Genomic DNA, 55,409 nt, shown 5'->3' with positions numbered 1-55,409 from the left:
CAGCAGCGCCTGGCCCAAGGCCCGTTGCGCTGGACCCTGCGCCTGGTGCTGGCGGAACCGGGCGATGCGGTGGATGACCCGGCCCAGCCCTGGCCTGCCGAGCGGCGCAGCGTAGACGCCGGCACCCTGGTGCTGGAGCAGGTCGATGGGCCCGAACAAGGGGCCTGCCGCGACATCAACTTCGACCCCCTGATCCTGCCGCAAGGTATCGAAGCCTCCAACGACCCGATCCTCGCCGCCCGTTCCGCCGCCTATTCGGAATCTTTCAACCGCCGCAGCCGTGAATCGCTCGGCACCGGAGCCCGCCCATGAAGCCCGAAGCCTTCCACCCCCTTGCCCGCGCGCTGCATTGGTTGATGGCCGTGCTGATCCTGGCCATGCTGTTCATCGGCGTGACCATGGTTGCCGACCTGTCGTTGCGCCACCCTGTACTGATCAGCCTGCACAAGGCCACCGGCCTGGCGTTGCTGGTGCTGGTCGTGCTGCGTATTGGCGTGCGCCTGGCCGTACCCCACCCGCCGCTGCCTGCAGACCTGCCAACCGTGCAGCGCTGGGCTGCCGGCGCATCGCACCTGGCGCTTTATGGCCTGATGCTGGCGATGCCGCTGCTGGGCTGGGCCATGCTGTCTGCCGGCGACTACCCGCGCCCGCTGGGCCTGCCCGCGATCGCGCCGCACAACCTGCAGCTGTATGCCGTGCTGCGCCAGGCCCATGGTTGGGCGGGCTACTTGCTGTTCGCCACCGTATTGGTGCATGTCGGTGCGGCGCTGATGCATGCCTGGGTGCGCCGCGACGGCGTGTTGCGTAGCATGTGGCCTGGCCCCCTGCGCCGCAATCAATGACCTGAGGCAGCACAGGGCGGTCGACCTCCATCAATGACCGGCTGTCACCGGCCCTACTGCCCTGGAAACCCCATGACCCTCGCAAAGGATCCTGCAACGCTCAGCCCAGCCAGCACCCTCGATCTACGCCCGCTGCTGCTGGCCAACATGGCCTGTACGATGTCGATGATGGCCTTCGTCGCCTTGATCGGCCCGATCGCCCGCCAGTTGGGCATGGCCACCTGGCAAGCCGGCGCCGCCATTACCGTGGCCGGCGTGGTCTGGGTATTGCTGGCCCGCCCTTGGGGCCGCGCAGCTGACCGCCTTGGCCGCCGGCGCGTATTGCTGCTGGGTAGCGCGGGTTTCACCTTGGCCTACTGGCTGTTGTGCCTGTTTGTCGAAGGTGCACTGCGCTGGATGCCAGGTGCAACAATGGCCTTCATCGGCCTGATGGTCGCACGCGGTTGCATCGGTGCCTTCTATGCCGCCATTCCGGTCGGCTGCAACGCCCTGATCGCCGACCATGTCGGGCCGCAGCAGCGGGCACGGGCCATGGCTTCGCTGGGGGCCGCCAACGCCGTGGGCCTGGTGGTCGGCCCAGCCCTGGCAGCGCTGTTGGCGCGGCATAGCCTGAGCCTGCCGTTTCTGGTCATGTCGCTACTCCCTGCCAGTGCCTTCGTGGTGCTGCTGTTGGCCCTGAAGCCACAGGCGCTTGCACACAGCCACGCACCCACCCCGGTCAGGCTCAACGACCCCCGCCTGCGCCGGCCGTTGCTGGTGGCATTCAGCGCCATGCTGAGTGTGACCGTGTCGCAGATCACCGTCGGCTTCTTCGCCCTTGACCGCCTGCACCTGGGGCCAGCCCAGGCCGCCCAGGCTGCCGGCATTGCCCTCACCACCGTGGGTGTGGCGCTGATGCTGGCCCAGGTCCTGCTACGCCAGCTGCAGTGGCCACCGCTGAAGATGATCCGGGTCGGTGCCACGGTTTCGGCGCTGGGCTTTGCCAGCGGCGCGCTGGCGACCACCGCCCCTTGGCTATGGGCCTGCTACTTTGTGGCGGCGGCGGGCATGGGTTTTGTATTCCCGGCGTTTTCGGCCCTGGCCGCCAATGCCATGCAGGCCGGCGAGCAAGGCGCCACGGCCGGCTCCATTGGTGCAGCCCAGGGCATGGGCGCGGTCATCGGCCCGCTGGCCGGGACCTTGGTCTATGCCGTGGACCCGCGCTTGCCATTCCTGGCCGTGGCAACGCTGTTGTTGCTGGTCGGGCTGTGGCCAATCCCGCGTGAACAAAGGCGTTGAGAAGCACAGCGCGCAACGCGGCAGAGTATGTTTTAATGCGCATCGCTCGTTATTTTAAACACCTCTGATTACAAGGCGGCTATGGACACGGGGACGCGACTCAAACTGGTGCGGGAACGCAACAACCTCTCCCAACGGGAATTGGCCCGCCGTAGCGGGCTGACCAACTCGACGATCTCGCAGATCGAACAGAACCGCGTGAGCCCTTCGGTCAGCTCCTTGAAAAAGCTACTCGAAGGCATTCCCATGAGCCTGGCGGAGTTTTTCAGCTTCGACGAGCCGGTACGTGAAGAGCGCTACGTGTTCCGCGGCGGCGAACAGCCAGACCTGGGCCGTAACGGCCTGCGCATGCTGTTGGTCGGTGCCAGTGTCGAAGGCCGGCAGATGCGCATGTTGCGTGAGCTGTACGCGCCGGGCGCAGACTCCGGCGAACCGATCGTGCATGCCGAAGGCGAAGAATGCGGGCTGGTCACGCGGGGGACTGTGGAGCTGTGGGTCGACGGCCAGGTCAGCGTGCTCAACTCGGGTGATGGCTACTACATCCCCACCACCCTGCCGCACAGCTTCAAGAACATCGGCCCGGACGAGGCCGAGATCATCAGCGCCAATACCCCGGCGAACTTCTGACGGCATGAACAGCCGGGTGGTCTATCAACGCCTGCGTGACGCAGCGCTCGGTATCCATACCCTGTCGATAGCCCAGCGCCATGACCACGCCCTGGTGGACGTGATCATCGACGGCTGGCAACTGACCCTCGCGCTGGACAGCGAGGGCCTTGCCCAGTGCATCCACTGCACGGCCCCGTGCGGGGCGCAGGCCGGGCTTGATGCCTGGCAACGGTATGGCAGCAACCCCTGCGATCTGCTCAGCCAGTGGGAACGCACTCAGCTGGAAAGGCTGCTCGCCCCCTGCTGCAGCGCTGCCTCGACGAAGTCCAGGCGGTCCTGACCGAAGAACATCTCTTCGCCGACAAAGCACGTCGGCGCACCAAATACCCCCCGCTGCACCGCTACCTCGGTCGCCTGCCGCAGTGCTGCCTTGATTTCGTCATCTGCTGCCAGTGCGTGAAACGCGTGTGGGTCAAAGCCGTCTTCACCCAGGGTGGCGTCCAGTACCGCCACATCGCTCAGGTTGCGCTGCTGGGCAAACAAACCCTTGAACAACACCGCCAGCAGCCCCTCGAAACGCTCCGGCGCGCGTAACTGCGTACCCATGACGCCTCGCATCAAGTGCAGCGTATTGACCGGAAAAGCCGGCGGCAGCCCAAACGGCACCCGGTAGCGGGCGGCAAAGCGCGCCAGGTCGGTGAACATATAGCGCCCCTTGGCGGGGATCATCGCTGGCGAAGCGTTGCCCGTGGCCTGGAATACGCCGCCCAGGAGCATTGGCCGGTAGTGCAGCGTTGCCCCGTGGCGGGCGCATAGCGCCGGCAGCTGGGTCCAGGCCAGGTAACTGGCTGGGCTACCCAGGTCAAAGTAGAAATCGACGTGCTTGTGCATGGTCATGTCCTTGCAGGGAAAAGGGTTTACCAGCCTTCCATCCAGGGCCGCAGGTCCAGCTCGAAGGTCCAGGCGTCGCGGGGCTGGGCGTGCAGGAACCAATAGCTGTCGGCGATGTGTGCAGGGTTCAGGATGCCACCCTCACCCTTGAGGGCGTAGCGCTCGGGGAAGCTGTCGCGAATGAAGGCAGTGTCGATGGCCCCGTCCACCACCACATGGGCGACATGAATATTGCGCGGCCCCAACTCGCGGGCCATGCTCTGGGCCAATGCGCGCAACCCATGCTTGGCGCCGGCGAAGGCGGCAAAACCGGCCGCGCCACGAGTTGCGGCGGTGGCGCCAGTGAACAGCAGCGTGCCGCGCTCGCGCCGGACCATACGCCGCGCTACCGCCTGGGCAGTCAGAAAGCCGGCGAAGCAAGCCATTTCCCAGATCTTGAAATACTTGCGTGGGGTTTCGTCCAGAATGCTGCATGGCACATTGGCGCCAATGTTGAACACAAAGGCTTCGATCGGGCCGATATCGCGCTCGATGGTTTCGACCAGTTCCGCCACGTCGTCTTCCTTGCGCGCATCAGAGCCGAACCCGTAGGCCTGGCCACCGGCAGCACGTATTTCTTCCAGCAACGGCTGCAGCTTGTCAGCCTGGCGCCGGGTGACACAGGCGATATAGCCCTCGCGGGCAAAACGCTTGGCAATCTCGCCGCCGGTGGCATCCCCCGCACCAATCACCAGCACGACTTTTTGTTGTTCTGACATGCCTGCACCCATTGATGAATGATCGTTTAGTAAACGAACGCTATGCTACGATGCCGGCTTTCGTCAAGCCGTCTTGCAGAGGCACGCCCATGCGCTACTCGAACGAACACAAGCAGCAAACCCGTGAGCGCTTGCTCGCCAGCAGCGGCGCACTGGCCAAGCGCGGGGGCTTTGCCAGCACGGGCGTTGCCGGCTTGATGAAAGCCATTGGCCTGACCGGGGGGGCGTTCTACAACCACTTTCCGTCCAAGGATGACCTGTTCACCGAGGTAGTCCGGCAGGAACTCTGCAACAGCCCACTCGCCCGGCTGGCCAACCAAGGTGCCAGCCGCGAGCGGCTGGCCCGCTGCCTGCAGCAATACCTTAGCCTGGCACACCTGCGCAACGCCGAGCAGGGTTGCCCGTTGCCGCCGCTAGGGGTGGAGATAGCCCGCGCTGACGCCCCTGTGCGGGAAGTGGCCGAGCACTGGTTACTGCAGCTGCACCAGGCCTGGAGCGCCACCCTGGAGGATGAGCAGTTGGCCTGGGTATTGATCAGTCAGTGCGTGGGCGCGCTGCTGGTTGGCCGCATGCTGGTCAGCGAAAGCGTGCAAGGCCAGGTGCTTGGCGCCAGCCGCGCGTTTGTCGAACGCGCGCTGGACGGCGACTGATCACGGGTTGGCTGGGGGTTGGCGAGTGCCCGCCGCAGCACGTTCAGCGCCTGCCAGAGCCTCTGGCAAACCTTGCTCACGGCTGGCATAACGCTGCGCCAGCACCGCGCACACCATCAACTGGATCTGGTGGAACAGCATCAGCGGCAGGATCATCGCGCCAATGCCACTGCCCACGAACAGCACCTGCGCCATGGGTACACCGGTGGCCAGGCTTTTCTTCGAGCCGGCGAACAGGATGGTGATACGGTCCTCGAGGTCGAAGCCCAGCGCCTTGCCCAACAGGCGGGTAGCGAACAACACCACCGCCAGCAGAATGCCGCATACCGCGAACAACCCGGCCAGGTGCTGCGACGAAACCGTGTGCCACAGGCCGGTCACCACTGCCTCGCTGAAGGCGGTATACACCACCAGCAGAATCGACCCCTGGTCGACCACCTTGAGCCAGCGGGCATTGCGCTTGACCCAGGCGCCAATCCAGCGCCGCGCGATCTGCCCGGCCACGAATGGCACCAGCAGTTGCAAGGTGATCTTGAGTACCGCATCCAGGCCGGAGCCAGTATCGCCACTGGCGCCCAGCAACATCACCACCAGCAATGGGGTGAGGAAGATACCCAGCAGGCTGGACGCCGCCGCACTGCAGATGGCCGCCGGCACGTTGCCGCGGGCCAGCGAAGTGAAGGCAATGGCCGACTGCACGGTTGCGGGCAAGGCGCACAGGTACAGCACACCCAGGTACAGCTCAGTGCCTACAAGTGGCACGAACAGCGGCTTGAACGCCAACCCCAGCAGCGGGAACAGCACGAACGTGCAGGAGAACACCAGCAGGTGCAGGCGCCAATGCCCGGCGCCTGCGATGATCGCCTCACGCGACAGCTTGGCACCGTGCAGGAAGAACAGCAGGCCGATGGCAAGGTTGGTCAGCCAGCCGAAGTACACCGCGCCGTCGCCCGAACAAGGCAATACGGTGGCAATGCAGACCACCCCGAGCAAGGCCAGGGTGAAATTGTCGAACAGCATGCGCAAATACTTCATCACGGCTCCCGTCTTGTCATTGTGCAAGGGCAGACGATAAGGTTTCCGGCTTTTTAGCGCTAACGCCGGAACCCCCTGGGGTATCGCTCAACGGACACCAAGCACACAAGGAACCGCTCATGCCGCGCTTGCGCAAGGCTTTGATTGCCACCACCATCACGCTTGCCTTGGGCCATACCACCGCCCAGGCTCACGACCCGCTGCAGGCCAAGGTCGACCAGGTCGTCCGCCCGCTGATGCAGGAGCAAGGCATCAGCGGCATGGCCGTGGCCATTTATGCCCACGGCCATGCGCACTATTTCAGTTACGGCGTGGCCAGCAAGGCCGACAACGTGCCGGTAAGCCGCGACACGCTGTTCGAAATCGGCTCGTTGAGCAAGACCTATACCGCCACCTTGGCCGCGCTGGCCAGCGCGCAGGGCAAGCTGGACCTGTCGGCGCCGGCCAAGCGTTACCACCCGGCGTTGGCAGGCGCCCCTATTGGCGAGGCGTCCGTTCGCGACCTCGGTGCCTACAGCGCGGACTGCCTACCACTGCAGTTCCCGGATGACGTCCAGACGCCGCAGCAGGTCGTCGATTTCTTCCGGCACTGGCAACCACGCGCCAAACCCGGCACCCAGCGCTGCTACTCCAACCCTAGCCTGGGCCTGTTCGGCGACCTGGCCGCCCGCGCACAACAGCAATCGTTTTCGACACTGATGCGCGAAGGGCTGTTGGCACCGATGGGCCTGCGCGCCACCTATCTGCAGGTGCCCGCCAGCACCCAGGGCCTGTACGCACAAGGTTACGATGCCGCCGACAAGCCGGTACGCGTCGGCCCCGGCCCCTATGCCGACGAAGCCTACGGGATCAAGACCAGCGCCCGCGACCTGCTGCGCTACGTGCGCCTGCACCTGCAACCGCAGGGCCTGCCACCGGCGCTGCAGCAAGCCTTGAGCATTACCCGCCAAGGCTACTTTCAGGTCGGCGCCATGACCCAGGGCCTGGGTTGGGAGCGCTACCCCTACCCGGTCGCACTGGACACGCTGGTCGATGGCAACAGCCCAAGGCTGATCCGTGAACCACAGCCAGTCACGCGCTTGCAGCCAGCCCAGCCGGCGCTGCCTGCGGCCTGGTACAACAAGACCGGCTCCACCAATGGCTTTGGTGCCTACGCTGCGTTCGTGCCCGCCGAACAGCTGGCGGTGGTGTTGCTGGCCAACCGCAATTACCCCAATGAGGCCCGGGTCCGTGCCGCCTTTGCGATCCTTTCCGGCCTGTAGAAAGGCCGCGGATTGTCGAACAAATCGACACTATGTAGTGAAAAAAAATATTCACTACAAAATGGTTGACGCCGTTCATCGCCCTTGTGCATGATGAAGCCGTCCCCCTGATCGGGGGCGGTGGCAAGGGTATTCCAGACGGTCTGCGCGGTAACGCGGGCCGTTCGTGGAGCGGGAAACTGTCCAAAAGGCAGCGTGAGAAAGCCCCTGTTGCGATGCTGCTGTAGCAGCGTTGGTAGTGCGCTACACCGTGGTAGCGCCAACTGTGAAAATCACCTACGAATGGGTAATGGGGGCTTTATGATGAACTTGAACAACAATCCGACCATCGACCAATTGGCCCAGCTGTTCGCCGGCCGCAAAGACAGCCTCGACGACCACCTGCTGTGGGTCAGCCAAACCGGTGAAGTGCGCCTCGATCGCCTGCCACCGAATACCGTCGAAGCTGAATTTGAAGAGCACCTGCCCAGCATGCGTGCCCGCTTCAAGGTCTACCGTCGTGGCCAAGGCTACGTTGGCAAGAAGGCCGCCGCCGACACCGAGTTCGTTGGCCGTGTGCTGCAGACCCTGCAACAGGAATGGCCCGCTGCCCGTGAGCAGCAGGCAGTCAAGGTGATCGAACCGCTCAATTGAGGTTGCCACCGTTAGCAAAGCCCGGCCTGAACAGGCCGGGCTTTTTCATGCCTGGCGCCGCTGGCGGCGGGCGGGCGGCAACGGCAATGCCCCTGTCGCCATGGCCCTGGCGCGGTCGACACCCCAAACCATGGCACGGGTCATGGTCTCGCCCGGCCGCGCGGGGTAGTACTCCTCCACCAGCGCCCGCCCATCCCCGGCATACAACCCCAGGAACAATTGCGTTGCGCCCAGGCGCGACAAGCGCACCTGCACATCCAATGTGGTGCCATCGCTGAGCGCTTCGTCGTGGCTGCGGCTGTGTAGTTGGGCGTCCGCCCAGTGCCAATAAGTCTCTTCCCTGACGCGCATGAGCATCCAGTCCTCCGTTGCTCGAATGTGGCGTCAGCAAAGCACAGGCTTGGCGATCCGGCGAGTGTTACCCAATCATTTCATGAGGCGGGTCAACGAATGGCCATAAAAAGTCCGCCGTCGGGCAGCGCGGGGTTACTTCTTCAGCGGCACCCGCGGCATGAAGCGGCCCTTTTTGCTGCGCTGCAGATGGGCAGGCTGCAGCTGCTCGGAATCATCCAGGGTCATGTGGGCGAACCCCAGCCGGAATGCCGCCTGGCCGCAACGCACCTGGCTGTTGATCGGAAACGCATCGTTAAGGTCTTCGAAAAAAGATTCGCTCATGCCCTGTCTCCCTTCAGCGGCAACGCGCCGGCAACCAGAAAAGTTGCCAAGTGACGCGGCCTGTAAATGTGAGACTAGCCGGTCATTTACAGACCAGTCGGGCAAACCCCAGGCAGCCGACCAGTGGCAAACCGGCCTTCAGCGCAGACGTACTGCGGTGCCGGTGACAAACACGACGACCATGCCGCCTTGTACCGAAGGCATGCTGATCTCGTAATCCACACCGACTACCGCGTCGGCTCGCAACTGCTGGGCGCGCGCCTGCAGCTCTTCGGTGGCCTGCTCGCGGGCCTCGCGCAGTGCGCTTTCCAGGGTCTGCGAGCGACCACCCAGCACGTCGCGAACACGGGTAAAGAAATCGCGGACGAAATTGATGCCCTGGACCGATTCGGCGCTGACCACGCCGAGGTATTCGGCAATCGGGCGGCCTTCAAGTTGACTGGTAGTGGAAATGATCATGCAAACGCTCCGTTGGCCTGGTCTCGAACAATGAGGCCGAGTCTAACAGAGCCGCACCTGAGCAACCGGCAATGGGGCCTTACCACCCGGTCAACGCTTCAGCCGTCACCACGCCCCCCACTACCCTCCTGTCAGGCGCTGGCCGCACGCAAGCGCTGGCCGATCCGCGCGCCGAATACGTTCACCAGCAGCCCGGCCATCACCAACACGGCGCCCCAGCCCTGAACTGCGGTCAGCCGTTCGCCCAGCAGCAATGCCGACGAACTCAAGCCGATCACCGGCACCAGCAGCGAAAAAGGCGCGACCTTACCGGCCGGGTGGCGCGACAACAGCTTGCTCCACAGGCTGTAGCCGATCATGGTGGCGACAAAAGCTAGGTATGCCAGCGCCAGCACCGAGCTGAGGCTGATGTTGGCAAGCGCATGGCCAATACGCTCTGGGCCTTCCAGCCACCAGGACAACGCCAGGAACGGCAACGGCGGGATCAACCCACCCCAGATCACCAGCGCCACCAGGTCAACCGAGCCAAAGCGCCGGGTAATGATGTTGCCCAGCCCCCACATGGCCCCGCCACACAATGTCAGCAGCAGCGCCACCATCGGCACGTGGCCACCGTCTTCGCTGCCGATCAGGGCCAGGCCACTGGCCGCCACCAGTAGCCCCAGCACACTGGCCAGGCGCAGCCGTTCACCGAGGAACAACGCCGCGAAGCCGAGCGTGAAGAATGCCTGCGATTGCAGAATCAGCGAAGCCAGCCCTGGTGGCATGCCGCTGTACATGGCCTGGAAGAGAAAGGCGAACTGGCCCAGAGAAATAGTTGCGCCGTAGGCGATGAGCCAGCGCCAGGGCAATTTGGGGCGCCTGACCAGCAACACCGCGGGAAACGCCACCAGCAAAAAGCGCAGTGCCCCCAACAGCATCGGCGGCAAGCCGTCGAGGCCAACCTTGATGACTACAAAGTTGACTCCCCAGGCAACAATCACCACCAGGGCGATGAGCAGGTCCTTGAGCGGCACGGCAGCTTCCTTCTTCAGGCGTTCTAGACATATTTCGTTACAGCATAAGGCTATAACTCTGAAGAGGACCAGCACAGTTGTGGCCTAGGCTGGCGCAACAGTCCGACTGTTGCGTCAACCTGTAACGTTGATGCATAACGCAGAAAACCCGCGAACACTGCGTATTCGCGGGTTTCCAGTGCCCTTGAGCAGGGCACGATCAGCAGCGCGGACTTGCCGGCACCTGAGCCTTGCAAGCCTTATGCTGTGCATCAGGCCGCTGCAAACAGCTCATTGGCGATCTGCGCCTGTGCGGCGTCAAGCGCCTGCGTACGCTGCTCCGGGCCGTAGGCCAAGCCGTGAGCGCGCACGATTTCCAGGTCGGTGACACCAATGAAGCCCAGGAACACCTTGAGGAAGTCTTCATGCCCAGCACCCGTTGGCTGGCCAGCGTGCAGGCCACCCGCGGTGGAAACCAGCACTACCTTCTTGTTACCGCAAAGCCCCTCGGGGCCCGCCTCGGTGTAGCGGAAGGTCTTGCCGGCCACGGCCACGCGGTCGATCCAGGCCTTGAGCTGGGTCGGCACGCTGAAGTTGTACATCGGCGCGCCTATCACCACGGCGTCGGCGGCCAGGAATTCTTCCAAGGTCTCGGCGCTGAGCTTGGCCTCGAATGCCTGGGCGGCGTCGCGTACGTCTTCCGGGGTGCCAGCGGCTACCAGCGTGGCAGCAGAGAAGTGTGCAATGGCATCGGCAGCCAGGTCGCGGTACACCACTTCAACGCTCGGGTCTGCGGCTTTCCAGGCTTCGACCACCTCGCGGCTCAACTGGCGGGATGCGGAATTGTCACCCAGGATGCTCGAATCGATGTGCAACAGTTTCATGGGACTCTCCTGTGAATGAAGACCGCATCTCTTGGCGATCACGATGGGCAGAATCCTACCGGAGTGATTAATGACTGATAAGCCGCAGAAAATGCGTTAGTTTGTCTCATGAGTGGAACAATGAGACCTGTTCATGCAAGACCTCAATGACCTTTTCTATTTCGCCCGCGTAGTGGAAGCCGGCGGTTTTGCTGCAGCGGGGCGCCAGCTGGGCATTCCCAAGTCACGCTTGTCCCGGCGCATCGCCGAGCTCGAAGAGCGCCTGGGCACCCGCCTGCTGCAGCGCACTACCCGGCAGTTGAAACTCACCGCAGTGGGCGAGCGCTACCTGCATCACTGCCAAGCCATGCTGCTGGAGGCCGAAGCCGCCGATGAAACGGTGGCCAGCATGAGCAGCGAACCGCGCGGGCGCTTGCGTGTGTCCTGCCCCGTGGCGCTGGCCCACGCGTTTCTGCCGCAGGTGATCAGCCGCTTTCTCGAGCAGTACCCGCTGGTGCAGTTGGACATGGTACTGCTCAACCGCCGGGTGGACCTGATTTCCGAAGGTATCGACGTTGCCCTGCGCGTGCGCGACCTGGGCGATGAAGACCCGGCCTTGGTCACCCGCCGCCTGCGCCAGGCGCAAATGCAGCTGGTTGCCGCCCCAGGCTTCGCCGACCACATCCGCGACCCTGCCGAACTGGCGACGTTGCCGGTACTGGGCGCCGCCGAGGCAGACCGGCTGGTGCACTTTCGCCTGCTGGGCCCCAACGGCAAGCAACAGGAGCTGGCCCTGGAGCCGCGCCTGGCGATCGACGATTTCGTAGTACGTAATGCCGCTGTACGGGCTGGCCTGGGCTTTACTGCATTACCCAGCATGTTTTGCGAGGCGGAGCTGGAACGCGGCGAGCTGGTACGCCTGCTGCCTGAGTGGTCGCTGCCAGGTGGCTACCTGCAGGCGGTGTACCCGCACCGGCGCGGCCTGTTGCCGGCTGTACGGGTATGGATCGACCACCTGGCAGCTTCGTTCGAGGCGTGTGGGGAGCGATACGTATGAACGCGAACATGAGCGAAGCCGAAGTAGCGGCATTCTGCCTGGAGCTGCCGGGTGCCCAGGAAGACTACAAGTGGGGCGGTATCCGGGTGTTCTCGGTGGCCGGCAACAAGATGTTCGCGGTACTCGACCTGGCCGGCGCAGGGCTGTCGTTCAAGGTGGCCGACGATTTGTTTCTCGGCTATTGCGACCGCCCTGGAGTGCGACCTGCGCCTTACCTGGCACGGGCACGCTGGATCAGCATGGCGCCGCCCTACCCCATGGGCCGGGACGAATTGCGTGACTTGCTACAGCGTTCGCACCAGCTGGTGGTGCGACGGTTACCGAAGCGGTTACAGGTGGGTTTGCTGCTGTAATACCGCCTGCCCCCCCGCTTCGGTACCGCACTTCACCCTAAAGGCAGAAAGCGCCCACCGAAAAACAGCCAGTCGGCCCAGAACACCTGGTGCAACAGCACAATCGCCCAGAACAGCAGTTGGTACGAAAACTTGCGCGTCTTATGCCGGAACAGCTGCTGCGCCAGCAACGCACCCGGCCAGCCACCCAGCAGCTCGCTGGCATGCAGCACTTTCTCGGGCGTGCGCCAGGCCTGCTGACGTGCCTGGTGTTTGTCCTGCCAGTACAGCATGACGCTGACCAGGCTCATCGCCGGGTACAGCGCCAATGGCCACCAGGCCTGGTCGAGCCAGGCCATGCGAGCCGCGCCCAGCCCTGGCAGCACGCACAACACGGCCAGCACCAGCAGTTTCAGGCGCAGGTTGCGTACCCCGTCCAGCGGCGCGGCACGCCGCAGCTCAGCCATGAACCGAGGTCCAGTTGACCCAGCCGAACTGCCAGGTAGCCAGGATGAACAGGCCGAACACGATGCGATACCAGGCAAACGCGGCATAGCTGTGGTTGGCAATGAACTTGAGCAGCGCACGCACGGCGATCATGGCGAAAATGAACGACGTGACGAAACCGATGGCGAACACCGGCAAGTCATCCGGTTGGAACAGGTGGCGGTACTTGTAGCCCGAATACACGGCCGCGCCGACCATGGTCGGCATGGCGAGAAAGAACGAGAACTCGGTGGCCGCTTTGCGCGACAGACCGAACAGCAGCCCGCCGATGATGGTCGAGCCCGAACGCGATGTGCCGGGGATCATCGCCAGGCACTGCACGAAGCCTATTTTCAGCGCATGGCTCCAACGCATGTCGTCGACATGGTCAACTTCTACCCGATGCGTGCGCCGCTCGGCCCACAACATGATCACCCCACCCACCACCAGCGCTGCCGCCACGGTGACCGGGTTGAACAGGTACTCGTGGATCAGGTCGGCGAACAGTACGCCCAGTACAACCGCAGGCAGGAATGCCAAAAACAGGTTACCGGTAAAGCGCCGTGCCTTGGGTTGGCTGCGCAAGCCGAAAACCACTTCGCAGATCCTGCTGCGAAACTCCCACATCACGGCCAGGATCGCAGCCAGCTGGATGATGATGTTGAAAGCCATGGCCCGTTCACCGCCAAAACCGATCACGTCGGCGACGATGATCTGGTGGCCGGTACTGGAAATAGGCAGGAACTCCGTCAGCCCCTCTACTACGCCCAAGATGATTGCCTGGAAGGCAGTCCAAAAATCCATCATTCCCCCGGTGGAGCGCTGCTCGCAGCAGGCTCCTTGTTCTTGATCTATTGACGATTGCCGCACGCGGACCGGCTTTTTACAGCGACTGTTGGGACCAGCGCCAGTGGAAAAGTTCACGGCGGCTAAAGGTTTCATCTTGCGCGGCCGAAATCCTGTCAGAGCACCTTTGCAAATTCGTTACGCAACCTTCTGCAGACTGTGACAAAGATAGCACTTAGCCATTAGTCGAGTGGGGCGTGGCTGCAAACCGTGCTTGGATGCAGCTGAATAAAAAGAACAATGGGGGAGCGGCTGGATGAACACTTTGAGATCAATGTCGATCAGCCAACGCCTGTGGCTGATCCTGGTGGTGGCGGTGGCCATGCTGGTGGTGCTGGGGCTGCTGATGCTGCGCCAGATCCACGGCGACCTGTACCAGGCCAAGGCCGAAAAGACCCGCCATGTGGTGGAAACCGCTGCTGGGGTACTGGCCTATTACCAAGGGCTGGAAGCAGCCGGCACGCTCAGCCGTGAAGCCGCCCAGCAGCAAGCGCTGCAAGTTGTCCGGGGGCTGCGCTACGACCACGACGATTATTTCTGGATCAACGACCTGGGGCCGAAGATGATCATGCATCCGACCAACCCCAAGCTCGACGGCCAGGACCTGTCTGCCATCCGCGACCCCGACGGCTTTGCCGTGTTCAATGAGATGGTCGCCCTGGCGCGCCAGCACGACGCGGGCCCGGTCAACTACCGCTGGCCCAAGCCCGGGGCGAGCGAGCCGGTGGCCAAGACCTCCTACATACAGCTGTTCAAGCCATGGGGCTGGATCATCGGGTCGGGCGTGTACGTCGATGACGTGCAGGCCGAATTCGCCCGCCAGTTGCGCGATGCCTCGCTGGTAGGCCTGGGCATTGCCTTGCTGATGGCGCTGGTGGTGATGCTGATCGCCCGCAGCATTGCCCGCCCCCTTCAGGAAGCGGTGCAGGCCATGGGCAACATCGCCAGTGGTGAAAGTGACCTGACCCGGCGCCTGGACACCCATGGTCGCGACGAAATCACCCGCCTTGGTGAACACTTCAACCGCTTCAATGGCAAGCTGCAGGGCGTGGTCGGCCAATTGCAAGGGGCCGCCCATGCGCTGGCCCAGTCGGCCGGGCACGTGGGTGACAATGCCGGGGCCGCCGAGCAGCGCAGTGCCCAGCAGTCGTTGCAGATGGACCAGGTGGCTACCGCCGTGAACGAAGTGACCTACGCCGTGCAGGACGTGGCCAAGACGGCCGAACAGGCTGCCGGGGAAATGCACAGCGCCCAACTGCAGGTCACACAGGGCCAGCAAGCCATCCACGGCAGCCTGGCGCAGATCGACCGGCTGTCCCTGACCATCGACCAGGCTGTGCAAGTGATCCGCGACCTGGCCGGGCACAGCACGCGCATCGGTGGCGTGCTCGACGTGATCCGTTCGATTGCCGAGCAAACCAACCTGCTGGCGCTGAACGCCGCCATCGAGGCGGCCCGGGCCGGGGAGCAAGGCCGCGGCTTTGCCGTGGTCGCCGACGAGGTGCGCCTGCTGGCACAGCGCACCGCGCAGTCCACGGCCGAGATCCATACCATGATCGAGCACCTGCAAAGCCAGTCGGACGCCGCTGTGCGGGCAATCGACACCAGCAGCGAGGCCTCGCGCCAGACCGTCGAACAGGCCCGCGAGGCCGGCGCCAGCCTGGACGCCATCAACCAGGCGCTGAACAACCTCACCGCCTTGAATGCGTCCATTGCCAGTGCCACCCTGCAGCAGGCGCATGTGGTCGAAGAGATCAACCGCAACGTACTGGACACTGCCGGGCTGTCCCAGCAAACCGCCGATGCGGCGCGCCAGTCCAGCGATGCGGGGGTGGCCTTGGGTCAGTTGAGCGAAGAACTGGAGCAGTTACTGCGCCAGTTCCGCGTGTAGTACGGGCTGCCGGCGGGCGCGGCTACACCTTCGCCCGCCGAACAGCTACAATCGCGCCCCTTCCCCGCAGCCTCCAAGGATCGCCGATGTCCGGCCTTGAACTCATCGCCGCCGTCCTCGGCGTCATCGCTGTCTGGCTCACGGTCAAGCAGAACGCCTGGTGCTGGCCGATCGGCCTGGTCATGGTGCTGATCTATGGCTGGCTGTTCTATGTGGTGAAGCTGTATTCGGGCATGTTGCTGCAACTGGCCTACGCCCTCCTGCAACTGTACGGCTGGTGGCAATGGCAACGCCCCGACCGCGCTGAAGACGCCCGCCAGGTCTCGCGCTTGCAAGGCCCGGCGCTATTTGCCGGCCTGGCCGTCGGGGTGCTGCTGAGTGCCGCCCTGGGCGCGGCCATGGCCCACTGGACCGACGCCGCCATGCCGTGGCTGGACGCGACCCTGACCGGCTTCAGCCTGGTGGCACAACTGTGGATGGCGCAAAAGCGCCTGCAATGCTGGGTCCTCTGGGTGGTGGTCGACACCCTCTATGTCGGCCTGTACCTGCACCAGCAGCTGTATTTCACAGCAGGCTTGTTCGCCGTTTTGGCCCTCATAGCCGTACGCGGCTGGCTGGAATGGCGGCGAGACCCGGCATTGGTGCAGCCATGAGTACGAAAGTACTGGTGCTGTGCGGCCCCGAGTCCAGCGGCAAAAGCTGGCTCAGCGGGGTGATCCAGGCGCATTTTGGCGGTTTGGTGGTGGCCGAATACGTGCGTCACTTCATCGAGCAGGAGCGCCGCGATACCTGCTACGCCGATATCCCCAGCATTGCCCGTGGCCAGCTGGCATGGGAAGACCAGGCCCGCGAGCAGGCGCCCCCCTTGCTGATCCTCGACACCCACCTGCTCAGCAACATGCTCTGGAGCCATGCCCTGTTCGGCGACTGCCCGGCCTGGCTGGAACAGGCCCTGCTCGCCCGGCATTACGACCTGCATCTTTTGCTAAGCCCACAGGGCGTGGAATGGGTCGCCGACGGCCAGCGCAGCCAGCCGGACGTGCGCGATCGGCAACGCTTTTTCGAAGACAGCCGGGCCTGGTTGCAGCAGCATGGCCAGCCCCACCAGATAATTGAAGGGAGTTGGCCACAGCGTCAGTTGTTGGCCCTGGAAGCGGTGGCTAGGCTCCTTGATAGCGATAAGCCAGCCTGCCCTGCCGAGTGTTAAGCCACTGACACAGCCCCCTGCGGTACAACCCCCGAAACTAGGCGGCTGCTTCCACTAGCAGGGTGAGTGTCAAGCGGGTGAAACACCGCTGCGAAATCCCCCTTCCGGCGACGCCACAGCAGGCCCGCCCGGCCATGCCGGTGTGCAACTGTTTCACGGCTGACACACCACACCCCACCTGCGTCTTAGCTGTCATCGCCAAGCGCCTGATTTTCATACCAATTCAAAAAGCGGCACACCTTCTGCTCTGTCCTTCGCATCGCTGATCAGGCCCAGCGCTCAAAGAAGGAAGTGCCGTCGTGAGGAAAACAGCCAACCACCTTTATCACGCCTTGCTGATGGGCTGCGTACTGGGGTCACTGAGCCTGACGGCGCAGGCCGACAAGGGGATTATCACCATCACCCGCGACGTGCAGGTGCGCAACGCAACCGTGCCCCCCCTGCGGCCCGATCCCAATCCGACCACGGTCAACGCCAACCCCTCTGCCTATGTGCTCAAGCAGACCAACGAGCTGAGCGACGGCGACTTCGCCGCCATCAGCAGCGGCGCTGGCATCAGCAACATGATCACCCAGCAGACCAACAACCTGGGCGGCAACCTCGGCAACCAGAACCAGTTGCCCAACCTGGCCGGCGGCCGCGGTACCGGTGGTTCCGGTAACGGCATCGCCAACATGGTCAACTCCAGCGTGCAACGTGGCCTGGCGCCGCTGCAAATCCTGACCGGCGGGGGCAAGTGAGATGAAGTACATGCTGCTGATGCTGGCTGCGGTGTGCAGTGCGCCCGCCTTCGCCCAGTCCCCCGTTCCGGTCATCAACAACGCTGACATCGACAGTTCCGGCAGCCGCTACCAAGGCAACCTCAGCGTCAATCAGGCCGCCGGGGACCAGCAGCAGCAGGCCAATGCCCGCGCCATCGCCGTTGGCCCCGAGGCCAACGCCAGTACCCAGATCCGCCAACAGCTCAACACCCCCGCCGACCCGAGGATGGACGCCCGCGCGACCATTCAGGGCAACGCTTTCAGTAATGGCAGCGGCGCCCTGGGGGTGAATCAGAGCGCAGGCGCCAACACCCAGCAAGCCAATGCCATGCGCATCAGCATTGGCGCACAACCGCAAAGCATCGACGACAGCGTCCTCATGCAACAGAACGTGACGCTGCTCAACAACTCCGGAGCAACGGATATCCCAGCCGGCTATCGCCAGGTCACCACCAGTGACCAGGCCTTCACCGGTAGCCGTGGGGTGATCCAGTTGAACCAGAGTGCCGGGGTGGGAAACCGCATGGCCAACACCTTGAGCATCCGGGTCGCGGACTGACCCTTTCAGTTAAGAACGACACTTAACCTACTAGAGTACGGAGAATCACCATGAAACCCTCGATGGCAATCAAGCCTCTGGTTTTCGCAATTGCTGCGGTCATGGCTGTTGCTGTACAAGCTGGGCAAAACGACCGGCGCGGTGACTACCATAATGGCAACAATAATGGCCAGCACACGCCTCCTGCCACCAAGATCCCGGTGTATGCAACCGCCAATGCCTGGGACACTCAAACCAGTACCAACAACCGCATCACCAACCAAGGCACCATCAACGAAGCCGAGATGAGCGACTCGGGCACCGGCTCCAGCGGCAACGTCGGCATCAACGTCGCGGCCGGTAACGGCAACCAGCAGGACAACGCTGCAGCCATCGCCAACGCCGGCTCCGAATCGAGCCTGGACAACAGCTTCGTGTTCGGCATGGCCAACGCCACGGCCGACGTGGTGCAAACCAGCCGCAGCAACCGGGTAGACAACTACTCGACGCAATCGTCGGCGCTGATGAGCGGCTCGGCCAGCGGGGCTGAAGGCAACATCGGCATCAACGTGGCCGGTGGCGACCTCAACCAGCAGAAAAACACCATGGCCATCGCCAACACCGGCGCCCCATTGGGCAACGCCACGGCGACCGCCTCCGCCAACCAGTCCGGCCCAGGCCTGACGGTGAACAACAGCGCCGACCGCACCTACCGGGTAGACACGCTGACCTTCACCACTTCGGCCAGCGGCTCGAGCTCGCGTGATGGCACCTTCAACTCGAGCGACGACCGCAGCGCGTCGTCGAGCTTCAGCGTGGCCGGCTCGCAAAGCGCCAGCAACAGCGGCTCCAGCGGCTGGAACTCCAGTGGTTCGAGCAGCGCCAACGCCAGTGGCTCCAACAGTGCCAGCGCCAGCGGTTCCAACAGCTGGGGCATGAACGGTTCGGCCAGCGGTTCCAACAGCTCGTCCAGCAGTGCCAGCCTGAACGCCAGCCTGGCTGCAGCAGCCGACGCGACCCGCACGGTCACCACCGACGACGGCCGCCGCGAACGCTCGCGCACCAGCAGCTTCGATGGTTCGCTGAACGCCTCGCTGAACGCCTCGATCGACAAGTCGCACGAAAGTGCCTATGACTCGTCCTTCGAGAAGGCATTCGACTCGAACTACGACAAGTCGCACCAGTCCTCCTACGACAAATCGCGCGATTCTTCGTACACCAAGTCTCATGAGTCCTCGTACGAAAATGCTTCCGCCTCTGACTTCTCCAAGTCTGGCGAGCAATCGCATCAGTCCTCCAACGACGTCGCCAAGAGCTACAGCGAAAGCAGTGCTTACGACTTGAGCAATACCGTGTCCTTCCAAGTGCTGACCCCGACCGGCTGGGCCAACCCTGTTACCAACACTGCAACCCTTAGCGGTTCGGTCAACGGTGGCAGCGGCAACCTGGGCGTGAACGTGGCCGCCGGTGTAGGCAACCAGCAGAGCAACTCGCTGGCCATCTCCAACACCTCGTTCTAACGCTGCAACCAAGGCCCCCTTCGGGGGGCCTTTCTTCAACAGAACAAGAAGGCATCCGATCATGCGCATTATCGCCTTGGCGTTTTTGCTGTGCCTGGCCAGCGTGAGCGAAGCTGCACAAATGCCGCTGGCGGTATTGCCGGGCGGCGCCGTGGTGTTCAAACCCCTGCAAAGCGTGCGCGAGCGCAAGTTCGCCGACCTGGTGCAACAGAAAACCGACTTCAGCTGCGGTGCTGCTGCCCTGGCGACCATCCTGCGCCAGGCCTACTGGCTGGATGTGGACGAACACCAGATCATCGAAGGCATGCTGGCCCACGCCGACCAGGACCTGGTGCGCACCCAGGGCTTTTCGATGCTCGACATGAAGCGCTACGTGGAAAGCCTGGGCATGCGTGCCCGCGGCTACCGTGTAGCGCCCGATACCCTGCACAGCGTGCGCATTCCGGTGGTGGTGTTGATGGATGTGCGTGGCTACAAGCACTTCGTGGTCATGCAGAAAGTCGACAAGGGCTGGGTGTATGTCGGTGACCCGGTGCTGGGCCACAGGCGCTACAAGGTAGACGACTTCCTCAAGGGCTGGAACGGCATCATCTTCGCCGTGATCGGCCAGGGTTATGACAAGAACAATGTCTTGCTCGACCCGCCTCTGCCGCTGACCGCCAAGGGTCGAGTGAACAACTTCACCCCGGTGCAGGACGCAGAGCTGCTGGACTTTGGCTTCATCAAAAGCGACTTCTTCTAACGAAACGTCCAATGATAAGGAGCATGACGCTCCCGGGAGCCCGCCATGAACAACCCCTTCCTGCTGGCATTGGCCTGCCTGGCTGCCAGCCTGCCGGTTCATGCAGAAACGTTCAAACCCATCGAATTGAAGGACCAGGAACTGGCAACTTTGCGTGGTCGCTACGTGATGCCGGGGCGCATCGTGAGCTTCGGCATCGTCATGAGCAGCACCTGGCAAAATGCCAAAGGCGACGTGATTGGCGCCAGCAGCAGCCTGCAGGTGCAAGCGTCGACAATCAAGCCACAATTCTACGTGTCGACGATCAATGAAAAAGGCACCGGCAGCGCGGCTGGGGCGGCCGCTGCGCCCGGGACCGGCAGCGTGACCGGCGGTGCCGGGCTGGCCACCAGCGAGGGCGTCACCCAGGTAGTGCGCGCCGCCGGTGATAACAACGGCGCATACAACAACGTCGACATCAACGTCACCAAGGCCAACCAGGCACCGGTGGTGCAACAGCAGGGCCAGGCGCTGGCCGCAGGCCAGACCGTAAATGCAGAAAACGGCGCCGGTTCGCTGAGCGTATCGGCCAGCGGCGTGGGCGTGCAGCTGAACATCAACGCCAGCAACAACCAGGGCAGCAGCATGCAACGCCTGGCCCAGGGCGGCCTGATGCAGAACACCACGCTGCTGGGCAACGGCAACCTGGTCAGCAATGTCACCTCCCTCAATGTGGTCATGCGCGAGAGCGTGCCGACAGCGGCTTCGCTCAATGGCAGCCTCGATCAGCTCAAAGGCCTTCGCACTTTCGGATACTGATCTACGCTCAGTCTCATCAAAAGTAGTTGGAAGGGACGGCAACTCCATGCACCGATCTTTTACGCTCAAGGCTTTTGTTTGTCTGACTACCCTGGCCCCGGCCACATTGCTGTATGCCGCTGCCGACCCGCAGGTCGAGGCACTGAAGCAGGAACTGACCGAACTCAAGCGCCGGTATGAGGCCCAGCAGCAAGCGTTGATGGTGCTGGAACAACGCGTGCGCCAGGTTGAAGAAGCCCCGGCGGCGGCCCCACCCAAACGCCTGGTCAAGTCGCCTGCCGAAGGCGTGAAGGGTGGCCAGACGGTAGCGTCCGGCGCCCCTGGCACCACCGGCAGTTCCTATGGCCAGGCCCTGACTGCCGACTCGGAGCCGGCGCAGAGCGTGTCCAACCTGTATGACGAGGCCAGCGGCTTCTTCGGTGGCGGCAAGTTCAGCTTCGAGACCGGCCTGACCTATACCCACTACGACACCCGTGCACTGACCCTCAACGGGTTCCTGGCGCTGGACTCGATTTTCCTGGGCAGCATCAACCTCGACCGCATCAAGGCCGACAACTGGACCTTGGACATGACCGCGCGCTACAACCTGGCGCAACGTTGGCAGTTCGACATCAACGTGCCGGTGGTGTACCGCGAATCCACCTACTCGTCCGGCGGTGCCGGCGGCTCGGGCGCGGCCACCTCCGATGCCACCGTCACGCGTGACCCGGAAATCGGCGATATCAACGTTGGCGTGGCCTACAAGTTCCTCGACGAAGACGAAACCTGGCCGGATGCCGTGGCCACCCTGCGGGTCAAGGCGCCGACCGGCAAGGACCCCTATGGCATCAAGCTGCGCGAGGTGGACGGCAACAACAACCTGGCGGTACCGGACAGCCTGCCGACGGGCAACGGCGTGTGGTCGATCACCCCAGGCATCTCGCTGGTCAAGACCTTTGACCCGGCCGTGCTGTTCGGCAGCCTGTCCTACACCTACAACATGCAGGACTCGTTCAGCGACATCAGCCCGCAGGTCAACAGCAAGGTGCCGGGCGACGTCAAGCTTGGCGACTCCTGGCAAATCGGCGGGGGCATCGCGTTCGCGCTCAACGAGAAGATGAGCATGTCGTTCTCGGTGTCGGACCAGTTTGCCCGCAAGAGCAAGATCAAACCGGATGGCGGTGACTGGCAGTCGATTTCCAACAGTGACTACAACGCCGCCAACTTCAACATCGGCCTGACCTTCGCCGCCAGCAACAACCTCACCATCGTGCCCAACTTGTCCATTGGCCTGACCGACGACGCCCCGGACTTTTCCTTCAGTCTGAAATTCCCCTACTACTTCTGAACCTCGCCATCAGCCGGGCCCGCGACTACGGGCCCGGCTTTTGGTAACCACCCTTGTAGCGCCCGCCTTCCCGCCCGCCCGCCTGTTATCATTAAGCACAGTTTCATGACGATTCAATGGCAAAAGGGAAGTTTTTGTGAAGAACCTGTCCGACCACCCACAGGCCCGGCTTGCCGCTCTGGCAGGCCTGCTGTTGGTGATCCCACTGGGTGCGCGCGCCATGCTGGGTTGGTCCAACCCACTGGGCTACCTGTCAGACCTCGCCATTGGCAGCCTGCTACTGTTACTGCTGCAGCGCCGCCCGTGGTGGCTGGCGCTGCCGGTGTTGCTGGCCTGGGCGGCCCTGTGGGTCGCCTCGGCCGAACTGGTCAGCGCGGTGGGCCGCTTGCCCACCAGCGCCGACCTGGCCTACCTGGCCGACCCGCAGTTCATGGAAAACTCCACCGGCGGCGGCCTGGCCCATGCCTGGCTGCCCTGGCTGATGGGTGGCGGCCTGCTGGCCTGGCTGGTGCTTGCCTGGCGCGGCCGTGCGCAGCGCGGCCTGGCGCTGCCGCGCAAGGCCTGGGCCATCCCGGTCGTGCTGTTCGGCGCCCACTGGGGCAGCCAGCAACTGGCCCCTTCCGATGCCGACCAATGGCGGCAATACAACCTGGGCCATCAATTGCTGTCTGCCGGGGTGGGCCAGGTACAGCGCCAGGCCGATGAGTGGCTGGGCACTTCCAAGCCCTTCACCCCCCTGCCCAGCACCGGCCTGACGCAATCCGACCTGCACGGGCAACGCCTGCTGGACGGCCCGGGCCGTGCGCGCAATTTGCTGGTGATCACCCTGGAAGGCATCCCCGGCGCTTACCTGCGGCCCAACCGTCAGGCGTTGAACAGCCCCTTCGACGAAGAGCTCATGCCCAAGCTCAGCAGGTGGGCCGAGCGCGGCATGAATACCCCGGACTACGTACTGCACACCCACCAGACCATTCGTGGGCTGTACGCCATGCTGTGTGGCGACTACGACAAGCTGGCCAACGGCACCCCCAAGGGCGTTGAGCTGCTGACCCAGAACGAACGTAACCAGGCCTGCCTGCCGGCGCAGTTGCGCCAGGCCGGGTTCACCACCCATTACCTCCAAGGTGCGGGCCTGCGCTTCATGGCCAAGGACCGCATCATGCCGCATGTCGGTTTCGAGGCTGTGCATGGCCTGGAGTGGTTTGCCAACAAGAACTACCTGGACTTCCCCTGGGGCAAGGATGACCGCGCATTCTTCGAGGGCGCATTGAGCTACGTGGGCCATTTGCAGCAGCAGGACAAACCCTGGATGCTCACGTTGCTGACCGTCGGTACCCACCAGCCCTATTCCGCGCCGGCGGAGTACCTCGAACGGTTCGACACGCCGAAACAGGCGGCAGTGGCCTACCTGGACGACGCGGTTGCGGCGTTCCTCGACAGCCTCGAACGCCAGGGTGTACTCAAGGACACGCTGGTGGTGCTGACCTCCGACGAGTCGCATGGCATCGACGGTGTGCGCCTGGCGTCCTCCTGGGGCTTCAACCTGACCCTGGCCCCGGAGCAGGCCCAATTGCCACGGCTCAAGCAAGGGACTTATGGCCACATCGACCTTGCCGCTTCACTGCTCGACTACTTCTCGCTGCCGATCCCCATGGCCCTGGGCGGTCGCTCGCTGTACCGCGACTACGACACCGGCCGCGAAATGATCGCCTACACCAACGGCATGCTGCGCTACCACAACGGCCAAGGGGTGTTTACCGAGTGCGATTTTCAACAACGGTGCCGGCGTTACGCCAGTGAGGGCTTCATCGCCGGGCAGGCCCGCTACCTTGGCAGCGGCGATAACCTGCTCGGGCAGCAGATCGGTGCCTTGGCCGGCGTGCTCGACCAGTCGCTGCTGCAGACGCCGCTGAACCTGCGCTACCAGTTTGGCGGCCCTGCGCCGATCAGGCTGCGCAAGCGCATTCAGGATGATTGGGCCGACAACCTGATCGGTGCCCAGTACCTGGAAATGCCAGGGGGCTCGCGTACCCGGGTACGCATCAAGGTCCGCTCGCTGGACCCAAGGCACGTGGCCTATATCCAGCTCAAGGCCAAGCAACTGGAACAGGACGTACCGCTGGGCCTGCCTGCCGAGGTGCAAGTCACCACCGATCAGCCACTGGAGATGGACTTCCGCTTCGACAACCCGACCGATCGCAAGGCGTTTTCCTTCCACTTGCTGGGTTATGGCGGCGGCCAGGTGGAAGTCAGCGACTTCAGCGTGATAACCGCGCTGCCTGGCGATGAAGAGGCAGCCGAGGAACTGGGTGACGAGCCTATCGCCCATTCTGGCTGAACAGGCGACAGCTCTGCGGTGCGTGGCACCGCCTACGCGGGTGTGCGCGGCGGTTTAACCGCGCACACCCAGCATTCCGCGTTCGACAATGAAATCGATCACTGCCTGTAGCCCCTCGCCTTTCTTCAGGTTGCTGAAGGTCCATGGGCGCTGTGGGCGCATGCGCTGGGTATCGCGCTCCATCACCTCCAGCGAAGCCCCCACATACGGTGCCAGGTCGGTCTTGTTGATCACCAGGAAGTCGGACTTGGTGATGCCCGGGCCACCCTTGCGCGGAATCTTCTCGCCCTCGGCTACGTCGATCACGTAGATGGTCAGGTCGGCCAGCTCCGGGCTGAATGTGGCGCTGAGGTTGTCACCGCCGCTTTCCACGAAAATGACTTCGAGGTTGCCGAACTTGCGCGCCAGCGCCTCGACCGCCGCCAGGTTCATGGAGGCGTCTTCGCGAATCGCCGTGTGCGGGCAGCCGCCGGTTTCCACCCCGACGATGCGCTCCGGCTCCAGCGCGCCGGCTTCGGTGAGGATGCGCTGGTCTTCCTTGGTGTAGATGTCGTTGGTGACCACGGCAATCTGGTAGTGATCGCGCATGGCTTTGCACAGGGCTTCGAGCAGTGCGGTCTTGCCGGAGCCGACCGGGCCGCCGACACCGACGCGCAGGGGTTGTTGATAGCTATGCATGCAGGCAGTCCTCAGGAACGGAACAAACGGGTGTATTGGGTTTCGTGACGCGATGAGGCAATGGCCAGCAACGGCAGGCCACCCCCGAGCTGGTCGTCGCCCAGGGTCAGGGCCTGGTCGATGGCTGCGGGCAAATCGGTGGCCAGGTCACGCAGCAGGGTCTGGGCCGCCTGCTGGCCGAACGGCACCAACTTGACGCCGGCCATGACCGCGCCCTCCAGCCAGGCAAAGCCATGCCCCAGGGCCAATTGGCGCAAGGGGATGGCCCAGTGCACAGCCAACCAGGCCATGCCGCCCAACTGGGTCAGCTCGAGGCTGGTACGCCACGCCGGCGCCTGGCCCAGCTGCCAGCCGTCGAGTAGCCGTGCCAGGGCCGCCCCGCGCTGTTGTTCTTCCAGGCGCAGCTCGGCGGTTTCACGGTTGGCCAGCAAAAAGCGGCTCCAATGAGAGAAGGCCTGCGCATCCTCGGCCTGGCAGGCCTGGTACAAGCGGGCGAGCACCGGCCAGTCCAGGCCGACCAGGGTGTCGTGCAACTGCTCACGCTGCCACGCAGTGAACCCGTGCACATCCCTTACCCAGCCCGCCTCCACGGCCCACTCCAGGCCCTGTGAATAGGTGAAGCCACCTACCGGCAAGCCTGGGCTGGCCAGTTGCAGCAGGCGCAGCAACGCCAGATCGCTGTCCATCAGCCGGCCAGTACCAGCGCGGCGCCGGCCAGCAGGCCACCGCCGAAAGCTTTTTGCAAGCCAGCATGGCGGCGCAGCAGGCAACCGACCGCAAAGCCGGCGGCCAGCAACAGCCCGCTGACCGTGACAAAGCCGGCGCTGAACTGCCAGAACGCACTTGGCGTGGCCTCGACGCCATGCGCCCAGCCATGGAACAGCGCGAACACCGGCATCGCCAAGGCCAGCAGCTGTTGCCGGCCAGGCAGCAGCACGGCACCTGCGGCCACCAGCAGCGACACAGCGATCAGCGTTTCCATGCCCAGCACGTCCCCGAACAGATGCCCACATACCGCCCCGCCGAACATCGCGGCCAGGGTCGCCAGTGGCAAGGTCAGGTTGCGCCGGGTCAGCGCCGCCAGTACGCCGGTGCCCAGCAGCATCAGCAGGTGGTCGAGCCCGGTCAGCGGGTGCAGAAGGCCGTCATGCAAGGGGTTGCTGTCATGCCCGGGGTGGGCGAAAGCCGGCACGGCCAACATCAGCAGAAACAGGGCGAAAGTCTTTTTCATCGGTTGCTCCAGGGCAGTTCAGGAATGGGCAGGCAAGCGCACGAACGGGTGATCGTGGCCGTGAGCGTGGCTGTGGCTGTGGCTGTGTGGCGCACTTTGGTAGGCACCCGCTTCGGGCTCGAACGGGGCCTGCTCGGCCTCGACAGTCAGGCCCAGGCCACGCAGCATCTCGTCCAGCACATGGTCGTGCTGGAAGCGCAACAGGCCGGGCTCGATCTGCAGCGGGACATGGCGGTTGCCCAGGTGGTAGGCCGCGCGCGCCAGCAGGTGCGGGTCGTCACAGCGCACGGTGGACACCGCCTCGGGCGCTGCCAGCACGCGGATCAGCTGGATGCCCTCGGCATCGGCCAACAGCTCGCCGCCACGCAGCAGGTGGCCACGCTCCAGCATCAGGCCGGCTTCGCGACCATCGTCCAGCGTCACCCGCAGGCGGCTCTTGATGCGGCTGTCCACATCGAGGGTGACGGTACCCGTGACAGCACGTGCGCCGGGTTCGGTAATCCGCTGGGTCAAGACAATCATCGGTGCTCCTTCAGAACAGGAAATAGCGCTGGGCCAGCGGCAGTTCACTGGCCGGTTCGCAGACCAGCAGCTCGCCATCGGCACGCACCTGGTAGGTTTGCGCGTCGACCTCGATCAGCGGTTGCAGGGTGTTGTGGACCATGTCCGGCTTGCGCACCCGGCGGCACCCGTCCACCACGCCGATCAGGCTGCGCAGGTTCAATTGCTCGACCAGGCCACGGTCCATGGCGGCCTTGGGCAGGAAGGTCATGCGCGTGGCATGGCGGGCTGCGCCCAACGCGCCGAACATCGGGCGGTAATGCACCGGCTGGGGCGTAGGGATGGACCCGTTGATATCGCCCATGGGCGCGGTGACGATCATGCCGCCCTTCAGTACCAAGGCGGGCTTCACCGCGAAAAATGCCGGCGACCACAGCACCAGGTCTGCCAGCTTGCCCACTTCGACCGAGCCCACCTCGTGGCCGATGCCATGGGTGAGCGCCGGGTTGATGGTGTATTTGGCGATGTAGCGCTTGACCCGGAAGTTGTCGCTGTAGTGGGTATCCGGTGCCAGTGGGCCACGGCGCAGCTTCATCTGGTGCGCCACCTGCCAGGTGCGCAGCACCACCTCGCCCACCCGGCCCATGGCCTGGGAGTCGGACGAGGTCATGGCGAAAGCGCCCATGTCGTGGAGGATGTCCTCGGCAGCGATGGTCTCACGGCGGATGCGCGACTCGGCAAACGCCACGTCCTCGGCAATGCTTGGGTCCAGGTGGTGGCAGACCATGAGCATGTCCAGGTGCTCGTCCACCGTGTTGATGGTGTACGGCAGTGTCGGGTTGGTCGAGGAAGGCAGCACGTTGGCCTGCCCGGCCGCACGGATGATGTCGGGGGCATGGCCGCCACCGGCACCTTCGGTGTGGAAGGTGTGGATGGTGCGGTCACCGATCGCCGCCAGCGTGTCTTCGATACAGCCCGATTCGTTGAGTGTGTCGGTATGGATCGCCACCTGGATATCCATTTCTTCGGCTACGCCCAGGCAACAGTCGATGGCCGCCGGTGTCGAGCCCCAGTCCTCGTGCAGCTTGAGCCCGACCGCCCCGGCAGCGATCTGCTCGCGCAACGCTTCAGGGCGCGAGGCGTTGCCCTTGCCCAGCAAACCGATGTTGATCGGCAGGCTGTCGGCAGCCTGCAGCATGCGCGCCAGGTACCACGGGCCCGGGGTGCAGGTGGTGGCGTTGGTTCCGGTAGCCGGGCCAGTGCCGCCACCGATGAAGGTGGTTACGCCGCTGTTGAGCGCCTCGTCCACCTGCTGCGGGCAGATGAAATGGATGTGCGAGTCGACCCCCCCGGCAGTGACGATCTTGCCCTCGGCGGCGATCACTTCGGTGCCTGGCCCTACGGGTATGTTGACGCCGGGTTGCACGTCGGGGTTGCCGGCCTTGCCGATCACGGCAATACGCCCGTGCTTGATGCCGATATCGGCCTTGACGATACCCCAGTGGTCGATGATCAACGCGTTGGTCAACACCAGGTCCATGGCCTCGGCGGCCAGCATCTGGCCCTGCCCCATGCCATCGCGGATGACCTTGCCGCCGCCGAACTTCACTTCTTCGCCGTAAACGGTGTAGTCCTTCTCTACTTCGACCCACAACGCCGTGTCGGCCAAGCGCACACGGTCACCCACGGTAGGGCCGAACATGTCGGCATAGGCCTGGCGGGAAATTCGGCTCATGCCCTGCCCTCCAGTGCGCCCATCACCTTGCCCTGAAAGCCGTAGACTTCGCGCTTGCCAGCGTAGGCCACCAGTTGCACGGTACGGGCCTGGCCCGGCTCGAAGCGCACGGCAGTGCCGGCCGGGATATCCAGGCGAAAGCCCAGGGTTGGCCCGCGCTCGAACACCAGCGCCTCGTTGACTTCGTAGAAGTGGTAATGCGAGCCGACCTGCACCGGGCGGTCGCCATGGTTGGCTACGCTGACACTGACCGTGGCGCGGCCACTGTTCAATTCGATGTCGCCAGCGGCGACCTGGATTTCACCTGGGATCATGCGGCGTTCCTCGGCAGGTTCAGACGATCGGGTCATGCACGGTCACCAACTTGGTGCCATCCGGAAAGGTCGCTTCGACCTGTACGTCGTGAAGCATCTCGGCGATGCCAGGCATGACCTGGTCACGGCTCAACACCTCGCGGCCCATGCTCATCAGCTCAGCGACGGTGCGCCCATCACGGGCCCCTTCCAGCACGGCGGCGCTGATCAGCGCTACGGCCTCCGGGTAGTTGAGTTTCAGGCCACGGGCCAGGCGCCGTTCTGCCAACAAGGCGGCAGTGAACAGCAGCAGTTTGTCTTTCTCTCTTGGGGTCAGCTCCATGGCGCTCTCTCAGGTGGCCCAGATACGTGGCGGGCAGGCTGGCAGGCCGAGAACGGCCGGGCGCAGCACATGCCACAGGCGTTGCAGGGTGCGTTGCAAATGTTGGTTGTCATGGTCGAGCAGGCGGATCACCAGCAGCGAACCGAGCAGCGTCGCGCCCGCAGGAGTGCCCAGCTCATCGAGCATGGGCCTTACCTGCTCCAGCAATGCCTGATCGGCCGGCGCGGCACAGAAGGTGGCTAACAGTGGGTGGCCACCGAGCTTGCCCAGCTGGCCGCCTTCGATACGCAGGCGCTCATGCAGGCCCGTTTCGCCGGCCAGGGTGATGTGCAACAGACTGTAGAGGGCACCCTGGTCGAACCGTTCGAGCATCACCGGGCGGCCCAGGCACAGCGTTTCCCAGGCCAGCAACCGGGCGCCGGGCTCAAGGGTGAAGTGGCTGGCGAGCCGGGCACGGGCACCGGAGAAGAAAATGCTGTCCTGAGGCAACCATTCCAGGGTGCTGCCAGCGGCCAGGTGGAAGCGCTGGGTCAGCCGTGCGGTCGGGCCTATGCTGCGGTAAAACTTGCTGGCACCGGGCATGGTCAGCAGGGCGTGGCTGCCAGCTTCCAGCTGAATGTCGAGCTCCAGGCGATCGCCGGCAACGATGCCACCCGGCGGGTGCAGTACATACACATGGCAGGGTGCACCTTCCGGGTAGAAGGGCCGCTGCACCAAAAGAGGTCCGAAATGTTTCCATGCACCAAGGCGGGTCGTGCCCGCACGCTGGACAAAGCGCAATTGCAGGTGGGCGCTCCAGCCTGCATCGTCTTGGTGTTGTTCGATCTGCTCCGCGAGCGACATCCTGCGGCCCCTGAAAACCGTGGCCTGCTGGCCGGTAAGAGGGTCAGCGGCGGGCGCCGGTTAGGGCGCACGGCCTGACCACTCGATCAAATTCGCAGGCTGGATATAGCAGGTTGCGGGCCAACTCCGCAGGTGAAGGCAGATGAATTATTTTTACCGGTCGCTCCGCCAGCGGGCACCGCCGCGGGGGCCGCACAAAGCGGGGGCGCACCCAGGCCCTGTTTCGGTGCTGCCATTGCGCACGCTGGTCGGCACTCAGTAGTCGAAACGGTCTACCGCACGGCGGCGTTCGTTGTCGTCACGCCGGTCGTAGATCGCCGTGGTCTGGATGTTGGCATGGTGTGCCAGCTTCTGTGCAATCGACAGGTCGTGCTCCTCGATCACCCGGGTGATGAACGCGCGGCGGAAGTCGTGCGGCATGATCTTGACCCCCACCTGCGCGCCGCGCTGGCGGGCGATGTAGTAGATGGCATGCTTGGTGATACGCGCCCGGGTGATGTGGTTGCCGCGGCGGATGCGGTTGAACAGGAACGGGTCATCTTCGGCACCGGCCGGCAGGGCCTGGCGACGCAGGTCGAGCCACGCCTGCAGCTTCTCGAACGCCCAAGGCGGCGCGTACTTGATCAACTGGTGGTTGCCCTTGCCCACCACTTGCAGGCTGCGCGCGGCGAAATCAACCTGGGCAAGGTCGATGTCGACCGATTCCGACTTGCGCATGCCTGTGCCATACAGCAAGGCAATGATCGCCGCATCGCGCACCCCTTGCGGCCGCGGGTCGGCAGCGCACACGTCCATCAGTTCGCGAATCAGGCTACGCCGCAGGTTGCGCCCGGGCGGCAGGCGGGTGCCGGTTGCCGGCTTGACCTCGCGGATGCGTAGCAACTGCTCGTGGTCGATCAGGCCCTGGCGCCAGGCCTCGTTCATCACCCCACGGATGGCGTTGACGTACAGCGAAGAGCTGTTCGGCGCGTAACCATCGGCCCGCAGGGCAGCCACCAGAGCGATCACATGGCCGGGCTCGAGCCGATGCCAGGGAACGTCGACGATATTGCAGTCGACGAACCCCAAGCGGTCGGCGGCGTCCTGAAGGATGTAGCGCATGGTTTGCTGGCTGGATGGGGCCAGGCGGGCCATGTACTGCAGCAGCGGATTTTTCGAGAGGTCGGACAAAACGTGAATCCTGTAGCGGGGCGTTGGCCGGCAGCACAGCGGGCCGACGCTGGAGCAAATCAAAACGGCATGCCAGCGAGTCTGCATGACAAACTAACGGTCGGGCCATTCTGGCCCAAGACAGTGCCATCACCTTGATATACAAGGACTTTGTATCAGGCATGGAAGGTGATCTTACCCCAATCGAGCCCCCTGAACGACCTTGGGCCTGCCTGCGCAGTGCCAGGTGCTGAACGCAGCGGTCAGGTACACTGCTGACCTTGCGGCCACCAGCCCGGGAACATCTGCTGCACCCTCGGCTCGGCGAAACGCTCATCGATCAATACCAGTACGCCACGGTCCTGGTCCCCCCGGATCACCCTCCCCGCTGCCTGGATCACTTTGCGCACCCCGGGGTAGAGATAGGCATAATCGAAACCCGCGCCAAATTGCCGACCCAGGCGCTGCTTGAACTGCTCGTTGACCGGGTTGACCTGGGGCAGCCCGAGCGTGGCGACGAAGGCGCCGATCAGGCGGGTGCCCGGCAAGTCCACCCCTTCACCGAACGCACCACCCAGCACGGCAAAGCCGATGCCTTGGCCGTCGGCGACAAAGCGGTCGAGGAACGCCTGCCGCGCCGCTTCGTCCATGCCCGGGGCCTGGGCCCACAATGGGATCTGCGCGTAGCGCTCGGCCAGCAGCCCGGCGACCTGCTGCAGGTACTCAAAACTGCTGAAGAACGCCAGGTAATTACCCGGCTGGCGCTCATACTGCCGGGCAATCAACTCGACGATCGGCGCCAGCGAAGCCTGGCGCTGCTGGTACCGGGTAGACACCTGGCTGGCAATGCGCACCTGCAGTTGTTCGGCACGAAACGGCGCTGCCACTTCCAGCCACGCCGTATCGGCCGGCATGCCCAGCAGGTCGCTGTAGAACTGCCGCGGGCTCAGCGTGGCAGAGAACAGGGTGACACTGCGCGCCGCGCGCATGCGCGGTGCCAGCAGCCGAGCCGGGGTGACATTGCGCAGGCACAAGGTCGCCAGCCGGCGCTTGCGCGGCCCTTGGCGCTGGCTGATATCGAACAGGAAATGCTCGTCGAACAGTTCGGCTACCCGGCTGAACTGCAAGGCCTGGTAGAAGAACTGCAGCACCTGCGGGTCGATGTGCGTGGGCGCCTGGTTCATCTGCTCCTGGATCAGCCCGATGCACTGCTGCAGGGCGCGCAACAGGTCATGCGGCAGCGCTTCGCTGGCCTGGTACGGTGCCCGTTGCTCCTTGTACAGGGCGTTCCACTGGCGGTTCAGGCGGTCCAGCGCACTGCCCAGCCCATGGGGTTTGCTTTGGCGCAACGCCAGCAACTGCCCCTGATCGAGGCTGGCGCTGTACATGCCCCGCCCGCGCTCGACCAGGTTGTGAGCCTCGTCGACCAGAACCGCGACCCGCCACTGGTTGAGCTGTGTCAGCCCGAACAGCAAGGCGTGGGCGTCGAAGTAATAGTTGTAATCGGCAACCAGAACGTCGGCCCAGCGGGCCATCTCCTGGCCCAGGTAGTAAGGGCACACCTGATGCGCCAAGGCCACTTCGCGCAGCTGGGTACGGTCCAGAATCGGCACGGCCGCAGCGGCCGTGCGCGCGGCCGGCAAGCGGTCGTAGAAGCCGGCCGCCAGCGGGCAGGACTCGCCATGGCAGGCTTTGTCCGGGTACTCGCAGGCTTTGTCGCGAGCGATCAGTTCCAGGGTGCGTAACCCAGGCTGGGTATCGCCCGTGGTGATCTGGCGCATGGCATCCAGGGCCAGCGCCCGGCCCGGGGTCTTGGCCGTGAGAAAGAACAGTTTGTCCAGTTGCTGGGGCACCATGGCTTTGAGCAACGGAAACAAGGTACCCAAGGTCTTGCCGATGCCGGTGCTGGCCTGGGCCATCAGGCAACGGCCAGTGCTCACCGCCTTGTACAGGGTTTCTGCCAGTTGCCGTTGGCCTTGGCGGAACGCTGGGTAGGGAAAGCGCAGCGCCTGAAGGCCGTGGTCACGTTCGCAAAGGCGCTGCTGCTGGAACTGGGCCCAGCCCAGAAAGCGCTGGCACTGGACCTGGAAGAATGCCTGCAACTCAGCGGCCGTGCAGTGCTCACTGAACAGGGTCTGGCTATCGCTGTCGACGTCCAGGTACACCAAAGCCACCTCGATGCTCGCCAGTTGCCGGGCCTGGCACATCAGCCAGCCGTACACCTTGGCCTGCGCCCAGTGCAGCTGGCGGTGGTTGGCCGGTTGCCGGGCCAGGTCGCCACGGTGGGTCTTGATCTCTTCCAGCCGGTTGCAGGCAGGGTCGTACCCGTCGGCACGCCCCCGCACCCGAAGGCCTTCAAACTGGCCCTCCAGGGTAATTTCCGACTCGTAGCCGGCCGCACGCCGGGCCACTACCCGCTGGTGGCCCTTGATGCCCTCCTGGGCGGTGGGCGACGGCGTGAAGCGCAGGTCGAGGTCGCCGACCTTGGCACTGAACTCGCACAAGGCACGCACCGCCACGCTGTAGCTCAAGCGGCGTCACTCCAACGCACATGGCAGACCGCGACGGGCAGGCCGTGCTCCTGGCAGAATGCCAGCCAGCGCAACTGGTTGTCCTGCAGGCGGTCACCGGGGCCTTTGACCTCGACCATGCGATAACGCCCCTGCTCGGGCCAGAACTGGATAAGGTCGGGCATGCCCGCACGGTTGCTGCGAATGTCCTGCAGCAGGCGCACGAAGCAGTGCTTCAACTGCGCAGCCGGCAGGCAGGCCAGGGCCTGCTGCAGCAGCGCCTCGCTGAGCATCGACCAGAACACGAACGGTGACTGCAGCCCGTGTTTGGCTGCATAGCAATCCAGGATCGCCTGGTGGTGGCTACCATCGTCGAGCCGCGCCAGGCATTGCTCGAACAGGGCACTACGGCGCTGCTGGAAGTCGCTGTCGTGCAGGTCCTGCGGCGCGGCCTGGAACGGGTTGAAGAACGCGCCAGGCACAGGGGCGAAGATCGCCTCCCAGCACAGCAGGCCAAACAGGCTGTTGAACAGCGTGTTCTCCACATAATAGGCTTGCCCGCCCTCGGCGGCCAGGTGCTGGCGCACGGCCTCTTCAACGCCTAGCGCGGCGTGCTTACGGGGCAATTCCAGTTCGATCAGTGCCAGCGGCGCCACGCGCTGGCGGCGCTGTGGCGGGCCACCGAGCTTGCGCGCCAGGCGTGGCAACATACGCTCCAGCGCCTGGACCTCCAGTGCATTGGCCGGTGCCGCTGCCAGTTGCAACGCCAGGGCATGGGCCTGCGGCCAACGTTCGCTGCGCTCCAGCACCCGCACCTGGCGAATACGCGCCTGGGCATGGCTGCACTGCGCATAAACCGCCATGGCCTGGTCCCAGTCACCCAGGCGCTCGCATTGCTGGCCCAGGGCGAACTGCAACCGCGCACGGCGCCGGGCCAGCCAAGGGTTGTCGCAGTGCAGGTGCTGTATTGCCGCGATTACCGACTGAGGGTGTTCGCCCTGCTCCAGGCGCTCGGCACACTCATGCAGCACCATGGCCAGGTCGATATCGGCGCGTTGCTGCAGGGCACGCGAATCGGCGCTGAAGGGCACCTGCTCGTAGCGCAGCAGCCCCAGGTCGGCAAGCACGAACTCTGACCAGTCCTGGTAGAGGTTGCCGAAGAACAGCAGCCGCATGCGGTCGCAGAGCGGTTGCAGGCACCACTGCAAGATGCGCAACTCACTGCCCGGGTACCACTCGGCCAGAGACCGGGCGGCCAGTTGCAGTGGCTGCAGCTGGGCCAGCAAGTCATGCTTGGCGGCACGCGGGCGGCTCAATTGGGCGGCGAAACAGCACGCCAGCTCGTCTTTGCGCAGCAAGGCGAACAGTTGCTCCAAGTGCAGTTGCTCGGGCTCGCGGACCCAGCCCAGGGCCTTGAGTGGCTGCAGGGCGAGTTCGGTGTCGCCTATTTCCTCATAGACGAGGCGGTCGCTGCGAAACAGTTCGCCCTTGCGCATCACCATGCGCACCATCAAGGCCTGGGCTGGCGCGCTCAGTTGGCCGAAGGCATGGATGAACGCCAGTTCCTGTTCATCGAGCAGGTCCTGGTAGCGCTGTTCGACCCACAGCAGTACCTGGCGGAAGTTGTGCAGGTAATAGAACGGGTCGTCGACGGAATGGGCAATCACGGGCTGGGTCAGGTAGCGGAAACAAGGCACTGGTTATACATACAGACCCAGGAGCCTGGCAAGTGCCGTGGGTCAGCTCGCCCCTGCAAGAACGGCCGCGATCGCGCCCTTGGGCATGCAGTGCCCTATGATTCAGCGGGGAACCGCCGTACCCGCCTGCGGCGAAGTTCCAGCGCCTGGGCCAGGCGCTGCACGGCTTGTTGCAGGTCGCCTGGGCAGTCGCCCAGCCACATCAGCGCCAGGTGCTGCCGGTAGCGGCCGTGCAAGCTGAACTGTTCCCCCGGCAATGCATGCAATGCGCAACCTGCCAAGGCCGTGGCAATGGCATCCCAGGCCAGCGGCTGCTCGAAGCGCACCCACAGCATGCGCCCGCCTTGCGGGGGCTCCAGCACCACCCGCTGGGCAAACTGGGCGGTCAGCGCGCAGGCGAGGTTTTGCGTGCGCTGCTGCAGGTTGCTGCGCAACGCCACCAGTTGCGCTTCGATATCGCCCTTGGCCAACAGGTGGGCCAGCGCCAGCAGCCGCAGCGGCGCAAGGCGGAACGCCCGCTCGCAGAACGCCTTGGCCAGGGCGGTATCCAGGCTCAGTACGTAGGCATACGGCGCTTCGGGCCCTACTGCAGCCTCGAACGCCCCCATGATCATCAACCTGCGCGGATCGACCCAATCGCGCAGGCGGGTCGCGGGTGGGCCGCCGTAGCAAAGCTCGCTGTCCAGGTCGTTCTCCAGCAGCCATACGCTGTGCTGGCTCAACAGCAGGCCAAGCTGCTGCTGGTAATGCAGGGAGACCAGCCGCCCTTGCGGCAGGCCAAGGCAGGACGGCATCACCAGCAGGCGGACCGGCTCGCAGCCCAACAGCCTGGCCACGGCCTGCAGGTCCGGGTTGCCACGTGGATCGGGTGGCACCTCCAACACCCGCATGCCAGCGCGCGCCAAAGCACGCAGCACGTGCCCGCAACAGGGCGACTGTACCAGCACCGTGGTGCCCCTTGGCAGGGCCAGCGCTGCAAGCAGCGTTTCCAGCAACGCCGGCACATCCGGGGCCAACTGAACGTCATCGGCCCGCCAGTACTGGCGCGAGCAACGGGTGTAACGCTCCGCCAGCGCGTCGCGCAGGCGCGCACTGCCCTGCACTTCCCAAGGGCCAGCGCCGCGCTCGCGCTGGCGGGCCAGGCGCCGCTCGTGGCTGAACAAGGCGCGCTCCAGCAACGGTTGTGCGGGCAGGGGCGCCTGCCGGGGCATGCCACCTTGCGGCAGGTCAGCCAGGCGAACGAAATAGCCCGAGCGTGGCAGGCAGTGCACGCGACCCTCCTCCTCCAGCAGGCTGTAGGCGCTCTGCACCGTTGCCAGCGATACCCGCAGCCGCCGCGACAGCTCACGCAAGGACGGCAGCCGGTTCGGACCACCAGCCGTCGCCTGGCCAATCAACGCTTCCAGGTAGCGGTAGACCCGCCGATAGGCGAACTCGCCGGCCGCTGTTCGCGCCATCAAGGTTGCCTCATGGGGCTGTGCCGCCGTTCAGCGGCCTGGCGCGGCAACAGCCGCAAGTGCGCGTCGCGGCGCGCCAACGCACTGAGCAGGCGCCACGCAGGTAGCGGCATCTTACCGCCGTAGACTGCCCGCAGTTGCGCCAGTGATAGCCCACTGGTGTTCACCAGCCAGGCTTTGACCGCCGCGGGGCAAGGTTTGCCTTGCATGGCCCGGTGCAGGTAAGGCAGCGCCACCAGCATGTCGGCATGGCGAGCGCGCAGAAAACGCTCGAGGTTCTTGCCCTGCCTGGCGAACGGTTTGCACAGCAGGCAGTCCAGTTGGGCCTGGCTGAGGCCATAGGCCTTGCCAAACTGCAGCACAGGTTCGTCGGCAGGCTTGCTGTCGCCCGGCGCCCCCGCCAGCCTCAAGGGCGGCCGGGTGGCCTGAGGCTCCAGGCTGCGCGCCCGCAGTTCCTGCAACTGGGCCAAGGCCAGTGGGTCGACGAACGCGGCCAACGGCGAGCAGGCCGTCTCGGCCGCCGCGAAGTGCCAGCCCAGCATGGCATCCAACTGCTGCCCGCCCAGCAACGGCGGCAGCAGGTCATCAATGGCTATCAGCCGCACCGGCCCTCCCTTGAGCGCGGCCCCCGCAGGCTGATCCGCCGGGTTGCCGGGCGCCAGCCCCGTGGCCCCTTGCAAGCGCGCCAGGCCCTCGGCCAGCGTCGACAGGCAATGGTGCGCCAGGTAAGGGCCACGTTGCCCCGCCAGGCGCTGGCTACGCAGCGCCCACGCCAGGTAGCGGCGGCGCTGCCCTGCGGGCAAGGCGGTGACCATTGCGTCGGCGGGCGCCTGAGCCTGCAGCGCGAAGCTTACGGCCGCCGCCAGTTCCAGGTGCAGGCGGCTACCCAGCAACGCTTCTGGCCTGGCATCGATCAGGTGGCCAAACATCAGCAGCGCTTCCCTGGTCGGCAACCAGCGCTCGGACGCCACACGGGGGCGGCAACTGAACGGCACCACTTCGCGCCCCTCGATCATTTGCAGTTGCACCCGCGGGTCATCCTGCATGAACAGCGCACTGAAGCCTCGATCGAGCCCTTGCAGCGTAGGGCTGCCGGCCACCGGCAAGCTCACCACCAGCACGCGCAGTTGAAAAGTAACCGGTGCACGCATGGCGATGCTCAACTGCGCAGCACGCAACATCGCCAGCAGCCGCGCACCCTGGCGGTCACTGCCTTGCAATACCTGCAGGCGAAAGGTGCCGATATATTCAGGCCCGCCTGCGGCTACCAATAAACGTTGTATCAACAACTGCAAGGAGGCCCGTTGCGCCTGTGACATGTGGGCGAGCAAGCGTTCGAGTACTTGCTGGTAGATATAATGCATTGCCTGGTCGTGAATAGCAGTCACGGATCACCTCACCACTTCAAGTCGCCGGCGCACGCCCAAGCAAGTTGTTCAGGCTTACACTGCGCCAGGCTTTTACAGAAGAAACTTCCTACAATTGAATAAAGTGACGTGAGCCTTCACTGTCGCCAGGCCATGGAGAAGAATTCACCCCTGCAATGCTCTGATTCAGGCCTAGCCGTACGCATCCCTTACTCCTTGCACAAAGTATCATTGCGCCATTATCGAGTGATGCGAAGCGAATTGAAGATACAGATCACGGTAAAAAAACCATTCAGCAAAGCGCCAAATTCACCTTGACCCTCTAAGCACGCACATGCAACCGCAAATGATTGGCGGCATGTTTCCATTGGCATTTAATTAATGAATTATATGTAGTCCGCTTCGTCTTTTATTGTAGGAATATTCCCACTTTAACGATGACGTTACTTTATTCCGCGCACAAAAAACCCGGGGCTGGCCCGGGTTCACCGTGAACTGCAGTGGTCAATGCTGCGCCATATCCAACACCACGCGCCCACCGCAGGGGCACTGGTCCATGTAGCGATGCGCCTCCACCACCTGCTCGAACGGGTACACCTTGATGATCTGCGGGGTCAGCAACTGGTCGGCGGTGAACTGGTTGATGTCACGCAAGGCACGCTGCAGCGCTACCTGGTCCTGGCTGATACCCAGTTCCGGCTTGCCAGTGAAGTTACCGATGCAGTGCACGTAGAACTGGATGTTTTTCTGGAAGGCCGCGCAGGCTGGGAACGGCGTCTGGTTGCCGCCTTGCAGGCCATACAGTACCAGGCTGCCCCGCGGTGCCAGCACATCGCCCAGCAACGACATCTGCGGCCCGCCCATGCCGTCCAGAACCATGTCCACGCCGCGCCCGTCAGTGTATTTGCCAACCTGCATCAACAGGTCCTGCTCTTCGGTGACGATCACCTTGTCGGCGCCCAGGCCCAGCAGGTAGTCACGCTGCTCGGCATCCTTGGTGGCGGCGAACACTTTAAGCCCCAGCGCCTTGCCCAACTGCACGAAAGCGGGGCCAGCACAGTGGCTGGCGTCGGTGACCAGGGCAGTCTGCCCGGCCTTGGCCCGGGCCAGGTCCACGTAGGCGAAATAGGCAATCAGCAGCGGCGTATAGTGCACGCTGGCCTCGATCGGGGTAAGCACCTGCGGATAGCGTGTGATCGCGGTCCGTGGCAGGACGATGACATCCCCGTATACCGGGTGGTCATTGGCGCTGGTAGCGGGAAAACTGGCAACCCGGTCACCCACGGCAATGTCTTCGATCCCTTCACCGACCGCCGTCACCACACCGGCCATCTCATGGCCGATACCGGCCGGCAAGCGTGCCTGCGAGGGCGCCAGGTTCTGCCGCCAGAGCACGTCATACCAGCTGACGCCAACCGCCTCGACGCGAATTTGCACTTCGTCGGCAGCGGGAGACGGTTCGGCCTGCTCCTCGCAACGGAGCACATCGGCAGCGCCGAACTTGTGGAAACGGATCATGCGGGACATCGCAAACCTCGCCTTTGTGAACCTCTAATTACCACTGACTCTATCCGGGCTTTTGCAGTTAGACCACCAGTGGTCATTAATAGTCGACATGCCTGTCATCGATTGGGCACCTGGCTTTCCGTGCAATTGGCTCCCGTAAAGCCGTGCAGGGTAACAGCCTTTGGCCTTAAGATTCACCCCTGCCCCCCTTCAGGCGAAGCGCACCGATGAATCGAAACGACCTGCGTCGTGTAGACCTCAACTTGCTGATTGTGTTCGAAACGCTGATGCACGAGCGCAGCGTGACCCGTGCAGCGGAAAAACTGTTCCTCGGCCAGCCGGCCATCAGCGCGGCCTTGTCGCGCCTGCGCAACCTGTTCGACGACCCGTTGTTCGTACGCACTGGCCGCAGCATGGAGCCCTCGGCACGGGCTCACGAGATCTTCGCGCTGTTGTCGCCCGCGCTGGATTCGATTTCCACCGCGGTCAGCCGCGCAGCCGAGTTCGACCCTGCCACCAGCAATGCCGTATTCCGCATCGGCCTGTCGGACGACGCCGAATTCGCCCTGCTGCCGCAACTGCTCAAGCGCATTCGCGCCGAGGCCCCTGGCATCGTGCTGGTGGTGCGCCGGGTGAACTACCTGCTGATGCCGACCCTGCTGGCCTCAGGGGAAATCTCGGTGGGCGTCAGCTACACCAGCGAACTGCCCGCCAACGCCAAGCGCAAGGTGCTGCGCCGCAGCGCGCCGAAACTGCTGCGCGCCGACAGCGTGCCTGGCAGCATCACCCTGGACGACTTCTGCGCGCGACCACACGCATTGGTGTCATTTGCCGGGGACTTGTCGGGCTTTATCGACGAGGCGCTGGACGAGCTGGGTCGCAAGCGCCACGTCGTGCTGGCGGTACCGCAATTCAACGGGTTGGGGAGCTTGCTGGCGGGGACCGATATCGTAGCGACGGTACCGGACTACACCGCCGATGCGCTGACGGCTGCCGGCGGGTTGCGGGCGGAGGACTTGCCGATACCGGTACGTAGTTTCGAGCTGCACATGGCCTGGCGTGGCGCGCAGGATAACGACCCGGCGGAGCGCTGGCTGCGGTCACGGATACAGATGTTTTTTGGGGATCCGGATAGTCTTTAGGGGCTTGGCGGATGCTTGTTAGCTGATCATTTCTGCGTTTTTCTAGCCTCGAATAGCTATTTACTTCAAGCTAATTGCTACATTTGGGGCATATTTGAGGGCATGCTTTGGATGGTTTGAAAAGGATGCCCTCAGTCTGACCTGGAACCTGGGGACGACGAAGCCCACGCCGACCGCAAGCTGCGCAGCCTGTGGCTGAAGACGCACAAGGAGGCCTTTGGCCATTTGTGTATCAGCTTGATCAGCGTGCTTGCCGATGAGGCGCATCGTGCGCATTTCGATGCTATGGGCAAGATGGGCGAACAAACCTTTGGCATACGTTATGAAACCGCGGCGATGCAGGCCGAGGCGCTGGCACAACGGCGTATCGCGCAGTACGGCGCTGGCTAGCTCAAAGTGACCGGGTTCCGGCGACGGAACCCTCAATCTCCAAAGCGTTGAAAAATCCAAGGCAATTGCTCGGGTTGGTAGCCGTTGATCTTTTCTCCCACCGAGATAAGCGCATTGTTGACGCTGCGTGGAGTAGTGCCCATTCCAGGTAGTTTTTCCGCCGTAACTCGACAGGCTTGGGCTTTGCTGAGCCCCTGGTCATAGTGAAGATCCCAGGCGAATAGCCCTCGAATCAACGGCGCAACGCTGGTGAGTGTCTTGAACAATTTATGCGCCTGTACAGGCTCGAATAAGTCGACAAAATCCGTGGCCGGCGACGGTTCGTCCAGCAAGCGTTGCAATCTGGCGTAATCGCCTTTTTCCATGGCCTGGGCTAAACGCCGCGCACGAATCATTCCTCTGCCGGAATAGGCGGCGTTCACGATTTCCCTTCTGGATGGCGCTGGAGTTTCGGAGTCAAACACCACAATTACACTATCGGTGACCCGTTTACCGTTGATGGTCACTTCATCCACGTCAGTGGTGAAGCTCCTGACACTGCGATTGGAAATGGGGATTGGAGACTGCCCGGGGCGATTATAGAACGTATGGACCTCAATCATCCGTGGCGGCTCATGGTCCTCGTCCATTCGGGCCTGTATGCCATGGTGCGAGAACTTTCCGCTGGTGATCCCCAGCTCTGCGCGCCCGGCAGAAGAATTGACGAACACCCACCACTGCCACATGTCTTCAAGGTCGTTCTCCACGGCTAGGTCGGCAAGCCGGAAGCCCTGAGTGAACTGCAACCTTGACCACACTTCATCAATCTGGCTTTCGAAGCGATTCATCGTGTCGCGCAACAACTGAGCCTGGTGTTCGTCATCAGCCTTATCAGCCGGGTCGTACTGCCACTGAAACGCGTCCAAAAGGATCGCAGCCCCCCTTACGCCTTCGACGGGCTCATCCATCATTTTGCCGGGGGTATCGATGGCCTGGGCTATTTGATCATGCAATTGAACGAGCATCCGGTGTGCATCCCCGGTTACCAAGCGCTCTTTGCGTTTTGCGAGCTCAATCCAGAACAGTTTGTCCCACCTGTCCTTTGTCTCGACTTCGTCATCCGTGTATTCGTCTGTTCGCATAAATCACACCATGCTGGGTGCTACCCAGGTTGGGATGGCCGATAAGTAACAGAGTGACTAACCTGCAACCAGCTAGCTCACTCAGGCTCCAAATTCGGGGCTTACAAGGGGTTTGCATACAGAAGGAGCGGACCAAGCCACGCCTTCTTCCTCACACCATCAACATGACGCGAGTCGAATACAGAGGTCCCTATGTTTGGTTTTTTCTCAGGCATCCAGAAAGAAATAAATCGCGGCTTTTACGGCCAGCTTGCCCGGCGTGATCAGGACGCTTTCTTGCAACATCTCTATGACAAAGGCTACTCAGTCCCAGAGATCAGCAAAGAAATGGCGGTCACTGCACCCAACATTTACAACCGCATCACCGCGCATCGGGGGCGCGGCCCACAAACCAATTGAGCCTGCCTGGCCGACTAGGTGAAACCACGGGCTTGCGCCTCGAAAGCAAGCCTGTATCCCGCGCGCTTGCGCGTTAACGCCTCAATCAGGCACGGCAAATGACTGGGCGCAGCCAAGCATCGCGGTTTCTGGTGCGCAACCACAGGTGCACCTGCGCGTGATCGGCGTGTTGTGGTTCTGCATCAACGGCAATCAGGCAGTTTCCAGCATCAATCGATTTACCCATCAAAATATCGCGCTTGATCAGGACCGTGTCGCCATCGCCCAGTAATTCGTAGCAACCGTCGAGGGTCGACACGAACCACTGGCACTGGAACCGGGTGATGCCCAAAGGCTCACCGGGTACTTGCGCGATAGTGCGGGTCACGTCACCCGCAACGCTGACCACCGAACCGCCCGCCGCAATGGCCCACAATTCCCCTCGCGGACCTTCTAGACCGGCAATCATATTGATGAACGCGCCGGCCTCCGTCGGCCAGGGTCCATCCATTCGCAGCCAGGTCCCGTCCACCGACCGACGCAGGATCAGGCCCGCATACCCCAGCGCGTATATCGCGTCTTGGGTCTGGACAATGTTGTTGACACCACCCAGCGTTCCGACAACGTGATCGTCGTATTCAAGACGAGCACCATCGCCCGACGTCCAACGATACAACCGGCGGCTGAACGTACCGATCAATAAGCCATCGCTCGCCCAACACAGGCATTCAACAAGCTCGATCTTCTGGCCATCCGGGGCCAGATAACCGAGCGTGCGGGAGTACCACCCATCGCGCGCGTTGAGCTGTGGATGGGGCGCAACCTGCCGCCATCCAGGCACTTGCCCAAGGTCGGTGTTGGTGACCAGCTCATCTTCGCTGGTAATCGCCCAGACTTGGCCGTCGCTATCACTGACGATGGCCTGAATGGCATCAGGCACCCAAACCTGTGGCTGCAGGCGCAAATGTTCGCCGTCCAATTCACCCCTGATAATCCAGGACGATGTATGACCGCTTTCGTCCGACACGTGCACGGCAAACCAGGGAACCCCGGCGGCCATTGTCAGATCGGCGAGCTGGTAGCGCTGGACGCCATGGGCGAGTGTTGATTCGTTTATGTTGTCGCTCATGTCACAGGTACCGGTTTTTGGGTCACCGTAGAAGGTAGGTCGTAGAACAAAGGCAACTCCCTGTCCATGGGCCAGCCGGCCGCCGTATAGAACTCACGCGCCTCAATCAGGAGCACCATGGCGACAGCGCGGCCGACGCTTTTCCGTTCATTCCACGTCATGAACCCCGCCTGCGCCAAGGCAAAGCCTTTAACGTTGAAACGTTTGAATTCATCCGAGTTGGCAAGGCCACTGTTCCTGACGGCCACATCCACACCCAGATCCGCAGTGGTATAGACGTGGGTCATCCACTCAAGCACATGCTCCAGGTACTCGCCGGTCGTTGGATTTTTCGCGGGCAGTGTCTGATCGCCACGCAGCAGTTTACGTGTGTGTTTCTGGGCGTCTGTGACAAATTTATGTTGCGATCCTCGGTTCTGCGAATCCTGCATGAACGTCGCGTAGCTCTGGTCAAGGCTGAAAGACTGCCCCCTGTGCAGTGACCCTCGCAGCGCCTTGTCGGGGATCAAGTGATCGGCATCGTAGCCTCGGTAAATACTCAACACCTTAGCGTTGGCCGCGGACTTGACCTGGGAAATGATTTTGTAGCCGCCCGCCAAGGTGGGCATGCGCAGCAGTTCACGCATCGCTTGCTTGGTGCTGGCATCGAGCGCGTCGGTGCGCCAGTCGAGCCCATTGATTTTATTGGCCAACGCTACCGTGGCCTCGATTTCCGCACGCAGCACGTCTGCCTGTAGCGGGTAGGCCGCTTCAATGACGCTGGGCCGCAGGTCCGATACGCTGTACGCCGGGTTGGACAGGATTCTGGAAATCACCTCGCGCGCTTCACGCTCACTCAGTGTGTGCCCGTCAGTGCGCGGGTAGGTAATGCCCGCGACGTCGAATGAGTCAACGAACGTGTGCTGTTGCGCTTGGTGCGCAGCGACGAACGCAGCCTGGGCAACCGCGTCCGAGGGGTCGCGCAATGCGGCCTCATAGGCGTTTCGCATCAGGGTCATGGCGGCAAAACTGCTATTCATCGGCAATGCCCTCCGCGCGCGCGTTCGACGCATTGCCCCGTACCAGATCATCGATGTGCTTGCCGAATGTCGATGGCCGTCCGTATCCACGCGCTTGCATCCACGCCAATAAATGATCGACGGTTGGCTCAAGCAGCGAGCGGGTGCGTATGCCGTGGTCTTGCACCAACACTTGCAAGCGAGGGCTGTGCGCATCGAGCACTGCCTCTATCTCTGCCGACGCCCAATTGCGCGTGTGCGGATGCAGGCCATCGGGGTCCAGCGCAAACCAACCGGAGTAGCTGCCCGGCTTGCCTGTTATCACCTCTACACCAATTTCAACCTGCCGGACAGCCGGTTTACCCGGCCACGTCAGGGGGTAAATCCGGCGTACCGTCTGAAACTGCCCATCGCGCAGGGAAGAGGCCAACATCAGTTTGGACATCAGGTCGTAGAGTTGCCGCTGCCTCGGGGTAAGCGCGGCCATCTTGGGGCTGTCGGCCGCCAGGCCGATGTCCAGAGGTACCAGTGCGCCGTGGGCACCGCTGCGGCCGCCGTCCGACACCGGATGTGCTTGATCGCCAGGCGCGGGATCATCATCGTGTTGCTCGGCCTCAGCCTGTGAAGGTGAACCGGCAGGCGCGCCCCACGTATTCAGCTCGACGGCGGGCTGCTGGGAAAACAGCGCGACCTCAGCGCCTTGCGCATCGACCGTTGGTGCATGGGGGCCCGCAATCGGCTGCGCGCCGCACTGATCATCAAACTCCGCCGCCCACGTGTGCACGAACGCGCGGTAGTCCGCCTCCCCGGCATCCGGCAAATGGGACAGGTGAGTCAGCGCATCGTCGAAGGCCATCAACAACGCATTGGCGCTGATCGTGTTCAGCCACGGGTTGTTCAGCACCTTATCTGCCTGGCGCCGTCCGGACTCGGTAAGGAACAGGCGCCCCTGAGCATCCAATGCAGCCCAACCCTTGTCGTTCGGTGCTGGCTCTAGCTCGTCCTGCCCCTCGCGCATCTCATACAGTTTTTGCAACGTGCCCATGGTGCTCGACGGCATCCAGCCAAATCGCCTGAACGCCTCTTGCAAGACCAGGTTAGTGCCCAAGTTTTGAGCAGGTGCCAGCAGCAAGTCCTCATGCTCGAGCAGGCAAGGTGTCGGTGAAACCACCGCGTCGATCAGTTGGTCGATCAAGGTGTGAGCGCTCTCTGTTCGGTCACTGCCCCACACGCGCCAGGCATCGCTGCCGCGCCGCACCATCAAGCGAGCCGGCACGAGGGTATCGTTCACTTTCAGGTTTATCGCGACGCCCAGCCGTTTACCGGGTAACCCCAGGGAGTCGCCGTGGCCCGCCAGTACCCTGAGCAAGGGCCCCTTGACCCGTCCGCCCCCGACAATACCGTGACGCATGTAGACCGAGCCGATGAGGTTATCCAGCACCCGCTGGGCAATGGCTCCATATGCCAAGCCCATATTCAAGGCTTGGCAAGCGCTGGCGGCTCGTTCGTCGGCGGTGGCGCCCAAGACCTGCACGCACCGGCCCTCCGCAAACGATCGGGCCATTTCGGGGGCGGTCAATGCATGAAACCTTACCCGACGCACCCGCTGGATATGCATGAACCACGGCGCGTCCTTGAGTACCTGGATCATGTGCCAGGCGATCGCTTCGCCTTGGGCATCATCGTCCGTCCCCAACACCAGCTCAGTGCATTGCAGTAAACGGCTACCGGTGTTGCGTAGCGACGTAGCGAGGTCGCTGCCCTCGCGCTCGCTCAATTGCCAGTGCGGTTTGAGCCCATCACGCCAATTGATCGCACCGGGGCCTGGAAGGTCACGAATATGCCCGCCACAGCCAAACACCTGAGTACCACCGGCTACCAGTTCTTGAATGATTTTCGCCTTGTGCAACGATTCGACAACCATCAGTGTGGCGGGACCAAGCTTGCACGCAGGCACCCGCGGGGCGCAGGTGAGCCGCTCACGCTCTGGCTCACGCACACCGGCCAGGCATCGCCCCACCACCGCAGAAGGCAAATCGTTGTTCGGGTCCATTGCCTGCTGGGAAAAAAACAGGTCCGAATGGCCAAACAAAATGAAGCTTTTCTGCGCACGACTGATCGCCACGTTGAGCAGGCGCCCATCGTCACGGTCGATAAAAACCCGCTCACGATGATTGGTGTCGGTACGACGGCTGGCGCGGCTTTCCCTATTCACGGCACTGAACAGCACCACAGGTTTCTCCGCTCCTTGAAGGGTATGAACCGTGCCGATGGTCAAGCGCTCACTCAGGTCAGCGTCACCAGGGTCGAGTTCTTCGCGCACCCGACGCTTTATCGCTTCGACCTGGCCTCGAAATGGCGTGACGACCGCGACAAGTTTTTCCAACCCTATCGGCTGCTCCGGGTGGCCTTCGACCCTGGCGGCCCACTTCGCCAGGCGCGGGCCGTGCTCTTTGAGCCAGTCCACGATGGCCTTGGCTTCTCCAGGGTTGGACCATGAGTCGCCTTTGCAGGGCTCATCGTTCGGGCCACCGGTCTGATAGAAACCAAGCGGCGGTAGCGGGAACGTTGCCTTCATGCGTTTGCGCAACTGCATTTCAGCTGCGCCCTCGAGCAAGGGCAACTCGGCATCCGCGAACAGCCCAGCCTGCGGGTTGGGCACTTTGGGTTCCAACTCTTTGCTGAGCAACACGCCCTCGGCGTCGCGGTCGTGATCGTGGTACAGCAAATCGATACACACATTGATGATCGACTCCGCGCAGCGGTAGTGCTCCCGCAAGAGCAAGCCGTCCCGTAGCCGTCCATCCGGCATGGCCTCGGCAAAGGATGCCCCAGTTGCGGCAAGCTTCATGATTGAACCCGTGGCGGAATCCGCGCCACGCACGAGCAAGGCGCCCAAAGACGACGGATCGGCCCAACGGTCCTGCACCTGGCGCGCATCGACCTCGGGTGTTATCGAAGACACGGGTGAGAGCTGCTTCAGATCGCCGACCACCACGGCTTTTTTAGCCAAGCTAAGCACCGGCACACCCAGCTCCGGCGCCGCTTGCCCCGCCTCATCGATAATCAGCAAATCCAGGAACGCGAACAGCGGCCTGCGGCCCTCTCCCAGTAACCGTGGGGCGCTATGCAAGGTGGCGACAATGCACGGGAACAGCATGGCTGCGCGCCTGAGTGCGTTCTTGCGGCTTCCAGGCTCGGGGGTTGCGATCACACTGGAAAGCCAACGCGCCTCCCAGTAACGCGCGGCCAACTGGAAAATAATCGGCCGCCACACCACGTCCAGCAATTTCTGCTGCTGCGCCTGGCGCGCCTCAGAGGTTGCGGCCACACGCAAATCCGCGAGGATGTCGATGGCCCAGGAAGATGCCCATGCCTCACTGGGAAAGCGCGCAGCCAGCTCACCGGGTTCGATCGACGCGTCGATATCAGCCTGGCGCTCGATTGCCGAGGCCAACCCACTGCGCAATACCTGGGTGAGCGTGTTCAAGTGCTCGCAGAGGGTCGGCGCCGTGGGCGTTGTCGAAGCACTCTTCTGCACGAGACGGATACAACGCGTGGCATCACTGACTTGGTGTTTTTGCTCAACGCTAAACAACGAATTGAATAGCTCTGGCAGTTCGCGGAAGGCATCTTCAAAGTGCCGCGCTAACGCAAGGGCTGCCGCAACCCCGTCTTCGTTCGATTGCTTGAGGCTGGAGGACCCGACGCCCAAGGTGTGCAACTGCTTTTGCCGAATCTCAAGCGTGGTGAACTTGCTGCGATGGGTTTTCCCCTTGGCCTTGGATGGTGCGCTGGCAGTGAAGCCCAATAGTGGCTTGCCCGTAGGGTCCAACCAACGACGTGCCAGGGCATGCTTCCTGCCTACGGCACCATTGAACGTGCCCATCACATTCTCGACACTCTGGTTGGTCGCCCCGCAGACAAACGTGACGGGGCAATATTCACGGTCATCGTAAGCCGCCAACACCCATTGGTTGGCGATCATCGCACGCAGCATGGCCGTCTTCCCGGTGCCCGGCGGCCCACTGACCGCTACTACCCCGACCTGCTCACCCAACCGGCCGAGGGCGTGCAATGCGCGGCGCTGCGACTCGTTCAACGGGTCTGCGCCGCGATTGACGTCTGGGTTGTCGAGGTGTGTGGCCTTATCGACCATTGCCACGTGCCGGATTGTCACCTGTGGCGCTGCCCTGCCGCCTGCCTGGACAGCCGAACGGTGTCGTCCGGCGCCTATGAGCTGCTCCAATGCGCCGATGGACGGCGCATTGGGGATCGCTTCATACACGTTAGCGAGCGCACGTGTTGCATAGCCAGGCTGTCGCGGCACCGCAACCCATTGCCCCGTGATCGGCGCCATTCCCGTCTCAACCCCATCCGCTTGGACGCGGGCGAACAAGGCAAAACAGGCTTCGACATAACCGCTCAAATTGGCGCTTTGGCTCAACGTCGCGAGAAATAGCTTGAGCTCGTCGCGATAGCAATCGAAGTGGCCAATGGCCGGCGGCAAGTCGTTGGCCGCCATCAATGGCTGTGGTTCAAGCCATTGGCGAACCACACGCGGCCGGCAATCGTTGGGGTCGCGTGGCAGGCATATTTGGTTTTTGTCGTTCAGGTCGAAAGGAAACCAGAACGCGATATTCAGCCGGTCGGGCTTGAGGCGTTTTTTTTTCGCGCCCGGCGCAGGCTTTTTATCCGGGTCGGGCCACGTGACCTGGACCTCATCGTTTGATGAAGTGGTTTGATGAAACACCAGCGCCATGGGAATGCGCGGATCGTCATCCAGCTCGTCCGCCTCCTGCTCGCCCTCTGCGTCGTCCTCTGACGCCTCAAGCGCCTGCGCTTGCTGTTTACGCCGGGCCTCTGCGGCACGCTCGGTGAGAATGCCCAGCGCCAGCGCCGGGCGCGTGCCGAAACCAAGATTGAAGTCGGGCCAGGCCAGTCTCGCGTAATTTTTCAACGGAATGCGAACATCGGTGGCTTGCAGGCCACCCAAGTCATCGGCAATCAGCGCTCTGTGCCAGTAGTCCAGCACATTCGCGGGCAAACTCGCGACGAGTCCTGCCTGAGGGTCCACCTCCAGCGGGCGCAGAACCTGTTCCTTGGAAACCGGTACAGCAGCAAAACCCTTGCGCAACCGCTTGCTCAAGTCCATGAGACGCCTAAACATTTATTACACCATATAAATCCGAACGGCATACGAAGAATGGCTCGTAGCGGTCAACAATGATGGCCCATTGCTTTGATCGCCGCAATTCAAGCCGGGTACGATCTCCCTGGAAGTGGTGTAACTCATCCTACGGCGCTATTGAGCGTCCTCCCCACCTATGCATGATCAGCAGAAACCAAGATTGACCACGTAAGGATTATTCCTTACCATTCAATCAACACGTCCAGGAGAACACTCATGCCTGCCATCCACGAAATCGCCACGTTGACCTCGAAGGGGCAGGTCACAGTGCCCAAGTCCGTTCGCCAGCTTTTGGGCCTCGACACGGGTGGCAAGATCGCATTCGACGTACGCGCGGGGGAAGTCGTGGTAAGCCGGGTAGAAACTATCCATGAAGACCCTGCCATCGGTGCATTCCTAGGTTTGTTGGAAGCTGATATCCGAAGCGGACGCAACCTCATCCCCCTGCCGGAAGACTTGGCGCAAACCATGCTCGCCAACGCAAACCACTGCGTAAACCTGGACGAAGAGATCGACGGTGAGGTCGCGATCTGATGGTGCGACACGGCTGGACACTGTTGTTCCATGAAGGTGTGACTTTACAGCTACGAAAATTGCAAGAAGCCGCCGCCCGAGCCGAGCAGAACGACCCGCAAGGTTTTGAAAGCAACGCCAACGTGAAGCTGTTTCGGGCATTGAGTCATCTCATCATGGAGGCTGTGCCTGCCGACCCGGGCCGGGATGAATTTCGCCAAGGCAACACGCTGGGCACCGCCTACCGACATTGGCGGCGAGCAAAGATCGGCAGGCGCTTTCGGCTGTTCTTTCGCTACGACTCAAGATCCAAGGTCATTGTCTATGCATGGGTCAACGACGAAAATACCCTACGGTCCGCAGGCAGCAAATCCGATCCATACGCCGTATTCGAGAAGATGCTGGGCCGCGGCAACCCTCCTGATGACTGGGATGCGCTAACTGCTGCTACGCGTAGCGACTGGGACGGGCCCAAAGCATAAGTTGCGCGACTGAGTAAGGGGTTGCACGTTCGATACAAACCCCACCCCTCGGTGCGTCCACTGTAATCCACTCGTAGCTCCTGCCAAAAGGGGTACATCTAAGGGTACAAAACCAATTCCCCATTCATAACCATTTGATTTATATGAATGGCCAAATGTTTTTTGGGGATCCAGACAGTCTTTAGGGGCGATGAATCCGGTTAATGGCTGAGCTTCAATACAAGAATCGACACATCGCTTGCACAGTTCTCACTACCTGGGCGATCACACAGCCCTAGGGGTTGCGCTGTCGCGCAGAGATCCCAATTCGTAAGCGCCTCTCGGGCTGTATGGGAGCGGGCGTGTCGAGGCGTCCAACCTCCGCGAATAATCCCACGCGGTGGCTGGCACCGGCTACGCCGGTATTCGCGGCGGTTCGACGCCTCGACATGCCCGCTCCCACAAGCCCCCGCTAAATCAATAAGTTGTGGGTTGTTATGTGAGAGGCGCCGAATCAGCCGCGTAGAGACCACCCATGAAGACCCTGCCATCAGTGCATTCCTGGGTTTGCTGGAGGCTGATATCCGAAGCGGACCCAACCTCACCACCCTACAGGAAGACTTGGCGCAAACCATGCTCGCCAACGCAAACCACTCCGTAAACCTGGAGGAAGATATCGACGGTGAGGTCGCGCTCTGATGGTGCGACATAGCTGGACACTGTTATTGCATGACGGTGTGACTCTACAGCTACGCAAATTGCAAGAAGCCGCCGCCCGGGCCGAGCAGAACGACCCGCAAGGTTTTGAGAGCAACCCTAACGATTATTCCGGATCAAAGCGTGCCGGGGTGGGGATTTGCCAGGCGGGCTTTCTGTCATCTTGAGTGTCGAAAGCGCGACGCGCCGCGCGGAATTCCTCAGCGTTTTCGACAACCCACATCCAAACTGGGGACATCCGTACCAACAGTTCCATCCCCAGCGGCGTCAGCTCATATTCGACGCGCGGCGGAATGTCCCCGAACTCCCGTCGAAGCAGTAATCCATCCCGTTGCATGGCGCGTAGCGTTTTGGTCAGCATTCGCTGGGTCACCCCGGTCATCTGCCTTTTTATCTCGACGTGGCGCATCGAGCCGTACACACCCAAGGCATGCAGGATGCCCAATGACCATCGGCTACCTGCGTGAGCGAGGACTTCCCGCCTGACGCCATCATCCTCTTCTCGGAGCGTTTGGCAGATAGCTTCTGCCTGGCTCAGAGCATCCTGATTAGCCATTTATTCCTCCCAGGTATCACGCGTGTGCCTTCTTACGAGTACGGCTTGGCCATGCCAGCATTCGCTCATGGTACAGGCCTTACACCTCAGGAGAAATCATGATCGAAACAACCCCGCTATCCCCTCAATCCATTCTGGTTCTCGGCGCCGGTGAACTGGGTCTCCCGGTGTTGCGCAATCTCGCGCGAGTGGCCAAACGCGCACCCGGCTCCCAAATTAGCGTTCTTCTCCGGGGCTCGACCATCAACACCCAGGTGCCGGAGAAAAAGGCCGAAATCGACGAGCTTCGGGGGCTGGGCATTCAGATGGTCACTGCGGATCTGGTGAACGACTCAATTGAACACCTAGCAGGCGTGTTCGCCGGGTTCGATACCGTCATAGGCTGTGCCGGCATGGTCGCGGGTCGGGAAACCCCCATGAAGTTGGCAACAGCAGCGCTGAGGTCGGGCGTGAAGCGCTACTTCCCGTGGCAGTTTGGTGTGGATTTCGAAGTGATCGGTCGGGGCAGCCCCCAGGATCTTTTCGATGCTCAACTCGACGTACGCGAGGCGCTTCGCGCGCAAGATAAAACTGAATGGGTAATTATCTCGACGGGCATGTTCACCAGCTTCCTTTTCGAGCCCGTGTTTGAAGTCGTCGATTTCGACAATGACACCGTTAACGCTCTCGGCGGTCTCGAAAACAGCGTGACGCTGACTACCCCAGACGACATCGGCGCTCTCACGGCGGAAATCGTCTTCTTCGAACCTCGCTTGCGCAACGAGATTGTCTATCTTGCAGGCGACACGGTTTCGTATGGGCAAGTCGCGCACATCCTCGAGCACGCGCTGGGTCGTCCTTTCAAAACCAACGTGTGGACTGTCCCGCACCTGATGGACGAATTGAGAAAAGACCCTACAAATCACATCAAAAAGTACCGTGCTGTATTCGCTCAAGGCAGAGGGGTGGCTTGGCCAAAAGCGGGAACCTTCAACGAACAGCAGGGGATTCCAGTAACCACCGCAGAGCAGTGGGCTCGGGCGAATCTTGCGAGCAAGTGAGCGCGACGACAGAAGCTGGCTTGCGAGAAACGCCTCGGCTCGACAGGGGATGCTGAACGACGAAAAGCCCAAGGCTATCCACACAGCACATCCGATCCCTGCGCCGTATTTGAGTAGGCCAGCCTGCGAAAACACGCCATACTCACGGCTTTACAACTCAGCCATGTGTGGGCAATGTCCGAACCCAGCCGTCCAGTCCCTTCCCTCTTTCGTCATTCACGCTGGCGAGAATGGCGTCAGCGGCTGGCGTTCTGGATCGGGGCGCTACTGGTAGGGCTGGTTGCACTGGCTTTTGCTTGGCTGGCCGACGAGGCCTTCGCTTCGTTCAAGCGCTTGGTGGTCCGGGCGCCCTGGGCTCCCCTGCTGCTAACCCCAGTAGGTTTCGCCCTGCTGGCCTATCTGACGCAACGCTGGTTTGAGAATGCCAAAGGCAGTGGTATTCCCCAAGTCATCGCTGCCCTGGAAATATCCTCTCGACGGCTGCGAGCCCGGTTACTCTCGCTCCCTGTGGCTGCCGCACGCATGAGCCTGACTTTGGGCGCGCTGCTGGTCGGAGGCTCGGTTGGCCGCGAAGGCCCCACCGTGCACATCGGCGCGGCTGTGCTCTATACCTTTGGCCGGCGCCTGGGCCTGCATGGCCGACGAACAATCGCAGGCCTGGTGCTCGCCGGCGGCGCAGCAGGTATCGCAGCGGCCTTCAATACCCCATTGGCAGGCATTGTGTTTGCCATCGAGGAATTGAGCCGCACGTTCGAGCAACGATTTAGCGGGCTGGTGCTCACTGCGGTACTGATCGGCGGCGCCGTCACCCTCGGCTTGATGGGGCATTACGCCTATTTTGGCGAAATCAGCGGTCGTGTGCCGACGGGCTGGGGCTGGAGCGTCGTACCGGCTTGTGCAGTGCTGGGTGGGCTGCTGGGTGGCTTTTACGCCAAGCTTGTGCTGCCAACCGACAAGGGATTGCTAGGCCGCCTATGTGCGGCACGCGGGCGTTACCCCGTGCGTTTCGCTGCGTTCTGTGGGCTGTTGCTGGCCACTTTGGGGCTCGTGTCTGGCAATCATGTATTTGGCACTGGGTACGAAGAAACACGCGCTTTGCTTGAAGGCCAGCCCATCACGGACTCAAGCTTTCTGCTGTGGAAGTTCTTGGCCAATGTCGTTTCCTACCTCTCCGGTATTCCTGGCGGTCTGTTTTCGCCCTCGCTCAGCATAGGTGCGGCATTTGCGCCCGTGTTGGGTTTGATCCCCAGTGTCGACCCGCAAGCATGCGCACTGCTCGGCATGGGTGCCTACCTGGCGGGTGTCACGCGCTCACCACTCACTGCCTCGGTCATCGTGCTTGAACTAACGCACAGCCCGGACCTGGCCATTCCCATGCTGGCAGCGACACTGATGGCCGCCGCCATCTCTGGCTGGGTATCGCCCGTCTCGCTCTATCATGCTCTGGCCAGGCAGATCATCGACAAGCTGCAGGTTCCGGCGCCGGCCGTTTCCAAACCTGGCGCTCGCGAGCAGTGAATCATCCTGCTTTTCCCGCCTGATGACACGCGCCTGGGACTCGAGCATCCGGGCCGAAAAATTGGTGTTGGCCAAGGTCCTGACCAGCGGATGCACCCAAGGGCATGTGCGTACCGTCGCGCATTGTGCCGACAGTGTTCGCCTGGAGCATC

General features: G+C 62.8%; 56 protein-coding genes and 2 pseudogenes (1 of these 58 running past the window's edge). 29 read left to right on the top strand and 29 right to left on the bottom strand.

Translation table 11 applies throughout. The annotated features are described in order from the left end of the window. The 5 genes from GYA94_RS05260 to GYA94_RS05240 all read left to right on the top strand — a co-directional run. Window positions 1–312, top strand: partial view of a catalase family peroxidase gene (locus GYA94_RS05260; RefSeq protein WP_110675960.1) — the end only. Its footprint begins 735 nt before the window's first position; only the last 312 of its 1,047 coding nucleotides appear in the window; its start codon lies beyond the left edge, outside the window; the stop codon is at window positions 310–312. Then, window positions 309–842: a cytochrome b gene (locus GYA94_RS05255; protein ID WP_009685430.1), complete on the top strand. Its 534-nt coding sequence runs from the start codon at window positions 309–311 to the stop codon at window positions 840–842. Before GYA94_RS05260 ends, GYA94_RS05255 begins: the two co-directional genes overlap by 4 nt. Before the next feature lie 72 nt (window positions 843–914). Continuing rightward, the gene (locus tag GYA94_RS05250; protein ID WP_054904386.1) at window positions 915–2,120 is read left to right on the top strand and encodes an MFS transporter; all 1,206 of its coding nucleotides are present in this window, start codon (window positions 915–917) and stop codon (window positions 2,118–2,120) included. A gap of 81 nt (window positions 2,121–2,201) precedes the next feature. Then, the gene (locus GYA94_RS05245) at window positions 2,202–2,747 is read left to right on the top strand and encodes a cupin domain-containing protein (protein WP_003248033.1); all 546 of its coding nucleotides are present in this window, start codon (window positions 2,202–2,204) and stop codon (window positions 2,745–2,747) included. A 4-nt stretch (window positions 2,748–2,751) separates the two neighbouring features. Beyond that, window positions 2,752–3,069: a DUF7693 family protein gene (locus tag GYA94_RS05240; RefSeq protein ID WP_154211170.1), complete on the top strand. Its 318-nt coding sequence runs from the start codon at window positions 2,752–2,754 to the stop codon at window positions 3,067–3,069. Here GYA94_RS05240 and GYA94_RS05235 read toward each other — a convergent pair. Beyond that, a complete protein-coding gene (locus tag GYA94_RS05235) occupies window positions 3,006–3,620 on the bottom strand; it encodes a 2-hydroxychromene-2-carboxylate isomerase (protein WP_110676009.1) in 615 nt (204 codons plus the stop codon). The genes GYA94_RS05240 and GYA94_RS05235 overlap by 64 nt on opposite strands. A gap of 26 nt (window positions 3,621–3,646) precedes the next feature. After that, on the bottom strand, window positions 3,647–4,378 hold the full coding sequence (locus GYA94_RS05230) for an SDR family NAD(P)-dependent oxidoreductase (protein WP_029884833.1): 732 nt from the start codon (window positions 4,376–4,378) through the stop codon (window positions 3,647–3,649). Window positions 4,379–4,467: 89 nt separating this feature from the next. Between GYA94_RS05230 and GYA94_RS05225 the strand changes: the two genes are divergently transcribed. Further along, a complete protein-coding gene (locus GYA94_RS05225) occupies window positions 4,468–5,028 on the top strand; it encodes a TetR/AcrR family transcriptional regulator (protein WP_161891917.1) in 561 nt (186 codons plus the stop codon). On the opposite strand, the gene GYA94_RS05220 is transcribed toward GYA94_RS05225, so the two are convergent. Beyond that, window positions 5,029–6,063, bottom strand: coding sequence for a bile acid:sodium symporter family protein (locus GYA94_RS05220; RefSeq protein WP_110675956.1), 1,035 nt, complete (start codon window positions 6,061–6,063; stop codon window positions 5,029–5,031). 119 nt (window positions 6,064–6,182) lie between these two features. On the opposite strand from GYA94_RS05220, the gene ampC reads away from it, so the two are divergent. Together ampC and GYA94_RS05210 are read left to right on the top strand one after the other, a co-directional pair. Further along, complete coding sequence (gene ampC, locus GYA94_RS05215) at window positions 6,183–7,325, top strand: class C beta-lactamase (protein WP_110675954.1); 1,143 nt, start codon at window positions 6,183–6,185, stop codon at window positions 7,323–7,325. A gap of 300 nt (window positions 7,326–7,625) precedes the next feature. Further along, the gene (locus GYA94_RS05210) at window positions 7,626–7,958 is read left to right on the top strand and encodes a hypothetical protein (RefSeq protein WP_029884829.1); all 333 of its coding nucleotides are present in this window, start codon (window positions 7,626–7,628) and stop codon (window positions 7,956–7,958) included. Window positions 7,959–8,003: 45 nt separating this feature from the next. On the opposite strand, the gene GYA94_RS05205 is transcribed toward GYA94_RS05210, so the two are convergent. The 5 genes from GYA94_RS05205 to GYA94_RS05185 all read right to left on the bottom strand — a co-directional run bounded on the left by GYA94_RS05205 (window position 8,004) and on the right by GYA94_RS05185 (window position 10,971). After that, window positions 8,004–8,315 carry a hypothetical protein gene (locus GYA94_RS05205; protein ID WP_054904382.1) on the bottom strand — a complete coding sequence of 104 codons (312 nt, stop codon included), beginning with the start codon at window positions 8,313–8,315 and terminating at the stop codon, window positions 8,004–8,006. Window positions 8,316–8,444: 129 nt separating this feature from the next. Further along, window positions 8,445–8,633, bottom strand: coding sequence for a hypothetical protein (locus GYA94_RS05200; protein WP_003253897.1), 189 nt, complete (start codon window positions 8,631–8,633; stop codon window positions 8,445–8,447). A gap of 138 nt (window positions 8,634–8,771) precedes the next feature. Further along, entirely contained in the window at window positions 8,772–9,092 is a 321-nt protein-coding gene (locus tag GYA94_RS05195; protein WP_161891916.1) for a YbjQ family protein, read from the bottom strand. A gap of 131 nt (window positions 9,093–9,223) precedes the next feature. Further along, window positions 9,224–10,108 carry an EamA family transporter gene (locus GYA94_RS05190; protein ID WP_110675952.1) on the bottom strand — a complete coding sequence of 295 codons (885 nt, stop codon included), beginning with the start codon at window positions 10,106–10,108 and terminating at the stop codon, window positions 9,224–9,226. Window positions 10,109–10,359: 251 nt separating this feature from the next. Next, entirely contained in the window at window positions 10,360–10,971 is a 612-nt protein-coding gene (locus GYA94_RS05185; RefSeq protein WP_009685442.1) for an FMN-dependent NADH-azoreductase, read from the bottom strand. 133 nt (window positions 10,972–11,104) lie between these two features. On the opposite strand from GYA94_RS05185, the gene GYA94_RS05180 reads away from it, so the two are divergent. Both GYA94_RS05180 and GYA94_RS05175 read left to right on the top strand, forming a co-directional pair. After that, window positions 11,105–12,007, top strand: a complete 903-nt coding sequence (locus GYA94_RS05180; protein WP_110675948.1) for a LysR substrate-binding domain-containing protein — start codon at window positions 11,105–11,107, stop codon at window positions 12,005–12,007. 8 nt (window positions 12,008–12,015) lie between these two features. Beyond that, the gene (locus GYA94_RS05175; RefSeq protein ID WP_009685444.1) at window positions 12,016–12,360 is read left to right on the top strand and encodes an MmcQ/YjbR family DNA-binding protein; all 345 of its coding nucleotides are present in this window, start codon (window positions 12,016–12,018) and stop codon (window positions 12,358–12,360) included. 32 nt (window positions 12,361–12,392) lie between these two features. Here the strand turns inward: GYA94_RS05175 and GYA94_RS05170 are convergent, their stop codons facing one another. Next, window positions 12,393–12,806, bottom strand: a complete 414-nt coding sequence (locus tag GYA94_RS05170; protein WP_110675946.1) for a DUF1294 domain-containing protein — start codon at window positions 12,804–12,806, stop codon at window positions 12,393–12,395. Further along, window positions 12,799–13,629 (bottom strand): undecaprenyl-diphosphate phosphatase, encoded by an 831-nt coding sequence (locus GYA94_RS05165; RefSeq protein ID WP_110676005.1) that lies wholly within the window; start codon window positions 13,627–13,629, stop codon window positions 12,799–12,801. The genes GYA94_RS05170 and GYA94_RS05165 overlap by 8 nt, the downstream gene beginning before the upstream one ends. Before the next feature lie 298 nt (window positions 13,630–13,927). Between GYA94_RS05165 and mcpP the strand changes: the two genes are divergently transcribed. From mcpP to GYA94_RS05115, 10 genes are all read left to right on the top strand, one after another. After that, window positions 13,928–15,562 carry a methyl-accepting chemotaxis protein McpP gene (mcpP, locus tag GYA94_RS05160; RefSeq protein ID WP_029884824.1) on the top strand — a complete coding sequence of 545 codons (1,635 nt, stop codon included), beginning with the start codon at window positions 13,928–13,930 and terminating at the stop codon, window positions 15,560–15,562. An 86-nt stretch (window positions 15,563–15,648) separates the two neighbouring features. After that, window positions 15,649–16,215: a nicotinamide riboside transporter PnuC gene (gene pnuC / locus GYA94_RS05155; RefSeq protein WP_161891915.1), complete on the top strand. Its 567-nt coding sequence runs from the start codon at window positions 15,649–15,651 to the stop codon at window positions 16,213–16,215. Further along, window positions 16,212–16,769, top strand: coding sequence for an AAA family ATPase (locus GYA94_RS05150; RefSeq protein ID WP_110675941.1), 558 nt, complete (start codon window positions 16,212–16,214; stop codon window positions 16,767–16,769). The genes pnuC and GYA94_RS05150 overlap by 4 nt, the downstream gene beginning before the upstream one ends. A 299-nt stretch (window positions 16,770–17,068) precedes the next feature. Further along, complete coding sequence (gene fapA, locus GYA94_RS05145) at window positions 17,069–17,509, top strand: functional amyloid chaperone FapA (protein ID WP_009685450.1); 441 nt, start codon at window positions 17,069–17,071, stop codon at window positions 17,507–17,509. Window position 17,510: 1 nt separating this feature from the next. After that, window positions 17,511–18,089 (top strand): fibril amyloid subunit FapB, encoded by a 579-nt coding sequence (gene fapB / locus GYA94_RS05140; protein ID WP_110675939.1) that lies wholly within the window; start codon window positions 17,511–17,513, stop codon window positions 18,087–18,089. 50 nt (window positions 18,090–18,139) lie between these two features. Beyond that, window positions 18,140–19,588 (top strand): amyloid-like fimbrin subunit FapC, encoded by a 1,449-nt coding sequence (fapC, locus tag GYA94_RS05135; RefSeq protein WP_029884822.1) that lies wholly within the window; start codon window positions 18,140–18,142, stop codon window positions 19,586–19,588. Between the two features lie 61 nt (window positions 19,589–19,649). Then, a complete protein-coding gene (gene fapD / locus GYA94_RS05130; protein WP_009685453.1) occupies window positions 19,650–20,330 on the top strand; it encodes a fibril amyloid maturation endopeptidase FapD in 681 nt (226 codons plus the stop codon). 45 nt (window positions 20,331–20,375) lie between these two features. Further along, a complete protein-coding gene (gene fapE / locus GYA94_RS05125; protein WP_009685454.1) occupies window positions 20,376–21,128 on the top strand; it encodes a fibril amyloid subunit FapE in 753 nt (250 codons plus the stop codon). A gap of 46 nt (window positions 21,129–21,174) precedes the next feature. Then, a complete protein-coding gene (gene fapF / locus GYA94_RS05120; RefSeq protein WP_054912286.1) occupies window positions 21,175–22,455 on the top strand; it encodes a fibril amyloid transporter FapF in 1,281 nt (426 codons plus the stop codon). A 136-nt stretch (window positions 22,456–22,591) separates the two neighbouring features. Then, window positions 22,592–24,793 carry an LTA synthase family protein gene (locus GYA94_RS05115; RefSeq protein WP_161891914.1) on the top strand — a complete coding sequence of 734 codons (2,202 nt, stop codon included), beginning with the start codon at window positions 22,592–22,594 and terminating at the stop codon, window positions 24,791–24,793. A gap of 54 nt (window positions 24,794–24,847) precedes the next feature. Here the strand turns inward: GYA94_RS05115 and ureG are convergent, their stop codons facing one another. The 14 genes from ureG to GYA94_RS05045 all read right to left on the bottom strand — a co-directional run bounded on the left by ureG (window position 24,848) and on the right by GYA94_RS05045 (window position 40,124). After that, the gene (gene ureG, locus GYA94_RS05110; RefSeq protein ID WP_009685457.1) at window positions 24,848–25,471 is read right to left on the bottom strand and encodes an urease accessory protein UreG; all 624 of its coding nucleotides are present in this window, start codon (window positions 25,469–25,471) and stop codon (window positions 24,848–24,850) included. 11 nt (window positions 25,472–25,482) lie between these two features. Continuing rightward, window positions 25,483–26,157, bottom strand: coding sequence for an urease accessory protein UreF (locus GYA94_RS05105; RefSeq protein ID WP_161891913.1), 675 nt, complete (start codon window positions 26,155–26,157; stop codon window positions 25,483–25,485). Continuing rightward, the gene (locus GYA94_RS05100; RefSeq protein ID WP_009685459.1) at window positions 26,157–26,702 is read right to left on the bottom strand and encodes a HupE/UreJ family protein; all 546 of its coding nucleotides are present in this window, start codon (window positions 26,700–26,702) and stop codon (window positions 26,157–26,159) included. The genes GYA94_RS05105 and GYA94_RS05100 overlap by 1 nt, the downstream gene beginning before the upstream one ends. 18 nt (window positions 26,703–26,720) lie before the next feature. Continuing rightward, window positions 26,721–27,224, bottom strand: a complete 504-nt coding sequence (gene ureE / locus GYA94_RS05095; RefSeq protein ID WP_161891912.1) for an urease accessory protein UreE — start codon at window positions 27,222–27,224, stop codon at window positions 26,721–26,723. A 10-nt stretch (window positions 27,225–27,234) separates the two neighbouring features. Next, complete coding sequence (gene ureC, locus GYA94_RS05090) at window positions 27,235–28,938, bottom strand: urease subunit alpha (RefSeq protein ID WP_009685461.1); 1,704 nt, start codon at window positions 28,936–28,938, stop codon at window positions 27,235–27,237. Further along, the gene (locus GYA94_RS05085) at window positions 28,935–29,252 is read right to left on the bottom strand and encodes an urease subunit beta (protein ID WP_009685462.1); all 318 of its coding nucleotides are present in this window, start codon (window positions 29,250–29,252) and stop codon (window positions 28,935–28,937) included. Before GYA94_RS05085 ends, ureC begins: the two co-directional genes overlap by 4 nt. 19 nt (window positions 29,253–29,271) lie before the next feature. Next, window positions 29,272–29,574, bottom strand: coding sequence for an urease subunit gamma (locus GYA94_RS05080; RefSeq protein ID WP_009685463.1), 303 nt, complete (start codon window positions 29,572–29,574; stop codon window positions 29,272–29,274). A gap of 9 nt (window positions 29,575–29,583) precedes the next feature. Next, the gene (locus GYA94_RS05075; RefSeq protein WP_161891911.1) at window positions 29,584–30,417 is read right to left on the bottom strand and encodes an urease accessory protein UreD; all 834 of its coding nucleotides are present in this window, start codon (window positions 30,415–30,417) and stop codon (window positions 29,584–29,586) included. Between the two features lie 255 nt (window positions 30,418–30,672). Further along, entirely contained in the window at window positions 30,673–31,587 is a 915-nt protein-coding gene (locus GYA94_RS05070) for a site-specific integrase (protein ID WP_054912291.1), read from the bottom strand. A 242-nt stretch (window positions 31,588–31,829) separates the two neighbouring features. Beyond that, a complete protein-coding gene (locus GYA94_RS05065; protein ID WP_161891910.1) occupies window positions 31,830–34,097 on the bottom strand; it encodes an ATP-dependent DNA helicase in 2,268 nt (755 codons plus the stop codon). Next, window positions 34,094–35,743 (bottom strand): VRR-NUC domain-containing protein, encoded by a 1,650-nt coding sequence (locus GYA94_RS05060; protein ID WP_161891909.1) that lies wholly within the window; start codon window positions 35,741–35,743, stop codon window positions 34,094–34,096. The genes GYA94_RS05065 and GYA94_RS05060 overlap by 4 nt, the downstream gene beginning before the upstream one ends. Window positions 35,744–35,868: 125 nt before the next feature. Beyond that, window positions 35,869–37,230, bottom strand: a complete 1,362-nt coding sequence (locus GYA94_RS05055) for an aminotransferase class I/II-fold pyridoxal phosphate-dependent enzyme (protein WP_161891908.1) — start codon at window positions 37,228–37,230, stop codon at window positions 35,869–35,871. Continuing rightward, window positions 37,230–38,618, bottom strand: coding sequence for a hypothetical protein (locus GYA94_RS05050; RefSeq protein ID WP_110675919.1), 1,389 nt, complete (start codon window positions 38,616–38,618; stop codon window positions 37,230–37,232). Before GYA94_RS05050 ends, GYA94_RS05055 begins: the two co-directional genes overlap by 1 nt. Window positions 38,619–39,101: 483 nt before the next feature. Next, on the bottom strand, window positions 39,102–40,124 hold the full coding sequence (locus tag GYA94_RS05045; protein ID WP_054881113.1) for a zinc-dependent alcohol dehydrogenase family protein: 1,023 nt from the start codon (window positions 40,122–40,124) through the stop codon (window positions 39,102–39,104). Between the two features lie 206 nt (window positions 40,125–40,330). Between GYA94_RS05045 and GYA94_RS05040 the strand changes: the two genes are divergently transcribed. Both GYA94_RS05040 and GYA94_RS05035 read left to right on the top strand, forming a co-directional pair. After that, window positions 40,331–41,245 (top strand): LysR family transcriptional regulator, encoded by a 915-nt coding sequence (locus tag GYA94_RS05040; protein ID WP_029884809.1) that lies wholly within the window; start codon window positions 40,331–40,333, stop codon window positions 41,243–41,245. 237 nt (window positions 41,246–41,482) lie between these two features. After that, window positions 41,483–41,635 (top strand): hypothetical protein, encoded by a 153-nt coding sequence (locus GYA94_RS05035; protein WP_161891907.1) that lies wholly within the window; start codon window positions 41,483–41,485, stop codon window positions 41,633–41,635. A gap of 32 nt (window positions 41,636–41,667) precedes the next feature. Here GYA94_RS05035 and GYA94_RS05030 read toward each other — a convergent pair whose 3' ends face one another. Then, window positions 41,668–42,756, bottom strand: coding sequence for a hypothetical protein (locus GYA94_RS05030; protein WP_161891906.1), 1,089 nt, complete (start codon window positions 42,754–42,756; stop codon window positions 41,668–41,670). Window positions 42,757–42,948: 192 nt separating this feature from the next. Between GYA94_RS05030 and GYA94_RS05025 the strand changes: the two genes are divergently transcribed. Next, entirely contained in the window at window positions 42,949–43,155 is a 207-nt protein-coding gene (locus tag GYA94_RS05025) for an RNA polymerase sigma factor sigma-70 region 4 domain-containing protein (RefSeq protein ID WP_057010985.1), read from the top strand. 85 nt (window positions 43,156–43,240) lie between these two features. Here the strand turns inward: GYA94_RS05025 and GYA94_RS05020 are convergent, their stop codons facing one another. From GYA94_RS05020 to GYA94_RS05010, 3 genes are read right to left on the bottom strand one after another with little or no spacing between them, the layout of a single operon-like run. Next, the gene (locus GYA94_RS05020) at window positions 43,241–44,263 is read right to left on the bottom strand and encodes a hypothetical protein (RefSeq protein WP_161891905.1); all 1,023 of its coding nucleotides are present in this window, start codon (window positions 44,261–44,263) and stop codon (window positions 43,241–43,243) included. After that, the gene (locus GYA94_RS05015; protein ID WP_161891904.1) at window positions 44,260–45,282 is read right to left on the bottom strand and encodes a hypothetical protein; all 1,023 of its coding nucleotides are present in this window, start codon (window positions 45,280–45,282) and stop codon (window positions 44,260–44,262) included. The genes GYA94_RS05020 and GYA94_RS05015 overlap by 4 nt, the downstream gene beginning before the upstream one ends. Then, on the bottom strand, window positions 45,275–50,431 hold the full coding sequence (locus tag GYA94_RS05010; protein ID WP_161891903.1) for an AAA domain-containing protein: 5,157 nt from the start codon (window positions 50,429–50,431) through the stop codon (window positions 45,275–45,277). The genes GYA94_RS05015 and GYA94_RS05010 overlap by 8 nt, the downstream gene beginning before the upstream one ends. A gap of 237 nt (window positions 50,432–50,668) precedes the next feature. Between GYA94_RS05010 and GYA94_RS05005 the strand changes: the two genes are divergently transcribed. The 4 genes and pseudogenes from GYA94_RS05005 to GYA94_RS28110 form a co-directional block, all read left to right on the top strand. Beyond that, window positions 50,669–50,986 carry a type II toxin-antitoxin system PrlF family antitoxin gene (locus tag GYA94_RS05005; protein WP_161891902.1) on the top strand — a complete coding sequence of 106 codons (318 nt, stop codon included), beginning with the start codon at window positions 50,669–50,671 and terminating at the stop codon, window positions 50,984–50,986. After that, window positions 50,986–51,447: a type II toxin-antitoxin system YhaV family toxin gene (locus GYA94_RS05000; protein ID WP_161891901.1), complete on the top strand. Its 462-nt coding sequence runs from the start codon at window positions 50,986–50,988 to the stop codon at window positions 51,445–51,447. The genes GYA94_RS05005 and GYA94_RS05000 overlap by 1 nt, the downstream gene beginning before the upstream one ends. 492 nt (window positions 51,448–51,939) lie before the next feature. Next, window positions 51,940–52,125, top strand: a pseudogene (locus GYA94_RS28530) (type II toxin-antitoxin system PrlF family antitoxin); the annotation flags it as partial. Next, a pseudogene (locus GYA94_RS28110) lies at window positions 52,125–52,247 on the top strand (toxin YhaV); the annotation flags it as partial. The pseudogenes GYA94_RS28530 and GYA94_RS28110, both read left to right, overlap by 1 nt. Before the next feature lie 2 nt (window positions 52,248–52,249). Here GYA94_RS28110 and GYA94_RS04985 read toward each other — a convergent pair. Continuing rightward, entirely contained in the window at window positions 52,250–52,699 is a 450-nt protein-coding gene (locus tag GYA94_RS04985) for a winged helix-turn-helix transcriptional regulator (RefSeq protein WP_161891900.1), read from the bottom strand. A gap of 98 nt (window positions 52,700–52,797) precedes the next feature. On the opposite strand from GYA94_RS04985, the gene GYA94_RS04980 reads away from it, so the two are divergent. After that, window positions 52,798–53,739, top strand: coding sequence for an aromatic alcohol reductase (locus tag GYA94_RS04980; protein WP_161891899.1), 942 nt, complete (start codon window positions 52,798–52,800; stop codon window positions 53,737–53,739). Window positions 53,740–53,913: 174 nt separating this feature from the next. Continuing rightward, entirely contained in the window at window positions 53,914–55,257 is a 1,344-nt protein-coding gene (locus GYA94_RS04975) for a chloride channel protein (protein WP_161891898.1), read from the top strand. Window positions 55,258–55,409: the final 152 nt, after the last annotated feature.

The organism is Pseudomonas juntendi (genome assembly GCF_009932375.1).
Lineage (GTDB): Bacteria > Pseudomonadota > Gammaproteobacteria > Pseudomonadales > Pseudomonadaceae > Aquipseudomonas > Aquipseudomonas juntendi.
The sequence above is the reverse complement of the archived record's forward strand: the minus strand, read 5'-3'. Positions and strand labels throughout refer to the sequence as shown.

What these genes read in the sequence shown, in the direction of transcription:
- GYA94_RS05210 (WP_029884829.1), top strand. Translation starts at nt 7,626, where the DNA reads ATGATGAACTTGAACAACAATCCGACCATCGACCAATTGGCCCAGCTG.
- GYA94_RS05075 (WP_161891911.1), bottom strand. Translation starts at nt 30,417, where the DNA reads ATGTCGCTCGCGGAGCAGATCGAACAACACCAAGACGATGCAGGCTGG.
- GYA94_RS05010 (WP_161891903.1), bottom strand. Translation starts at nt 50,431, where the DNA reads ATGTTTAGGCGTCTCATGGACTTGAGCAAGCGGTTGCGCAAGGGTTTT.
- GYA94_RS05100 (WP_009685459.1), bottom strand. Translation starts at nt 26,702, where the DNA reads ATGAAAAAGACTTTCGCCCTGTTTCTGCTGATGTTGGCCGTGCCGGCT.
- GYA94_RS04980 (WP_161891899.1), top strand. Translation starts at nt 52,798, where the DNA reads ATGATCGAAACAACCCCGCTATCCCCTCAATCCATTCTGGTTCTCGGC.
- GYA94_RS05205 (WP_054904382.1), bottom strand. Translation starts at nt 8,315, where the DNA reads ATGCTCATGCGCGTCAGGGAAGAGACTTATTGGCACTGGGCGGACGCC.
- mcpP (WP_029884824.1), top strand. Translation starts at nt 13,928, where the DNA reads ATGAACACTTTGAGATCAATGTCGATCAGCCAACGCCTGTGGCTGATC.
- ureG (WP_009685457.1), bottom strand. Translation starts at nt 25,471, where the DNA reads ATGCATAGCTATCAACAACCCCTGCGCGTCGGTGTCGGCGGCCCGGTC.
- GYA94_RS05230 (WP_029884833.1), bottom strand. Translation starts at nt 4,378, where the DNA reads ATGTCAGAACAACAAAAAGTCGTGCTGGTGATTGGTGCGGGGGATGCC.
- GYA94_RS05175 (WP_009685444.1), top strand. Translation starts at nt 12,016, where the DNA reads ATGAGCGAAGCCGAAGTAGCGGCATTCTGCCTGGAGCTGCCGGGTGCC.
- fapD (WP_009685453.1), top strand. Translation starts at nt 19,650, where the DNA reads ATGCGCATTATCGCCTTGGCGTTTTTGCTGTGCCTGGCCAGCGTGAGC.
- GYA94_RS05220 (WP_110675956.1), bottom strand. Translation starts at nt 6,063, where the DNA reads ATGAAGTATTTGCGCATGCTGTTCGACAATTTCACCCTGGCCTTGCTC.
- GYA94_RS05240 (WP_154211170.1), top strand. Translation starts at nt 2,752, where the DNA reads ATGAACAGCCGGGTGGTCTATCAACGCCTGCGTGACGCAGCGCTCGGT.
- GYA94_RS05150 (WP_110675941.1), top strand. Translation starts at nt 16,212, where the DNA reads ATGAGTACGAAAGTACTGGTGCTGTGCGGCCCCGAGTCCAGCGGCAAA.
- GYA94_RS05085 (WP_009685462.1), bottom strand. Translation starts at nt 29,252, where the DNA reads ATGATCCCAGGTGAAATCCAGGTCGCCGCTGGCGACATCGAATTGAAC.
- GYA94_RS05000 (WP_161891901.1), top strand. Translation starts at nt 50,986, where the DNA reads ATGGTGCGACACGGCTGGACACTGTTGTTCCATGAAGGTGTGACTTTA.
- fapB (WP_110675939.1), top strand. Translation starts at nt 17,511, where the DNA reads ATGAAGTACATGCTGCTGATGCTGGCTGCGGTGTGCAGTGCGCCCGCC.
- fapC (WP_029884822.1), top strand. Translation starts at nt 18,140, where the DNA reads ATGAAACCCTCGATGGCAATCAAGCCTCTGGTTTTCGCAATTGCTGCG.
- GYA94_RS04985 (WP_161891900.1), bottom strand. Translation starts at nt 52,699, where the DNA reads ATGGCTAATCAGGATGCTCTGAGCCAGGCAGAAGCTATCTGCCAAACG.
- GYA94_RS05165 (WP_110676005.1), bottom strand. Translation starts at nt 13,629, where the DNA reads ATGGATTTTTGGACTGCCTTCCAGGCAATCATCTTGGGCGTAGTAGAG.
- fapF (WP_054912286.1), top strand. Translation starts at nt 21,175, where the DNA reads ATGCACCGATCTTTTACGCTCAAGGCTTTTGTTTGTCTGACTACCCTG.
- GYA94_RS05005 (WP_161891902.1), top strand. Translation starts at nt 50,669, where the DNA reads ATGCCTGCCATCCACGAAATCGCCACGTTGACCTCGAAGGGGCAGGTC.
- GYA94_RS04975 (WP_161891898.1), top strand. Translation starts at nt 53,914, where the DNA reads ATGTCCGAACCCAGCCGTCCAGTCCCTTCCCTCTTTCGTCATTCACGC.
- GYA94_RS05255 (WP_009685430.1), top strand. Translation starts at nt 309, where the DNA reads ATGAAGCCCGAAGCCTTCCACCCCCTTGCCCGCGCGCTGCATTGGTTG.
- GYA94_RS05200 (WP_003253897.1), bottom strand. Translation starts at nt 8,633, where the DNA reads ATGAGCGAATCTTTTTTCGAAGACCTTAACGATGCGTTTCCGATCAAC.
- GYA94_RS05180 (WP_110675948.1), top strand. Translation starts at nt 11,105, where the DNA reads ATGCAAGACCTCAATGACCTTTTCTATTTCGCCCGCGTAGTGGAAGCC.
- fapE (WP_009685454.1), top strand. Translation starts at nt 20,376, where the DNA reads ATGAACAACCCCTTCCTGCTGGCATTGGCCTGCCTGGCTGCCAGCCTG.
- GYA94_RS05030 (WP_161891906.1), bottom strand. Translation starts at nt 42,756, where the DNA reads ATGCGAACAGACGAATACACGGATGACGAAGTCGAGACAAAGGACAGG.
- GYA94_RS05020 (WP_161891905.1), bottom strand. Translation starts at nt 44,263, where the DNA reads ATGAGCGACAACATAAACGAATCAACACTCGCCCATGGCGTCCAGCGC.
- GYA94_RS05080 (WP_009685463.1), bottom strand. Translation starts at nt 29,574, where the DNA reads ATGGAGCTGACCCCAAGAGAGAAAGACAAACTGCTGCTGTTCACTGCC.
- GYA94_RS05185 (WP_009685442.1), bottom strand. Translation starts at nt 10,971, where the DNA reads ATGAAACTGTTGCACATCGATTCGAGCATCCTGGGTGACAATTCCGCA.
- GYA94_RS05015 (WP_161891904.1), bottom strand. Translation starts at nt 45,282, where the DNA reads ATGAATAGCAGTTTTGCCGCCATGACCCTGATGCGAAACGCCTATGAG.
- GYA94_RS05105 (WP_161891913.1), bottom strand. Translation starts at nt 26,157, where the DNA reads ATGGACAGCGATCTGGCGTTGCTGCGCCTGCTGCAACTGGCCAGCCCA.
- ureE (WP_161891912.1), bottom strand. Translation starts at nt 27,224, where the DNA reads ATGATTGTCTTGACCCAGCGGATTACCGAACCCGGCGCACGTGCTGTC.
- ureC (WP_009685461.1), bottom strand. Translation starts at nt 28,938, where the DNA reads ATGAGCCGAATTTCCCGCCAGGCCTATGCCGACATGTTCGGCCCTACC.
- GYA94_RS05245 (WP_003248033.1), top strand. Translation starts at nt 2,202, where the DNA reads ATGGACACGGGGACGCGACTCAAACTGGTGCGGGAACGCAACAACCTC.
- GYA94_RS05170 (WP_110675946.1), bottom strand. Translation starts at nt 12,806, where the DNA reads ATGGCTGAGCTGCGGCGTGCCGCGCCGCTGGACGGGGTACGCAACCTG.
- GYA94_RS05250 (WP_054904386.1), top strand. Translation starts at nt 915, where the DNA reads ATGACCCTCGCAAAGGATCCTGCAACGCTCAGCCCAGCCAGCACCCTC.
- pnuC (WP_161891915.1), top strand. Translation starts at nt 15,649, where the DNA reads ATGTCCGGCCTTGAACTCATCGCCGCCGTCCTCGGCGTCATCGCTGTC.
- GYA94_RS05225 (WP_161891917.1), top strand. Translation starts at nt 4,468, where the DNA reads ATGCGCTACTCGAACGAACACAAGCAGCAAACCCGTGAGCGCTTGCTC.
- GYA94_RS05195 (WP_161891916.1), bottom strand. Translation starts at nt 9,092, where the DNA reads ATGATCATTTCCACTACCAGTCAACTTGAAGGCCGCCCGATTGCCGAA.
- GYA94_RS05040 (WP_029884809.1), top strand. Translation starts at nt 40,331, where the DNA reads ATGAATCGAAACGACCTGCGTCGTGTAGACCTCAACTTGCTGATTGTG.
- GYA94_RS05045 (WP_054881113.1), bottom strand. Translation starts at nt 40,124, where the DNA reads ATGTCCCGCATGATCCGTTTCCACAAGTTCGGCGCTGCCGATGTGCTC.
- ampC (WP_110675954.1), top strand. Translation starts at nt 6,183, where the DNA reads ATGCCGCGCTTGCGCAAGGCTTTGATTGCCACCACCATCACGCTTGCC.
- GYA94_RS05055 (WP_161891908.1), bottom strand. Translation starts at nt 37,230, where the DNA reads ATGGCGCGAACAGCGGCCGGCGAGTTCGCCTATCGGCGGGTCTACCGC.
- GYA94_RS05025 (WP_057010985.1), top strand. Translation starts at nt 42,949, where the DNA reads ATGTTTGGTTTTTTCTCAGGCATCCAGAAAGAAATAAATCGCGGCTTT.
- GYA94_RS05235 (WP_110676009.1), bottom strand. Translation starts at nt 3,620, where the DNA reads ATGCACAAGCACGTCGATTTCTACTTTGACCTGGGTAGCCCAGCCAGT.